The sequence below is a fragment of the Azohydromonas lata NBRC 102462 genome, assembly GCF_001571085.1.
In the GTDB taxonomy this organism is placed as follows: domain Bacteria; phylum Pseudomonadota; class Gammaproteobacteria; order Burkholderiales; family Burkholderiaceae_C; genus Azohydromonas; species Azohydromonas lata.
The window spans coordinates 1-55,402 of sequence record NZ_BCTC01000029.1; the positions used below are offsets into that span (position 1 = coordinate 1).

Here is a 55,402-nt window from a genome sequence, read left to right on the forward strand (position 1 = left end):
CCAAATTCAAATTTTCTCAAGAAAACGCCCACTGGTGTGGTGGGCGTCTTCGGTACAACCAAAAACTGTGGCGGAGTGGACGGGACTCGAACCCGCGACCCCCGGCGTGACAGGCCGGTATTCTAACCAACTGAACTACCACTCCGCGTTGGCAACGGCTTACCAGGTTGCCCTGCAAGCGCCGTCAAACTTGGCGTCCCCTAGGGGATTCGAACCCCTGTTACAACCGTGAAAGGGTCGTGTCCTAGGCCTCTAGACGAAGGGGACTGAATCCTTCATGCCCTGATGAACCTCGCGCCCTCACCCGACTTTTGGTTGGATGGTGGAGGTAAGCGGGATCGAACCGCTGACCTCTTGCATGCCATGCAAGCGCTCTCCCAGCTGAGCTATACCCCCTTTCGAGGCCACGAAACTGCAATCACTGCTTTCGCACTTACCGCTGCTTCGTGTTTCGCGCTGTTCATCAAGCGAGAATGAGATTCTATAGCGACTTTGCAGAGGTTTGCAAGCGCTCCGCCACTTTTTCTTTAGAAAAAATCTCGAGCACCGCATCGACCGACGGCGTCTGGGCGCGGCCGCACACCAGCAGGCGCACAGGAATGGCCAATTGCGGCATTTTCAGGCCGTGCTCGGCGAGCGTGGCCTTGAGCGCGCCGGCAATGGAAGCCTTGTCCCACGCGGGCAGCGCCAGCAGCCGTTCGCGCAGCGTGGCCAGCGCCGGCACCACCGCCGGCGTGACGTGCTGGGCCAGCTCCTGCTCGGCGGGCTGTGCGTCCACGAAGTACATGGACAGCCAATCGGCGATCTCCACCGTGGTGCTGCAACGGTCCTTAAACAAGGCGATCGCCGCCTCCAGCGGGAAGCCTTCCGGTACTTCAATGCCGCGCTTGCCCAGCTGCTCGGTCACCAGCGGCGCCAGCACCGCGTCGGCCGTGCGCTTGATGTGCTGGGCGTTGACCCAGCGCAGCTTGGTCTCGTCGTACTGGCCCGCGCTCTTGCCCAGGTGGTCCAGGTTGAACCACTGCAGGAACTGCTCGCGGCTGAAGATTTCCTCGTCGCCGTGGCTCCAGCCCAGGCGCGCCAGGTAGTTCACCATGGCGTCGGCCAGGAAGCCCTCGTCGCGGTACTGCGTGACGGGCTTGGCGCCGTTGCGCTTGCTCATCTTCTCGCCCTGCTCGTTGAGCACGGTGGGCAGGTGCGCGTACACCGGCGGCTCCTTGCCCAGGGCGCGGAAGATGTGGATCTGGCGCGGCGTGTTGTTGACGTGGTCGTCGCCGCGGATGACGTGGGTGATGCCCATGTCGATGTCGTCCACCACCACGCAGAAGTTGTAGGTGGGCGTGCCGTCCGGGCGGGCGATGATGAGGTCGTCGAGCTCGTCGTTGCTGAACTCGATGCGGCCCTTGACCTTGTCGTCCCAGCTCACGCTGCCGCCCACCGGGCCGCGGAAGCGGATTACCGGCAACACGCCTTCAGGCACCGGCGGCAGGGTCTTGCCGGGCTCGGGGCGCCAGGTGCCGTCGTAGCGGGGCTTTTGCTTGACCGCCATCTGGCGCTCGCGCAGCGCGTCGAGCTCGGCGCTGCTCATGTAGCAGCGGTAGGCCAGGCCCTGCTCCAGCATTTGGGCCAGCACTTCCTTGTACCGGTCCACGCGCTGCATCTGGTAGAACGGGCCCTCGTCGTGGCTCAGGCCCAGCCACTGCATGCCTTCCAGGATCACGTCCACCGCGGCCTGCGTGCTGCGCTCCAGGTCGGTGTCCTCGATGCGCAGGATGAACGTGCCGTTGTTGGCACGCGCGAACGCCCAGGGATAGAGCGCCGAGCGGATGTTGCCCAGATGGATGAAGCCCGTGGGCGACGGGGCAAAGCGGGTGCGTACGGTGGTCATGCGGTCACAGTGAATGCAGGCCGCGCGCGAGATCGGCCTTGAGGTCTTCGACGTCTTCCAGGCCCACGGCCACGCGGATCATGCCTTGCGTGATGCCCGCGGACAGGCGCTGCGCTTCGGTCAGCCGGCCGTGCGAAGTGCTGGCCGGGTGCGTGATGGTGGTCTTGGTGTCGCCCAGGTTGGAGGTGATGGAGCAGATGCGCGTGGCATCGATCACGGCAAAGGCGTTGGCGCGCGCCGCTTCCGGCGTATCGCCCTGGACGATGAAGCTCACCACCGCCCCGCCCAGCCCCGACTGCTGGCGCATGGCCAGCTCGTGCTGCGGATGCGAGGGCAACCCCGGGTAGTAGAGCTTGCTCACCTGCGGCTGCGCCTCCAGCCAGCGCGCCAGCGCCAGCGTCTTCTCGCTTTGGGCGCGCATGCGTATGGACAGCGTCTCCAGCCCCTTGAGCACCACCCAGGCGTTGAAGGGCGACAGGCTCATGCCCGCGCTGCGCATCACGGGCACGAACTTGTCGTTGACCAGCGCTTCGCTGGCGCACACCGCGCCGGCGATGACGCGGCCCTGCCCGTCCAGGTACTTGGTGCCGGAGTGGACGATCAGGTCCGCGCCGAGCTTGGCCGGCTGCTGCAGCGCCGGCGAACAGAAGCAGTTGTCGACCGCCAGCAGCGCGCCCGCGCCGTGGGCGATCTCGGCCAGCGCCGCGATGTCGCACACCTCGGTGAGCGGGTTGCTGGGCGTCTCGGCGAACAGCAGCTTCGTGTTGGGCTTGACGGCCGCGCGCCAGGCGGCCACGTCCGTCTGCGACACGAAAGTGCTCTCCACGCCGAACTTGCCGAACTCGCCCTGCAGCAGCTTGATGGTCGAGCCGAACACGCTTTGCGAGCACACCACGTGGTCGCCAGCTTTCAGCAGGCCCATGAACACCAGCATGATGGCCGCCATGCCGCTGGACGTGGCTATGCAGGCCTCGGTGCCCTCCAGGGCCGCCAGCCGCCGCTCCATCATCATGACGGTGGGGTTGGAGAAGCGGCTGTAGACGAAGGCCTCCTCCTCGTTGGCGAAGCGCCGCGCGGCCGTGGCCGCGTCCGGGTGATTGAAGCTGCTGGTCAGGAACAGCGCCTCGGCGTTCTCGCCCCAAGGGGTGGCGGGCAGGCCCTCGCGCACGGCGATGGTGTCCATGCGCACGTCGGCCGGCAGGTCCACGCGCGGGATGCGCTTGCTGCTGTCAGCGCCGCCCATCAGGCCTGCTCCGTCGCGTTCTGCAGCGCCAGCCGCGAACGGCCCGGGCCCTCTTCCTCCTCGCCACCTTGCGACTGCCGCTGCTCGCGCATGGTCTCGAAGTCCTCGGCCGTGACGTCGCCGGTGATGTAGCGCCCGTCGAAACAGGAGGCCTCAAAGCCCTGGAGCTGCGGGTTGAGCGCGGACACCACGCGCTTCATGGCTTCCACGTCCTGGTAGATCAGCGCGTCGGCGCCGATGAACTCGCGCACCTGCTCGATGCTGCGGCCGTGGGCGATGAGCTCCTCCTTGGTCGGCATGTCGATGCCGTACACGTTGGGGAAGCGCACGGGCGGCGCCGCCGAGGCCATGTAGACCTTGCGCGCGCCGGCCTCGCGGGCCATCTGCACGATTTCCTTGCTGGTGGTGCCGCGGACGATGGAGTCGTCCACCAGCAGCACGTTGCGGCCCTTGAACTCGCTGGCGATGGCGTTGAGCTTCTGGCGCACCGACTTCTTGCGCTTGGCCTGCCCCGGCATGATGAAGGTGCGGCCCACGTAGCGGTTCTTCACGAAGCCTTCGCGGTAGGGCTTGCCCAGCTTCTGCGCGAGCTGCATGGCCGAGGGCCGGCTGGACTCGGGAATGGGAATGACGACGTCGATCTCGCTGGGCGGCATGGTGGAGATCACGCGCTGCGCCAGCGTCTCGCCCATGTTCAGCCGCGCCTGGTACACCGAGATGCCGTCCATCACCGAGTCCGGACGCGCCAGGTACACGTACTCGAACATGCAGGGCTGCAGCGACGGGTTCTCGGCGCACTGGCGCGCGTGCACGGTGCCGGCCATGTCGATGAAGATGGCCTCGCCCGGCGCCACGTCGCGCGTGATGTGGTGGCCCGTGCCTTCCAGCACCACGCTTTCGCTGGCCACCACCACTTCCCTGCCCTCGGCCTGGTCCACCTCGCCGAAGACCAGCGGGCGGATGCCGAACGGGTCGCGGAAGGCCAGCAGGCCGTGGCCGGCGATGAGCGCGATCACGGCATACGAGCCCTTGATGCGCTTGTGCACGGCGGAGACGGCGTCGAAGATCTTGTCCGGCGTGAGCGGCAGGTCGCGCGCGCTGCGCTCGAGCTCGTGCGCCAGCACGTTGATCAGCACCTCGGTGTCGCTCTCGGTGTTGATGTGGCGGCGGTCGATGTCGAACAGCTCCTTCTTCAGCGCATGCGCGTTGGTCAGGTTGCCGTTGTGCACCAGCACGATGCCGAAGGGCGCGTTCACGTAGAAGGGCTGCGCCTCTTCCTCGCTGTAGGCGTTGCCCGCGGTGGGGTAGCGCACCTGGCCCAGGCCGACGTTGCCCGGCAGCGCGCGCATGTTGCGGGTGCGGAACACGTCGCGCACCATGCCGCGGGCCTTGTGCATGTAGCACTTGGTGCCCTGCATCGTGACGATGCCGGCGGCATCCTGGCCGCGGTGCTGCAGCAGCAGCAGCGCGTCATAGATCAGCTGGTTGACGGGCGTCTGGGAAATGACACCGACGATCCCACACATGGTCTTGCGTCCTTCAGTGATGCCGCCCCCTCAGGGCAGCGGCAGAAGCCGCGCCGCCGCGGACGGCAGCGCAGGTTGAATCCGTTCTCTCAGCACCAGCAGCCAGGCCGCCCCGTGCGAATGCTCCCAAGCCGGCGAGCGCGCCAGCGGCGTCAGCCCCACCAGCGTGGCGGCCAGCAGCAGGACGAGCACCCCGCGCGCCAGGCCGAACGCGCCGCCGCCCAAGCGGTCCAGCAGGCCCAGCGGCGAGGCGTGCACCAGCCTGCGCAGCAGCCGCGCCACCAGCCCGCACACCAGCAGCGCCAGCGCGAACACCAGGACGAAGGCCGCCACGCGGCGCCAGGCCTCCGGCGCGCCCTCCCACGGCAGCCACTCGGCCACGGCAGGAGCCCACCGCTGCGCCGCGAGCCAGGCCACCACGTAGCCCGCCAGCGACAGCAACTCGAAAATCAGTCCGCGCCACAGCCCCGCCAACAGCGACCACAGCAGCAGGCCCAGCATCGCGACATCGACCCACCCCAATACCGGCAAGCCATTCATTACAACGGCAGCAGCGCCGTCGGCAGCCCGGCAGCCTTGAGCTTGCCAAGGGCTTTGTCGGCTTCTTCACGGCTGGCGAAAGGCCCAACGCGCACGCGTATGCGGCGCCCAGCATCGGTTTCCACGACCTGCGTGAAGGTGCGGATGCCCAGCTTCTCCACCCGCGCGCGCGCCTCGCCCGCGGCCGTGGCATCGGCAAAGGCGCCCACCTGCACGATGTAGCGCTTCTCCACGCTGTCGTTGCTGCGGTCGCGCAGCGCCTCGCGGGCCACCGCCTCGCGCGCGGCCTCGCGTTCCCTGGCCTCACGCGCGGCCTTGTCCTTGGCTTCGCGGGCCGCAACTTCGCGCTCGCGGGCGGCATCGCGCTCCTTGGCCTCGCGGGCGGCCTTGTCCTTGGCTTCCTTGGCAGCGACTTCCCGCTCGCGGGCCGCCTCGCGCTCCTTGGCTTCGCGGGCCGCCTTGTCCTTGGCTTCCTTGGCCTCGCGGGCCGCGACTTCACGCTCGCGGGCGGCATCGCGTTCCTTGGCCTCGCGGGCCGCCTTTTCCTTGGCTTCGCGTGCGGCGAGCTCCTTGGCCAGGTCGCGCGTGGGCTCCTTGGGCGCGGACGCGGCAACGCTGCTGCGCGGCGGGTCGGCCAGCACGCGTATGGGCGCGGAGGCCTTGGCCGCAGGCACCGCCGATGCGGGCGCGGCCGCGACGCGCGGCGCACTGGCCGCTGCCGGCGCGACGGGCCGGATGGCAGGCGCGGCCGCCGAGGTCTGCGCAGGGGGCGGCACCTCGCGCCCGGCCTCGTCGGCCGTCTCGGTGATGGGTGCACCGCGCGAAGGCAGCACCAGCGGCGCGCCGCCGTCCTTGCGCGGAATTTCTATGCTCACTTCCACGGGCAGCGGCCGCGGCTGCGTCTCGAACAGCATGGGGAAGCCGACGATGCCCACCCCGAGCAGCAGCACAGCGCCTATGAGCCTGCGCCGCGCGCGCACCCGCGCGGCCTGCACCTGCTCGGCCGGCGAGGCCATGCCCACCGGCTCACGGTCCGATGCGTTCTTGCGCTTGAGGAAGGGAAAAAGGGGCATGCCGAAGCTGGGAGTGGGCGTGCGCCCGTGGGGAAAAAAACGAATTCCGAGACTTCAGCCGACGTGGGACGCACCCAGGCGCGGCAGCCCGTTCTTGAGTACACCGCCCACGGTGTAGAACGAGCCAAAGACCACGATTCTATCAGCGGGGTCCGCGGCTTCGAGGGCGGCGGCCAGCGCGGCGGCCGGATCGGCATGCTCCTGCACTTGCACGGGCTTGCTCCCGGCAGCGGACTGCACCACGGCGCGCAGCGTGGCCGTGTCGGCCGCGCGCGGCGTGGGCAGCGCGGTGAGCTGCCAGCAGTCCACCAGCGGCGCGATGTGCGCCAGCGCCCCGGCCAGGTCCTTGTCCTGCATGGCGCCGAACACGGCGAAGGTGCGCGGATAAAACCCCATCTGGTCCAGGTTGAGCGCCAGCGCCGCCACGGACTGCGGGTTGTGCGCCACGTCCAGCACCAGCACGGGCTGGCCCGGGACGATCTGGAAGCGGCCCGGCAAGTCCACCACCGCCAGCCCCTGGCGCACGGCCTGCGCGCTGATGGGCAGCCGCTCCTGCAGCGCCTCGAACACCGCCAGCACCCCGGCGGCATTGAGCAACTGGTTGGCGCCGCGCAGCGCCGGATAGGCCAGGCCGTGGAAGGCGCGCCCGCGCCCCTTCCACTGCCACTGCTGGCGGTCGCCGGAGTGCATGAAATCGCGCCCGGCCACGCGCAGGTCCACGCCCAGCGCGGCGGCCACGTCCAGCACGCTTTGCGGCGGCTGCGGGTCGCTGATCACGGCCGCGCTGCCCGCGCGCAGGATGCCGGCCTTCTCGCGGCCGATGCTTTCGCGGTCCAGGCCCAGGAAGTCGGTGTGGTCCAGCGCAATGCTGGTGATGAGGGCGCAGTCGGCGTCAATGGCGTTGACCGCGTCCAGCCGCCCCCCCAGGCCCACTTCCAGGATCACCAGGTCCAGCGGCGCCTCGGCCAGCGCCCGCATGATCACCAGCGTCGTGAACTCGAAGTAGGTCAGCGTCGTGCCCTGGCGCGCGGCCTCCACGGCCTCGAAGTGCGGCAGCAGCGCCTGCGCCGAGATCATTTCGCCGTTGATGCGGCAGCGCTCCTCGAAGTGCACCAGGTGCGGCTTGCTGTAGAGCCCAACCCGGTAGCCCGCGGCCAGCGCGACGGACTCCAGCATCGCGCAGCTCGATCCCTTGCCGTTGGTGCCGGCCACGCTCACCACGGGCACCCCAAAGCGCAGGCCCAGGCGGTCGCGTACCGCGGCCACCCGCTCCAGCGTCATGTCTATGCCCTTGGGATGCAGGGCTTCGCAGTGGGCCAGCCATTCGTCGAGCGTGCGGGGGGTGGTCATGGGCGCGGATGGTAAGAGGCAGCAAAAAGGCCGGCTCGCGGCCGGCCTTGCGGGAACAGGGGCGGCGTCAGGCGACGGCGTCGGCGCTTTGGCGCTGCAGCATGGCCAGCGCGTGGGCGATGGTGGAGCGCAACTGGCGCCGGTCCACGATCATGTCCAGCGCCCCCTTCTGCAGCAGGAACTCCGAGCGCTGGAAGCCTTCAGGCAGCTTCTCGCGCACGGTGTTCTCGATGACGCGCGGGCCGGCGAAGCCGATGAGCGCCTTGGGCTCGGCGATCACGATGTCGCCCACGAAGGCGAAGCCCGCCGACACGCCGCCCATGGTCGGGTCGGTCAGCACGCTGACGTAGGGCAGCTTGGCCTTGGCCAGCCGCGTGAGCGCGGCGTTGGTCTTGGCCATCTGCATCAGCGACAGCAGGCCCTCCTGCATGCGCGCGCCGCCCGTGGCCGTGAAGCACACGAAAGGCACCTTCTGCTCGATGGCGGTCTCGACGCCGCGGACGAAGCGCTCGCCCACCACCGAGCCCATGGAGCCACCCATGAAGTCGAACTCGAAGCACGCCGCCACCAGCGGCACGCTCATCACCGAGCCGCCGATCACGATCAGCGCGTCGGTCTCGCCCGTCTGGTCCACGGCCTGCTTCAGCCGCTCGGGGTACTTCTTGCTGTCCTTGAACTTCAGCGCATCGACCGGGATGACCTCCTGGCCGACCTCGTAGCGCCCTTCATGGTCCAGGAAGGCGTCCAGCCGCGCGCGCGCGCCGATGCGGTGGTGGTGGTCGCACTTCGGGCAGACGTTGACGTTCTGCTCCAGGTCGGTCTTGTAGAGCACCGTCTCGCACGAGGGGCACTTGATCCACAGGCCTTCGGGAATGGTGCGCCGCTCCGAGGGATCGGTCGGCTGGATCTTCGGGGGCAGCAGCTTCTCAAGCCAGCTCATGCATGTGCTCCTTGCGCCACGCCATCCAGGGCGGCGCGTATCTCGGCCATGAATTGGCGGCCGGCGGCCGCCACCTCGTCCTTCGGTCTTTCCTGCAACAGCTGGACGAGCCGCGAGCCGATCACCACCGCATCGGCCACCTCACCCACCGCGCGCGCCGAAGCCGCGTCGCGAATGCCGAAACCCACGCCCACCGGCACGCTCACGTGCGCGCGGATGCGCGGCACCATGGCCGCCACGGCGCCGGTGTCCAGGTGCCCGGCGCCGGTGACGCCCTTGAGCGAGACGTAGTAGACGTAGCCGCTGGCGATGCGCCCAACGTGCGCCATGCGCGCCTCGGTGGAGGTCGGCGCCAGCAGGAAGATGGGGTCCATCCCCGCGGACTGCAGCAGCGCGGCAAAGGCCTCGCACTCCTCCGGCGGGTAGTCCACGATGAGCACGCCGTCCACGCCGGCAGCTTGGGCGTCGGCCACGAAGCGCTCGACGCCGTAGCGCTCCACCGGGTTGGCGTAGCCCATGAGCACCACGGGCGTCGCGTCGTCGCCGCGGCGGAACTCGCGCACCATCTCCAGCACCTGCGGCATGCCGATGCCGCGCGAGAGCGCCCGCTCGGCCGCCTGCTGGATCACCGGGCCGTCGGCCATGGGGTCGGAAAACGGCACGCCCAGCTCGATCACGTCCGCACCGCCCTCGGCCAGCGCGCGCATGAGCGCGGGCGTGACGTCGGCATACGGGTCACCGGCCGTGACGTAGGGGATCAGCGCCTTGCGGCCCTGGGCCTGCAGCCGCTCGAAGGTGGCGGCGATTCGAACAGAGCCCTTGCTCATTGCTTCACCTTCTGGCCCTGGCAGGACGGACGGCAGTAGAACGATGCGCCGGAGAGGTCGGCGACGGTGCCGATGTCCTTGTCCCCGCGGCCGGAGAGGTTGACCAGCAGGTGCTGGTCCGGCCGCAGGGTGGCGGCCAGCTTCATGGCGTGGGCCACGGCGTGGCTAGATTCCAGCGCGGGGATGATCCCTTCCGTGCGGCACAGCCGGTGGAAGGCGGCCAGCGCCTCGTCATCCGTCACGCCCACGTACTCGGCGCGGCCGATGTCTTTCAGGTACGCGTGCTCGGGGCCGACGCCGGGGTAGTCCAGGCCGGCGGAGACGGAGTGCGTCTCCGTGATCTGGCCGTTGGCGTCCTGCAGCAGGTAAGTGCGGTTGCCGTGCAGCACGCCGGGCGAGCCCATCTGCAGCGAGGCGGAATGCTTGCCGGACTCCAGCCCCTGCCCCGCCGCTTCCACGCCGATGAGCCGCGTGCCCTCGTGCGGGATGTAGGGATAGAAGATGCCCATGGCATTGCTGCCGCCGCCCACGCAGGCGATCACGGCGTCAGGCTGGCGCCCAATCATTTCCGGCATCTGCACCAGGCACTCGTCGCCGATGACGCGCTGGAAGTCGCGCACCATGGCCGGATACGGGTGCGGGCCCGCCACCGTGCCGATGATGTAGAAGGTGTTCTCGACGTTGGTCACCCAGTCGCGCAGCGCCTCGTTGAGCGCGTCCTTGAGCGTGCGCGAGCCGGACTCCACCGGCACCACGCGGGCACCCAGCAGGTGCATGCGGTACACGTTGGGGCTCTGGCGCTTGACGTCCTCGGCGCCCATGTACACCACGCACTCCATGCCGTAGCGCGCGCAGATGGTGGCCGTGGCCACGCCGTGCTGGCCGGCGCCGGTCTCGGCGATCACGCGCGGCTTGCCCATGCGCTTGGCCAGCAGCGCCTGGCCAATGGTGTTGTTCACCTTGTGGGCGCCGGTGTGGTTGAGGTCCTCGCGCTTGAGGAAGATCTGCGCGCCGCCGATCTCGCTGGACAGGCGGGCCGCGTGATAGACGGGGCTGGGACGGCCCACGAAATGGGCCAGCTCGCGGCGGAATTCGGCCAGGAATTCCGGGTCGGCCTTGTAGTGGTCCCAGGCGCCCTTGAGCTCGTCCAGCGCGTGGATCAGCGTCTCGGCAACGAAAGTACCGCCATAGGGGCCGAAGTGCCCGCTGGCGTCGGGTTGGTCGTAATTCAGCATTTCAAAAGCATTCAGGCTGGCAGGCGGGGCGGGTGCTCAGAGGGCGGCCGACTGGGCGTCGGCCGAACGCACCGCCTCGCAGAACCGGTGCATCAGCGCGGCATCCTTGATGCCCTTGGCGACTTCCACACCGGAGCTCACGTCAACGGCCCAGGGCCGCACGCGAAGCACGCCATCGGTCACGTTGGCAGCACTCAACCCACCAGACAAAACGACCGGAGCGGGGAGCGCGGGAGGGATGAGCGACCAATCGAAAACCTTGCCTCCGCCACCATAGCCTTCGACGTGCGCGTCGAGGAGCAGCCCCTGGGCGTGCGGGTACTGCCGGGCGAAGTCTAACAAATCGACCCCTGGGGAAACCCTGGCGGCGCGCAGGAAAGGCCTGGCGGGCGCCGCGCACTGCGCCGGCGTCTCGTCGCCATGGAACTGCAGCAGCGCGTTGGGCACGGCCTGCAGCGCCTCGGCCAGCAGCGCCGCATCGGCGTTGACGAACAGGCACACGGGCATCACGAAAGGCGGCAGCCGCCGCGCCAGCTCGGCCGCGCGCGCCGGGCTCACACGGCGCGGGCTGCGCTCGTAGAGGACGAAGCCTATGGCGTCGGCCCCGGCCGCCACGGCGGCGTCCACGTCGGCCTCGCGCGTGAGGCCGCAAATCTTGATGCGGGTGCGGTGACTCATGGGGGAAGGAGGTAGGGCGGCGGGAAGTCAGGACAGCCAGTCCAGCGCGGGAACGTGGCCGGGGATGGCGTGGCGCGCATCGTAGTGCGGACCCACGAAGTACAGCCCGTCGGGAGCAAAGGTGGGCGCGGCCGTTTCGCGGCGGCGCGAGGCCAGCACCTCGCCCATCCACGCCACGCTGCGCGTGCCCTGCCCAACCGCCAGCAGGCAGCCCATGATGTTGCGCACCATGTGGTGCAGGAAGGCGCTGGCCTCGAAGTCGAAGGACCAGTAGGCGCCGCGGCGCGAGATGTCGATCTGGCGCAGCGTCTTCACCGGCGACAGCGCCTGGCAGCCCGCGGCGCGAAAGGCGCTGAAGTCGTGCTCCCCCAGCAGCAGCGCGGCCGCGGCCTGCATGGGCTCCAGCGCCAGCGGGCGGAAAACCCAACCCACCTGCGAGCTTTCCAGCGCCGGGCGCACCGGCGACTCCAGCAGCACGTAGCGGTAGCGCCGCCCGCGCGCGCTGTTGCGGGCGTGGAAGTCCGCCGCCACCGGACGGCACCACTGCACCGCGATGTCCGGCGGCAGGTAGCGGTTGACGCCGCGCACCCACGAGAACTCCTCGCGCGCCAGCGGCGTGTCCAGGTGAACGACCTGGTTGATGCCGTGCACGCCGGCATCGGTGCGCCCGGCGCACACGGTGCCCACGGGCATGGCGGCAAAGGCGGCCAGCGCCTGCTCCAGCTTGTCCTGCACCGTCTTCCCGTCGGGCTGGCTCTGCCAGCCGTGGTAGGCGGTGCCGCGGTAGGTCACGCCCAGGGCCAGGCGCTGCAGGGGCGGCGGCGACTGCGGCGCGCCGGCCCCTTCGGGAACAGCCTCAGACAAGGCTTTCCAGCATGCCCTGGGCACGCTCCTTCAAGGGACCGCTGCTGGCCTGCGCAAGGACTTCCTGCAGCAGGTCGCGCGCACCGTCGGTGTCGCCGATCTGGCGGAACTCCTCGGCCAGCTCCAGCTTGCGCTCCAGCGGGTCGGCGTCGTCGCCGAAGCCGGAGATGTTGAGATCGTCCAGCACCGTCGAGGAGGCCGGCTCGTCCAGGTCCAGCGACAGCGAGTCGAGGTCGAACGGCAGCGAGGACGCAGCCGCCGGCGGCTGCGGCGCGACCGTGGGTTGAGGTGCCGGCGCCTCGTCGCCGAAGTCCGACAAGCCGAAATCCAGCTCCGGCAGCGCGTCCTCGTCCTGAGCCGCCGCGCGGGGCGCAGCCGCCGGCGGCTGCGGCGCGGCCGTGGGCTGGGGTGCCGGCGCCTCGTCACCGAAGTCCGACAGGCCGAAATCCAGCTCCGGCAGCGCGTCCTCGTCCTGAGCCGCCGCGCGGGGCGCGAGCTCGCCCAAGGACAAGGGCGCGCCGGCATGATCCAGGGTGAAGTCGTCCCCGTCCGCCAACGACAAGTCCTGCGCCGCGGCCGGCTTCGCGGCCGGAGACGGCGTCGGCAGCCCCAGGTCGTCCTCGACGGGCGGCAACAAGTCCAGGTGCTCGTTGGCCAGCGACAGCTCCTGCGGTACCGGCTCCTCGTCCGCGAGCGACAAATCCAGCGGCTGCGGCGGCTCGTCGGCCAGCGACAGCTCCAGCGGCGCGACGTCCTCTTGCGGCTCCGGGTCGAAGCCCAGGTCGATCTCCGGCTCGGCCTGCGCCGCGGGCGCTGCTTCCTCGTCGTGCAGCGACGGCGGCACGGACTCCAGTTGCTCCAGGTCCAGGTCCAGGTCCAGCCGCTCGCTGGGCGCCAGCGACGGCAGATCGGAGGCCTTCCAGGTCGAGGGCACTTCCGACACCGCCGCGCCTGCGGCCAGCGCCGCGGCCCCGGCGTAGAGCGCATTGTCCGGATCGATCTGCAGGCCCATCTCGCGGACCTTGTCCCAATCCTCGCCCTGCCCCTTCGTGATCTCGTGCACCTGCTGCGCGACCTGCTCGAAGGCCTTGGTGTCGTGGCGCTTGGCGTAGACCTCCAGCAGCTTGGTGCGAATGCCCAGGCGCTGCGGGTTGCCACGCAGGGCTTCCTTGAGGATTTCCTCGGCCTGCAGGTCGCGCCCGTAGGCCAGGTAGACGTCGGCCTCGGCCACCGGATCGACGTCGCCTATGGCGTCGAGCTGGCTCAGCGAATACGGGTCGGTCTCCGAAGCCGCCGCCGCGGCTGCGGGCACACCGGCAGCCGCCGCGCCGCCGAAGGGCTCCGCCTGCAGCCGGCTTTCCAGGAACGACGTCTCCGCATGCGGCTTGTTGCGCCGCCTCCAGACCACGAAGCCTGCGCCCAACAGCGCCAGCGCGGCCACGCCGCCACCCAGGGCCAGCGCCCAGGAGCGCGACAGGAAGCCCATCACGCCGCCGGCCGGCGCCTGCTGCGCCGCCGCGGGCGGCAGTGCCGCCGCCGTGGCATCCGCCGCGGCCGAGGCCGCCGACGCCGAGGCAAGAGGCTCGGCCGCCGAAGCCGCCGCTGAAGCTGTCGCCGTGGCCTGCGGCGCCGAGGCCGCCGCCGCCTCGGCCGGGGCCGAAGCCTCCGGCAGCGGGGCGGACGCCGCGGGCGTGGCGGCCGGCGCCTGGCCCTCGGCCGGCACCGTCGCCGCGGGCGAATTGGTGGCCAGGCGCTTGAGGTCCTCCACGTTGCGCGAGAGCTCGGCCATGCGCTGCGTCTGGTCGCGGCGCTCGGCCTCGCGCGACAGCGCGGCCTCGGTCGACGAGGTGGTCGGCGCGGCGCGGGAGAGCTTGAGCCGGTCCGGCGCGGGCCGCGCGTTCTGGCGGTCTTCCACCGCGGCTTCCACGGCGCCGCCGGAGCGCCGCGCGGACTCGTCCACGCGCGCCGCGGGCGCGGACTGGGCCAGCCGCATGCGGTATTCGTTGAAGTCGGCGCTTTGCAGCCGCACGGTCTGGCGCGCCTCGCCGCGCGCAATCTGCCTGGCCTGTTCCGGCGTGGGCAGGCGCAGCACCGTATCGGAGCGCAGCCGGTTCATGTTCTGGCCCACGAAGGCGTGCGGGTTGCCGCGGAACAGCGCCACCAGCAACTGGTCCAGCGACACCCCGCTGGCCTGCATGCGCGCGGCCACGCCGGAGAGCGTGTCGCCCCGGCGCACGGTGTAGCGGTCCAGGTTGGGCTTGGGCTCGGCGGGTGCCGGCGTGACACGGCCCGCCGTGGGCGAATTGGCGGGCGCCGTGGGCGCCGCGCCCAGCACGGGCGCGGCCATAGCCGGCGGCGCCGCGGCCGCGGCGGGCGGCTGCGCGGCCTCGAACAGCAGCGTGTACTCGCGCGAGAGGCGGCCGCTGGCCCACTCGATTTGCAGGATCAGGTCCAGGAAGGACTCCTGCACCGGCGCGTCGCTGCTCAGGCGCAGCACTGCTTGCCCATCGGCGCGCTGCTGCACGCTCACGCGTGCGCCGGACAGCGCCGGGCTGTAGGCCACGCCCGCGCTGCTGAAGGCATCGGGAGGAGCGATGCGCGCCGACAGGCTGGCCGCCTCCTCGGCACTGAGCGCACTCAGCTCGATTTCCGCGCGCAGCGGCTCGCCGCGCGCCGACTGCAGCGTGATGCGGCCCAGGCCCAGCGCCCAAGCGCCGCCGCACACCGCCAAGCCCATGACGGCCGCAGCCGTCCCCCGCAACATGTGCCGGGACGCTTTCTTCGAGCTGATCCTCAAGGCCACTCCCCTAAAGACAAACGGCGGCGTTGCCGCCGCCCGCGCCGCGCCGGCCGCGCGTGCGCCTCAGGCACACCTCGCCGCCGGCACGGACTGCTGCCAGAGTCCGCTGATCAGGACTCGACCAGCAGGCGCAGCATGCGGCGCAGCGGCTCGGCCGCGCCCCACAGCAACTGGTCGCCGATGGTGAAGGCGCCCAAGTACTCCGGCCCCATGGCCAGCTTGCGCAGGCGGCCCACCGGGATGGTCAGCGTGCCCGTCACGGCCACCGGCGTCAGGTCACGCACCGTGGCCTCGCGGGTGTTGGGCACGACCTTCACCCACTGGTTGTCGGCGGCGATCATGGCCTCGATATCGGCCAGCGGCACGTCCTTCTTGAGCTTGAAGGTCAGCGCCTGGCTGTGGCAGCGCATGGCGCCGATGCGCACGCAAAAGCCGTCCACCGGCACGGCAGGCGAGTTGAAACCCTCGCCCTGGCCGAGGATCTTGTTGGTCTCGGCCATGCCCTTCCACTCTTCGCGGGAGACGCCGTTGCCCAGGTCCTTGTCGATCCAGGGGATCAGCGAGCCGCCCAGCGGCACGCCGAAGTTGGCCGTCTCGGCGCCGGTGAGCGAGCGCTGCTTCTCGACGATCTTGCGGTCGATTTCCAGGATGGCGCTCTTGGGATCGTCCAGCAGCGCCTTGACCTCGGCGTTGAGCGTGCCGAACTGCGTGAGCAGCTCGCGCATGTGCTGCGCGCCGCCGCCGGAAGCGGCCTGGTAGGTCTGGGTGCTCATCCACTCGACCAGGCCGGCCTTGTACAGCGCGCCCACGCCCATGAGCATGCAGCTCACGGTGCAGTTGCCGCCGACCCAGTTGCGCCCGCCCTTGGCCAGCGCGTCCTTGATCACCGGCAGGTTGACCGGGTCCAGGACGATGACGGCGTCATCTTTCATGCGCAGCGTGGAAGCCGCGTCGATCCAGTGGCCGTTCCAGCCCGCGGCGCGCAGCTTGGGGAAGACCTCGCTGGTGTAGTCGCCGCCCTGGGCGGTGAGGATGATGTCGCAGCGCTTGAGCGCCTCGATGTCGAACGCGTCCTGCAGCTTGGTTTCGTTCTTCGCCATGGCCGGGGCGGCGCCGCCGGCGTTGGAGGTGGAGAAGAACAGCGGCTCGATCAGCTCGAAATCGCCTTCAGCGCGCATGCGCTCCATCAGCACGGAGCCGACCATGCCGCGCCAGCCGACCAATCCCACGAGTGCCATCGTCAATCCTTTGAAATTACAGATCCCGGACCCCAGCCTTCCCGGCTCGCTTCGCCGGGGTCCAGGGGATGGGCGAGACGAACCGGAGCTTGATCAGCCCGTAATCGTTTTGCCGGTAATGGCCGCCACCACGGCGTCGCCCATCTCGCGCGTGCCCACCTTGCGGGTGCCGTCGCTGTAGATGTCGGGCGTGCGCAGACCCGCGGCCAGCACGGCGCGCACCGCCGATTCGATGCGGTCGGCGGCTTCGGGTTGGGCGAGGGTGTAACGGAGCATCATGGCTGCAGACAAGATTGTAGCCAGCGGGTTTGCAACACCCTTACCGGCAATGTCCGGCGCGCTGCCATGGCTGGGCTCGTACAGGCCCTTGTTGTTCGCATCCAGCGAGGCCGAGGGCAGCATGCCGATAGACCCCGTGAGCATCGCGGCCTCGTCCGAGAGGATGTCGCCGAACATGTTGCCGGTCACGACCACGTCGAACTTCTTGGGCGCCTTCACGAGCTGCATGGCCGCGTTGTCCACGTACATGTGCTCCAGCTCCACGTCGGGGTACTGGGCGTGCACCTCGGTCACCACGTCCTTCCAGAACTGGAAGGTCTCCAGCACGTTGGCCTTGTCCACGCTGGTGACCTTCTTGCCGCGGCGGCGCGCGGCCTGGAAGGCCACGTGGGCGATGCGCTCGATCTCCGGGCGCGAGTAGCGCATGGTGTCGAAGGCTTCCTCGGCGCCGGGGAAGTGGCCGTCCACGGCCGTGCGGCGGCCGCGCGGCTGGCCGAAGTAGATGTCGCCGGTGAGCTCGCGGATGATCAGGATGTCCAGCCCCGCCACCAGCTCAGGCTTCAGGCTGGAGGCGTGGGTGAGCTGCTCGTAGCACAGCGCCGGGCGCAGGTTGGCGAACAGGCCCAGGTGCTTGCGCAGGCCCAGGATGGCCTGCTCGGGGCGCAGCGAGCGCTCCAGCTTGTCGTATTGCCAGTCGCCCACGGCGCCGAAGAGCACCGCGTCGGCGTCCTTGGCCAGCTGCAGCGTGGAGTCCGGCAGCGGGTGGCCCTGGGCCGCGTAGGCGGCGCCGCCGACGACGGCCTCTTCCAGCTCCAGCGGCAGCTCCAGCACGTTCAGGACCTTGACGGCCTCGGCCACGATCTCGGTACCGATGCCGTCACCCGGCAGCACTGCAATCTTCATGTCTTGTTCTCCAGTGGAATGTTGGGCTTTGGGCGCGTCAGACCGCCGTGTGGGCCAGCCAGGGCATGCGCGCCAGGCGCTCGGCCTCGTAGGCCTTGATCTTGTCGGCGTGGCGCAGGGTCAGGCCGATGTCGTCGAAGCCGTTGACCAGGCAGTACTTGCGAAAGGGCTGCACGTCGAACTCCAGCTCGCTGCCGTCGGCCTTCACCACGCGCTGGCGCGGCAGGTCGATGGTGAGCTGGAAGCCGGGGAAGGCCGCCACGTCGTCGAACAGCTTGTCGACTTCGTGCTCAGGCAGCACGACCGGCAGCAGGCCATTTTTAAAACAGTTGTTGAAGAAGATGTCGGCGAAGCTCGGCGCGATGAGCGCGCGAAAGCCGTACTGCTCCAGCGCCCACGGCGCGTGCTCGCGGCTGGAGCCGCAGCCGAAGTTGCGCCGGGCCAGCAGGATGGAGGCGCCCGCGTAGCGCGGCTGGTTGAGCACGAAGTCGGGGTTGGGCTTGCGGCTGGCGATGTCCTGGCCGGGCTCGCCGTGGTCCAGGTAGCGCCACTCGTCGAACAGGTTGGGGCCGAAGCCCGTGCGCTTGATCGACTTCAGGAACTGCTTGGGAATGATGGCGTCGGTGTCGACGTTTTCGCGGTCCATGGGGGCCACGAGGCCCTGGTGCACGGTGAAGGCTTGCATGTCACTTCGTCCTGGAAGCGTTTTCGATGGCACCGCCCGCGGCCTTGATGTCGCGGCCCATGCCCTGGATGGTGTTGCAGCCGGCCAGCAGGCCCAGCAGCAGCAAGGAGGCGATGACTCGTTTCATGGTGAGGAGTTGGGCAGGCGGTTTCGGGTTCAGGCGATGCGGCGCACGTCCACGAAGTGGCCCTGCATCGCGGCGGCGGCGGCCATGGCCGGGCTCACCAGATGGGTGCGTCCGCCGTTGCCCTGGCGGCCTTCGAAGTTGCGGTTGGAGGTGCTGGCGCAGCGCTCGCCCGGCTCCAGGCGGTCGGCGTTCATGGCCAGGCACATCGAGCAGCCAGGCTCGCGCCATTCAAAGCCCGCGGCCTTGAAGATTTCGTGCAGCCCTTCACGCTCGGCCTGCACCTTCACCAGGCCCGACCCCGGAACGACCAGCGCGGCCTTCACGTTGGAAGCCACCTTGCCGCCGATGCGCTTGACCACCTCGGCCGCCTCGCGCAGGTCTTCGATGCGCGAGTTGGTGCAGGAGCCGATAAAGACCTTGTCCACGAACACGTCGGCCAGGGGCTTGCCCGGCTCCAGGCCCATGTAGGTCAGCGCGCGCTCGATGGCGCCGCGCTTGACGAGGTCCTTCTCGTGGTCGGGGTCCGGCACGCGGTCCTCGATGGAGAGCACCATCTCCGGCGAGGTGCCCCAGGTAACCTGCGGGCGGATCTGCGCGGCGTCCAGTTCCACCACGCGGTCGAAGTGCGCACCCTCGTCGGAGTGCAGCGTGCGCCAGTGGGTGACGGCGGAAGTCCACTCGGCGTCGGTCTGCGGCGCGAAGGGACGGCCCTTGACGTAGTTGAGCGTCACCTCGTCCACGGCCACCAGGCCCGCGCGGGCGCCGGCTTCGATGGCCATGTTGCACACCGTCATGCGGCCTTCCATGGACAGCGAGCGGATGGCCGAGCCGGCGAACTCGATCGTGTAGCCCGTGCCGCCGGCCGTGCCGATCTTGCCGATGATGGCCAGGACGATGTCCTTGGCGCCGCAGCCGCGCGGCAGCTGGCCTTCCACCTTGACCAGCATGTTCTTGGCCTTCTTGGCCAGCAGCGTCTGCGTGGCCATCACGTGCTCGACCTCGCTGGTGCCGATGCCGTGCGCCAGCGCGCCGAAGGCGCCGTGGGTGGAGGTGTGGCTGTCGCCGCACACCACCGTCATGCCCGGCAGCGTGGCACCGTTCTCGGGGCCGATGACGTGCACGATCCCCTGGCGCTGGTGCATGAAGGGGAAGTACGCCGCGGCGCCGAAGGCGCGGATGTTGGCGTCCAGCGTCGTGATCTGCTGCTTGCTGATCGGGTCGGCGATGCCGTCGTAGCCCGCTTCCCAGCCCGTGGTGGGCGTGTTGTGGTCGGCGGTGGCGACGATGGAGCTCTTGCGCCAGGGCTGGCGGTTGGCGATGCGCAGCCCCTCGAACGCCTGCGGGCTGGTGACTTCGTGCACCAGGTGGCGGTCGATGTACAGGAGGGCCGTGCCATCTTCCTCGGTGTGGATGACGTGCTCGTCCCACAGCTTGTCGTAGAGCGTGCGTGCGGTGTTCATGGCGTCGCGGTGGTGGTGAGAGAAGCGCCGGCCGCCGCCAGGGGCAGCGGCGCGGCCAGGGAATCGATGAAGCGCTGCACCAGGGCGGGCAACCGCTCCTGGGAACGCACGGCAATCTGGTACTCGCGCTCGGCCCAGGTCTCGTCCAGGGCCAGCACGTGCAAACCAAACAGTTGTGAAAAGCGCTCGGCAACGACGCCGGGCAGGATGGCCACGCCCAGGCCCGCGCCCACGAGCTGCGCGATGGCGTCGAAGCCGTGCACCTGCAGCCGGGTGTTCAAAACGCGGCCGCGCTCGCTGGCCTGCTCGCGCATGAATTCCTGCACCGCCGCGCCCACGTGCAGGCCCACGAGGTCGTAGTCCAGCAGCGCCTCGAAGCGCACGTCACCCTGCCCGGCCAGCTCGTGGCCAGCGGGCACGATCACGGCCAGCGTGCCGCGGCGCCACGGCCGCGTGGCGAGCTGCGGCTCCAGCAGCGGCGGCACGAAGATGCCCACGTCGGCGTGTCCTTCGGCCACGGCCGCCTGCACCTCGGCACTGGTCATGTCCTCCAGGCTGATGCGGATCAGCGGGTTCTGGCGCGTGAAGGCCGCCAGCGGCGGCGGCAGGCATTCGGCGATGGCGCTGGCGTTGGCGGCCAGGCGCAGGTGGCCCTTGAGGCCGCGGGCGTACTCGACGACCTCGCTCTCCAGCGCGTGCAGCGAGGCGTTGAGCGAGCGGATGTGGCGCACCAGGGCGCGGCCCGCGTCGGTGATCTCCACGCCGCGCGCGCGGCGCTCGAACAGCACCACGCCCAAGCGGGCCTCCAGGTCCGACAGCCGCTTGCTGGCGGCTGCCAGCGCCAGGTGCTCCCGCTCGGCCGCGCGCGTGAGACTGCCGGTTTCGGCAATCGCGAGCACGAGGTTGAGGCTGAGAAGGTCGAAGCGCATGGCAGCTTTTCGTCAAGGCTGCGTATGGTGCCTTGGCGCCAGACGAAGGGTCATCGGCGTTTTGCAATCCAGCCTTCGCGGGACGCGAAGGGTGATGCAGATCAAACGCGGTCAACCCGCTTGGCCCTGCTTGCGCTTACCCGTACCGCTCTCTACTTCGTCATCCCCGCGCAGGCGGGGATCCAGGCGGTCCCCAAGCCGGCCGGCAGCCGACGGGCCGGCATACCCAAGCCCCGGCGCTCCTCCATCACCCCTACGGTCTGGCGTGGGACCGCCTGGGTTCCCGCCTTCGCGGGAATGACGAAGTAGTGAGGGCGGCGAGTTGGCTGTCAGGATGCGCTCACCGCCTACTCACCGCTGCTCAAGCGCTGAGCCAAAACCCGGGCGGCCGGCCTCACCCCACCAGCAACCGCGCCCCGTCGCCCGCCGGCAGCACCTCGCCGATCTCGGCGGCGTCATCGAACCCGTGCCGGCGGAAAACCGCCAGCACGTCGCCCACCGAGGCCGCGTCGCAGCTCACCAGCAGCCCGCCGCTGGTCTGCGGATCGGTCAGCAGCGAGCGCTCCAGGTCGCCCAAGCCGGCGCCCAGCGCCACTTCCGCGCCATAGCCCTGCCAGTTGCGCCCGGAGGCGCCGGTGATGAAACCCTGGGCGGCCAGCTCGCGCACGCCCGGCAGCAGCGGCACGGCGTTCCAGTGGAGCCGCACGCGGCACTGCGCGCCGCGCGCCAGCTCCAGCGCGTGGCCGGCCAGGCCGAAGCCCGTCACGTCGGTGATGGCGTGCACGCCTTCCAGCGCGGCCAGCGCCGGGCCCGGCGTGTTGAGCTTGGTGGTGTTGGCGATCATGTGGGCGTAGCCCCCGGCGCCGAGCTGCTCCTTCTTGAGCGCGGCCGAGTACACGCCCACGCCCAGCGGCTTGCCCAGCACCAGGCGGTCGCCCGCGCGCGCGTCGGCATTGCGGCGCACGCGCTTGGGATGCACCAGCCCCAGGGCCACCAGGCCGTAGATGGGCTCGACCGAGTCGATGGTGTGGCCGCCCGCGATGGGGATGCCCGCCTCGCGGCACACGGACTGGCCGCCTTCCAGGATGCGGCCGATCGTGGCCGCGGGCAGCACGTTGATGGGCATGCCCACGAGGGCCAGCGCCATGATGGGCGTGCCGCCCATGGCGTAGACGTCGGAGATGGCGTTGGTGGCGGCGATGCGTCCGAAGTCGAACGGATCGTCCACGATGGGCATGAAGAAGTCGGTGGTGGCGATGAGCGCCTGCTCGTCGTTGAGCTGGTAGACGGCGGCGTCGTCCGCCGTCTCGATGCCCACCAGCAACTGCGGCGGCACGGGCATGGCGGCCGTGGACTTGAGGATTTCGGACAGCACGCCGGGGGCGATCTTGCAGCCGCAGCCGCCGCCGTGCGAAAGCGAGGTCAGGCGGGGCGGGGTCGGGGTGTTCATGGGCGGGGCATCTCCAGCAGGTCGGCCAGCATCGCGCGCAGGGTGGCCTGCTCCCGCGCCGGCTCGAACAGCGGCGCGCGCCGCGCGGCGGCCTCGGACAGGGCCGCGAGCATAGCGGGGTCATCCAGGCATTCACTGAGCAGGGACGCCAGCCCCGCCGCGTCGCCCGGCTCGAACAGGCCGGGGTAGCCGGCGCCCAACAGGCCCACGTTGCCCGGGATGCGCGAGGCCAGCACCGGCGCTCCGGCGGCCACCGCCTCCACGATCACCGTGGCCGCGCCCTCGATCACGCTCGGGTGCACCAGCAGGTGCGCGCGCGCCATGCGCTCGCGAGTTTGCGCATGGGGCAAGGCACCCAGCCAGCGGTAGGCCGGCAGCTCGGCCGGCAGCGCCCTCGCCTGCCGCGCGAGCGCTTCGTCCAGCGCGCCGCCCAGGTGGTCCAGCGCCCAGCCGCCACGGCCGGCGAGTTGCCGCAGCGCGCCCCAAGCCGTCGCCGGGTCTTTTTCCGCGCGCAGGTGGCCGACCATGAGCAGCCGCAGGGGCGGCGGCGCCGGGCGTTCGGCCGCGGCGGCTTCAGGCAAAGGCTCCACGCTGGGAAAGCACACCACGGCCTTGCCGCGGTGCTCGGCGGGCAGGTCGTCCGCCGCCCGCTCCTGCAGGACGACCAGCCGCGCCGCCAGCGCCAGCGAGCGCTGCGCGGCGGCGTCCACGTGGATGTCGCGGTAGAGGTCGGTGCCGGTGAGCGCCAGCGCGATGGGTCGATCAGGCTGCGCCTGTGCCCAGGCCGCGATGCTGTCGGCGCTGCGCCGCGCGTGCAGCGCCAGCAGTACATCCGCCGGCTCGCCGCGCCAGTGGTCCGTCAGCAGCACGTCGAAGGGGCCGTCCAGCATGCGCGCCCAGCGGCTGGCGGTGTGCCAGTTGCCGTTGTTGGCGGCCGCCAGCGCGGGCGTGACGAGGCAAAGGCGGGGACGGCTCATGGAGCGCGACTTATAGCCGCTGCACGGCGCCGACCTGGCCGGCAAGGCCATGGACGGCCCGTGCCGGCGCCGCCCAAGGCCATCACCGGCCACCCCGGAATGCCAGAGAAACGTGACGGCCAAGTTAAATACAAAAGCCGAAAAACATGGGTACTCCGGCAATATGCGACAAACCCGCAAAATGAGCAGCATGCCCGCAGGCCAAGGGTTATGTGGATTTACAATTCCCGTTTGCACAGCCCATGTGTGCGCCTATGCACATTCCAGATTGACCTGGGCATGACCGCCTGCAAATACCATTTTTTTAAAATCTCGTGAATTCGAGAAATAGTCCACGGCGGCACGCCGTCGCCCACTGGACAAATGGATAAATGGACGGAAACACCACCATGAAAGGGCCTGCAAGCGCAGCGGCCAGCCTGCTGGCGGTGCTGGCCTTGGCGGCTGCCGCGCCGGGTGCGCGCTCGCAGCCGCAGGACGGGCCGGCCGCCCTGGCCGAGCGCGTGTGCGTAGGCACGCAGTGCCTGGAGCTGGTCGCCGTGCCGGGCGGCAGCTTTCTCATGGGCTCGCCCGCGGGCGAGGCCGAACGCTCCACCGACGAGGGGCCGCAGCACCCGGTGAGCCTTCAGCCCTTTTTGCTGGGCCGCTTCGAGGTGACGCAGGCGCAGTGGAAGGCGGTGATGGGCCGCAACCCCAGCCAATTCCAGCGCTGCGGCGGCGACTGCCCCGTGGAAAACGTGAGCTGGCAGGACGCACAGGCATTTATTCGCAAATTGAGCCAGCTCAGCGGACGGCGGTTTCGCCTGCCCAGCGAGGCCGAATGGGAATATGCGGCGCGCGCCGGCACCCGCTCGGCCTTTTCCACCGGCACGGCCATCACGGCGGCACAGGCGAATTTCAACGCCACGGGCACTTATGGCGGCAGCGCGCCGGGCCCATACCGCAAGGCGCCGCTGCGCGTGGGCCGGTTCGCGCCCAACGCCTTCGGCCTGCACGACCTGCACGGCAACGTCTGGGAATGGGTGCAGGACCGCTATTACCGCAGCTACTTCGACGCGCCGGCCGACGGCAGCGCCTGGGAGCCCGCGGACCACGGCCCGCGCCGCGTGGTGCGCGGCGGCTCCTGGGCCGACGCGCCGGAGGCGCTGCGCTGCGCTTTCCGCGGCGCGCTGGCGCCGGACGTGCGCCTGAGCGGCGTGGGTTTTCGCATCGCGCGGGACGAGTGAGCGGCAGCCATGGCGACTTTCCACCTGCCGCCCGGCGCGGCTTCGCGCCGGCGCCTGCTGCTTGGGCTGGCGGCGGCGGGCATCGCGCCGCTGGCGCGCCCTGCCCTGGGCGCGCCGGCCCATTGCGCCGACCGCCCTGAGCACCCCGACCGCACGCGCGGCGGCTGCAAGGCCGACCCCACCCAAGCGCCGCACGCCGAGGCCGGCGTGCTCATGGCCATAGGCGGCAACGAGGACAGGCGCGGCGCCATGGCGGTGCTGCGCCGCTTCGTGCAGCTCAGCGGCGGGCTCCGCGCGCGCATCGCCGTGCTCACCACGGCCAGCGCCACGCCGCAGCTCATGGGCGCGAGCTATGCGCAGGCATTCAACCGGCTGGGCGTGCGACGCCGGGTGGAGCTGGCGATCGGCTCGCGCGAGGACGCGGACAGCCCCGCGGTGGCGCGCCGCATCCTGGAGGCCGACGGCGTCTTCATCACCGGTGGCGACCAGCACCGGCTGCTCACCGCCCTGCGCGGCAGCGCGGCCGGACAGTTGCATCGCCGGCACCAGCGCGGGCGCCGCGGCACTGTCGCGCAGCATGCTGCTGGGCGCCCGCTCGCTGGAGGAGCCGGAGCAGGAGGCCGCCTGGCTGGAGGACGGTTTAGCGCTGCTGCCCGGCGCCATCGTGGACCAGCACTTCAGCGAGCGGCAGCGGCTGCCGCGGCTGATCACGGCCGTGGCGCAGCAGCCGGGCCTGCTGGGTTTAGGTGTGGACGAGGACACGGCACTGGTGATCGAACCCGGCCGCGCCCTGGAAGTCGTGGGCGCCGGCACGGTGACGCTGCTGGACGGCCGCCACCTGCAGGCCGTGCGCCCCGGCGCCGCGCCGGACGCCGCCGCGCTCCAGCCGCTGCTGGTGGCCGGGCTGCGCCGCCAGGTGTTCCACGCAGGCCAGCGACTGGCGCTGGAGGGCGGCGCGGCGGGTGGTGAGCCCACCGACTGGGTGCGGGAGGCGGTGGCGACGCTGCTGCTTGCGCCCGGCGCCGCGCCGCTGGCCACGCGGGCCGCCGCCGCGCAGGCTGCCGCGCCAGCACGTGGCGAGCCGCGGGGGGCGGCGGGCTGGCCCGTGCGGGCCGGGGCGCATCCGGGTCATGGGCCTGCGCTGCCCTGGCACCTGGGCCAGCCGGCAGGGCCGCTGGCTTCGGGCCGGGTGATCCGGCGGCGTTGAAATTCGGCTTGGGCCGGCGCGGGGCCCGTTTCAAACCGCCGCCGCAAACACCGCGAACCCCTGCTGCGCATCCGTCCAGCAGCGCGTGTCGGACCAGCCCGCCTCGTGCAGCAGGGCGTCGAACTGCTCGATGCGGTACTTGTAGGAGTTCTCGGTGTGGATGTGCTCGCCCTCGGCGAAGTCGCGCTGTGCGTCCGCCCAGCGCACGCGCACGCCGCGCAGGGCGCGCAGGTGCATCTCTATGCGCGAGGCCTCGGCGTCGAAGCAGGCCACGTGGGCCCAGTCGGCCGGGTTGAAGTCGCAGCCCAACTGCCGGTTCACGTGCAGCAGCAGGTTGCGGTTGAAGGCGGCCGTCACGCCCAGCGCGTCGTCATAGGCCGGCAGCAGCTGCGACAGCGGTTTCACGAGGTCCACCCCAATGAGCAGCGCGCCGCCCAGCGACTGCTCGCGTGCCTGCTGCAGGAAGCGCCGCGCGTGCGCCGGCTCGAAATTGCCGATGCTGGAGCCGGGGTAGAACATCAGCCGCGGCCCGCCCGGCAGCCCGGGCGGCAGGACGAAGTGACCCGAGAAGTCCAGCGCCACGCCCGTCATGGGCAGGCGCGGGTGGCGCAGTTGCAGCGCCTGCAGCGCCTCGGCGATGAACTCCGCGGCGATGTCCACCGCCACGTAGTGGCTGGGTTGCAGCAGGCTGAACAGCAACGCGGCCTTGGCGCAGTTGCCCGCGCCCAGGTCCACCAGCGTCAGGCCGCGGCCCAGGGCGCGGGCGATGTCCTGCCCGTGCGCAGCCAGGATGGCGGCTTCCGTGCGCGTGGCGGCGTATTCGGGCAAGGCCGTGATGGCCTCGAACAGCCGGCAGCCCAGCGGGTCGTACAGGTGCTTGGGGGCGACGTGGGCGGGCCGGCTGAGCAGCCCGGCCGCCAGCTCGGCGGCATGGAGGGCCGGCGCGACGGCCGGGGCTTGGATGAATCGCGGCTGGAGCTCGTGCATCCGGCCCACTCTAGGGAGGCCCCTGCCCGCGAAGCTGCCACCACTTGCAACTGCGGTGTAATTCCGCTCCTTTGCAACCCAGCCCCAGGCACCCATGAAAGCCACCCTCTCCCGCCGCACCCTGCTCGCCGCCTCGCTGCTGGCCGCCGCGGCCGGCGCCGCGCAGGCGCAAGCCACCGTGTTTCGCGTCACCGCCATCCCCGACGAGTCGCCCACCGAGCTTGCCCGCAAGGCGGCGCCGCTGATGAAGTACCTGGAGGGCAAGCTGGGCATGAAGGTGGAGTACACGCCCGTCACCGACTACGCTGCCGCCGTCGAGGCGCTGGTCAACAAGAAGGTGGACCTGGCCTGGTTCGGCGGCTTCACCTTCGTCCAGGCCAACGTGCGCTCCGGCGGCAAGGTGGTGCCGCTGGTGCAGCGCGAGGAAGATGAGAAATTCCGCTCGGTGTTCATCACCGCCGACCCCGCCATCAAGAGCCTGGCCGACCTCAAGGGCCGCGACCTGAGCTTCGGCTCGCAAAGCTCCACCAGCGGCCACCTCATGCCGCGCCACTTCCTGCTGGCCGCCGGCATCGAGCCCGAGCGCGACTTGAAGCGCGTGGCCTTCAGCGGCGCGCACGACGCGACGATCGCGGCCGTGGCTTCCGGCAAGGTGCAGGCCGGCGCGCTCAACATCTCGGTGTGGGACAAGTTCGTGGCCGACAAGAAGGTGGACACGGCCCGCGTGCGCGTCTTCTACACGACGCCCGCCTACTACGACTACAACTGGACGGTGCACGCCGACATGCCCGCGGCGCAGAAGGACAAGCTCAGCGCCGCCTTCCTGGCCCTGGACAAGTCCACGCCGGAAGGCGCGCAGGTGCTGGAGCTGCAGCGCGCCACGCGCTTCATCCCGACCAAGGCCGAGAACTACAAGAGCATCGAGGGCGCGGCCCGCAGCGCCGGGCTGCTGTAAGCCCCCTCACCGCCCGCCCCTTGGGCGGGCGCCGGGCCGGGTCCGGCGAGCCCGGCCGCTGGGCCCGCCCGCAAGCCGCAAGCGAATTTGTCCGGAAACTTGCCGTCGGCGTCCACTTCGGCGCTTACGTCTTGTTAATTTTGGTCGATAGAGTGCCTGTGCGCGGCCGCCGCCTGAAGGATTACCGCGTGGTTTGCAACATGCGCGGAGCCCGGGCTGGGTTTGAATGACATGGCTGAAGATTTCGCGGGCCCAGCCGGCTCCTCCACCCCAACTCCTTTCCAAACGCCATTCGATGCCCTCATCGTCGGCGGCGGCATTGCAGGTGCCGCGATTTTTCACCGCCTGGCGAGGTCGGGGCGGCGGGTTTTGCTCATAGAGAAATCCCGGTTTGCCCAAGGTGCCACGGGCTGGTCCAGCGGCATTTTGAATTGCTACCATGCCTGCGAGAAATTGACGGCGCTGGCTTGCGCCTCATTTCCAAAATTCATGGACCTGGAGCGCCAGGGCGGTCCGGCGGTACGGCGCAGCGGCGCCTTGCATTTTGTCTCCCACGCACAAGAAAAGGTGACGCGGGAGCGGGTCCAGGAAATGCGTGGCCTGGTCCCCGTGGAATGGCTGGCTGCCGACGAGGGTGCGCGGCGTTTTCCCCATATCCGATGGAACGATCTGGCCGGCGCGGTATTCGAGCCCACTGCGGGCCATATAGACCCAGCTGAAGTCACGCGCTTCTGGATTGCAAAGGCCCGCGCCAAGGGCCAGTGGGCACTGGAAGGGGTGGAAGCTCGAGGCGTGGCCCAGGACGGCGGCCATGTGGTGGGCATTTATTCCAGCATGGGGCTGCTACGCGCTCACCGGGTCATTCTCTGCGTGGGGGCCTGGAGCCGAAAACTTGCCGGGGCGGGCGGACTGGCACTGCCTAGCAATGTTTTCTCCAGATCCGTGCAGTGTGATGCGTTGGCCGACACCTCGTTTGCGCAAGAGCATCCGGCTTTTCTGGACCCGGCACTGGGCATTTTTGGGCGCTCGGACAGCCCCGGCATGCTGCGCGCCGGCATGGCGCTTTCGGATTGGAATATCGATCCGGACTCGCCCATTCCCCATTCACCCCAGCAGCAAATGGCCGTGCGCGATGTGGCGGGGCAACGCTTTCAATGGGGCGGCCCCATACGTGGCGCAGGAGGCTGGAGGCGCTTCGACGCCTTCACACCTGATGGCGAAGCCGTCGTGGCAGCGGACGAGAAGATTTCCGGCCTTTACTGGGCCACGGGATTTTCCGGCCACGGCCTCAAAATCGCTCCCGCCGTTGCCGCCCGCATGGAAGCCCTGGCTTTTGACGGCACCAATGGCAATTGATTGACGGTGGCGGACTGAAGGCATGCCGCGTCCGTAGCATGCCCGCCTGCCGGCATGACCCGGCGCAGGCCGTGGCCGCACGGCAGCCGGTACAGTCGCGCCTCGTTACGGCCGCGCCTCTTGCGGCCGTTTCTCGTCTATCCGGATTTCCATGCATCTCACCCTGCATCAGGTGGACGCCGCGCATCCCGCGGCGCGCCGCGGTGCCGCGCCCGCCTTGCGCGGCATTTCGCTTTCGCTCGCACCCGGCGAGCAGGTGGCGCTCATCGGCCCGTCCGGCGCGGGCAAGACCACGCTGCTGCAGGTGGCCGCGGCGGCGCTGCGCCCAAGCGGCGGCCGCGTGGAGATGGATGGCACCGACCCCTGGACGCTGTCCGTGCGCGCGCTGCAGCGCCTGCGCGGGCGGCTGCTGTTGGCGCCGCAGGTGCCGCCGCTGCCGCCGCGCCAGCGCGTGATCACGGCGGTGCTGGCGGCACGGCTGCCGGCCATGAGCTTCTGGACCAGCCTGCGCTCGCTCTTCTACCCGGTGGACATCCCCGGCGCGCACCAGGCGCTGGAGCGCTTCGACCTGGCCGAAAAACTGTTCGAGCGCGTGGACCACCTCTCCGGCGGCGAGCGCCAGCGCGTGGGGCTGGCCCGCGCCCTGCTGGCGCCGGCCAGCCTGTGGCTGGTGGACGAGCCCCTCTCGGCCCTGGACCCGCGCCGCGCCGACGAGGCCGTTCGCACGCTGCTGGACGAAGCCCGCGCCCGCGGCGCCACGCTGCTGGCCTCGCTGCACCAGGTGGACGTGGCGCTGGAACGTTTCACCCGCGTGATCGCCCTGCGCGACGGCGCGGTGTTCTTCGACCTGCCCTCGGCACAGGTGACGCCGCAGCGGCTGCGCCAGCTCTACGCGCAGCACGAGGACGAGCTGCACGCCCCCGCGCCGGCACTGGACACGCCGGCGCCCGGGCCGGCACCGGTCGTCATGCACTGCCGATGAGCGCGGCGCTTTCCCCGCGGGTGCCGCGGCGCGATCCGGCCTGGATCAAGCGTGTCTCCTGGACCGCCACGGCGCTGGTGCTGTTGTGGCCGCTGCTGGTGCTCACCGAATTCCGGCCGGCGCAGTTGTGGTCGCCGGAGAGCCGCGCGCCCATCCTCAATTTCCTCGGCAGCTTCGTCCCGCCGGCGCACTCGGCCGAGTTCCTGGAGATGGTGGCGCGCGAGACCTGGCGCACCGTGGCCATGGCGACGGCCGGCATCGTGCTGGGCCTGGTGATCGCCATTCCGGGCGCGCTGCTGGCGACGGAGGCGCTGTCCGTCTCGCTGCTGTCCGGGCGCATGGCGCCGCTGCCACGCGTGGTGCGCCAGGGCGTGCGCTGGATGTTGATCGTGCTGCGCAGCGTGCCGGAGCTGGTGTGGGCGCTGGTGTTCGTCCGCGTCGCGGGGCTGGGGGCCACGCCGGGCGTGCTGGCCATCGCGCTGACCTACGGCGGCATGCTGGGCAAGGTCTACGCCGAGATCCTGGACAGCGGCGAGGCGCCGCCGGCCCAAGCGCTGCTGCGCAACGGCGCGGGACGCCTGCAGGCCTTCACCTACGCCCTGCTGCCGCAGAACGCGGCGGAGCTGGCCTCCTACACGGTCTACCGCTGGGAATGCGCCATCCGCAGCTCGGTGGTGCTGGGCTTCGTGGGCGCGGGCGGGCTGGGGCAACAGATGGACAGCTCCATGAAGATGTTCAACGGCGGCGAGGTCGCCACCATGCTGCTGGTGTTCGTGGCGCTGGTGGCGCTGGCCGACCGCACCAGCGCCGCGCTGCGGCGGCAATTGGGCTGACGGAGGGCCGCGCGATGCAACGACGCCACGGCACCACCGCCGCCAACCCGCCCTGGCGGCTGCCGCCGCCGCTCTTCAGCGCACGCTGCAAGGCCTGCTGGTACACCGCAGCGGCGCTGGCACTGGTGGTGGGCAGCTTCTGGTCGCTGGACCTGCAGTGGGGCGCCTTTGTGTCCATGGACGCGCTGCGCGCCATGGGCCGCTTCGTGGCCGAGTTCTACCCGCCGGACTTCTCGCCGCCCTTCGTGGCGAAGGTGGCGTGGTCGGCCGTCGAGACGCTGGCCATGTCGGCGCTGGGCACGCTGCTGGCGGCGGTGGCCGGCCTGGCCCTGGCCCTGCCCGCGAGCCGGCGCCACGAAGGGGACGCCGCGAGGTTCCGGTCTGTAGCCCGTATGTTGCTGAACGCCTTGCGGGCGGTGCCTGAGCTGGTGTGGGCGGCGCTGCTGCTGATCGCGGCGGGGCTTGGGCCGTTCGCGGGGACGCTGGCGCTGGCGCTGCACACCTCCGGCGTGCTTGGGCGGCTGTTTGCCGAGGCGATGGAGAACGCGCCGCGCGATGCGGCGACGGCCTTGCGCACGCAGGGCGTCACGGGCTGGCGGGTGCTGGCCTACGCGACGCTGCCGCAGGTGCTGCCGCAGCTGCTGTCCTACACGCTGTACCGGTGGGAGAACAACATCCGCGCCGCCGCCGTGCTGGGCGTGGTCGGCGCGGGCGGCCTGGGGCAGTTGCTCGCCTTCCACATGGGGCTGTTCCACATGGGCAAGACGGCCACCGTCCTCATTGCGATGCTGCTGCTGGTCGCCTTCGTGGACGGGCTGAGCTTTGCGATGCGGCGGTGGATGAAGTGATTTACTCCGCCTGAATCCCTGCCGCCTGCACCGCCTTGGCCCACTTGACGGTTTCCTTGGCGGCGAAGAGGCCCAGCTCGGCCGGGGTGCTGGGCGTGAGCTTGAAGCCGGAAGGCGCGACCTTGGCCTGCACCGCCGGGTCGGCCAGCGCGGCGCGCACCCATTGGTTCATCTTCTCCACCGCGGCCGGCGGCGTGGCCGCGGGCGCGTACATGGCGAACCAGGCCGTCATCTCGAAGCCGGGCACCACCACCGCCAGCGGCGGCACGCCGGGCAGCATGGGGTGCTCGCCGGCCGAGGTCACGGCCAGCGCGCGCAGCTTGCCGGCCTTGACCTGGGGCACGCCGGACGAGAGGTCGGCAAAGACGAGCTGCGTCTGGCCTCCCATGGTGTCCGTCATGGCCGGCTGCACGCCCTTGTAGGGCACGTGCGTCATGCGCAGGGCGTTGGCCGTCACCAGCGCATGGCCGGGGATGAGGCTGCCGCTGGAGCCCGAGCCCCAGGCCAGCTTGTCGGGGTTGGCCTTGGCATAGGCGACGAACTTCTGCGCCGTGTCCGCGGGCACGGACGGGTTGACCAGCATCACGAAGGGAATCTCGCCCAGGCGGGTGACGGGCGCGAAGTCCTTGATCGGGTCGTAGGGCAGCTTGCGGTACAGCGACGCGTTGGCGGCGTGCGTGGTGCTGGTGGCAATCAGGAAGCTGTGGCCGTCGGCCGGGGCCTTGGCGGCGGCGGCCGTGCCTATCGTGCCGTTGGCGCCGGGCTTGTTGTCGATGATCACGCTCTGCCCCGCCGCGCGGCCCACGTGCTCGGCCACCACGCGGGCGAGCTGGTCCGTGGCGCTGCCGGCCGGGAACGGAACGATGAAGGTGATGGGGTGGTCCGGGTATTTCCTGGCCTGCGCGGCGGCGGGGCCGGCGGCGGCCATGGTGGCGGCGGCAGCGACGGCCAGCGCCAGGGCCTGGCGGCGGGTGGTAAGAGCGTTCATGCGTCCTGAAGGGTGAAGTTGCCGGCGCAACGGCGGCGTGTGGCGCGCCGCGGCACGGGGCGCGAATGGTCCGGCCAATGAAAAAACCCCGGCCAGGCCGGGGTTTGCTGCGTGCGCACCGGCCAGGGGCCGGGGCATGTGCGCGAGGCTGATCAGCGGGCGCTCAGCGGGGGCACGTCGCGGCGCTCGGCGCCGACGAAGAGCTGGCGCGGACGGCCGATCTTGTACTCGGGGTCGGCGATCATCTCGTTGAGCTGGGCGATCCAGCCGACCGTGCGGGCCAGGGCGAAGATCGCGGTGAACAGGCTCACGGGGATGCCGATGGCGCGCTGCACGATGCCCGAGTAGAAGTCCACGTTCGGGTACAGCTTGCGGGAGACGAAGTACTCGTCTTCCAGGGCGATCTTTTCCAGGGCCATGGCCAGCTTGAACAGCGGGTCGTTTTCCAGGCCCAGGGCGCTCAGCACCTCGTGGCAGGTTTCGCGCATCAGCTTGGCGCGCGGGTCGTAGTTCTTGTAGACGCGGTGACCGAAGCCCATCAGCTTGACGCTGGAGGTCTTGTCCTTCACCTGCTTGATGAAGTCGCCGATCTTCTCGACGCCGCCCATTTGCTGGATCTCTTCCAGCATGTTCAGGCAGGCCTCGTTGGCGCCGCCGTGGGCCGGGCCCCACAGGCAGGCCACGCCCGCGGCGATGGCGGCGAACGGGTTGGTGCCCGACGAGCCGCACAGGCGCACGGTGGAGGTGGAGGCGTTTTGCTCGTGGTCGGCGTGCAGGATGAAGATGCGGTCCATGGCGCGCACCAGCACGTCATTGGGCACGTACTCCTCGCACGGCGTGGCGAACATCATCCGCATGAAGTTGCCCGCGTAGGACAGGTCGTTCTTCGGATAGATGTAGGGCTGGCCGATCGAATACTTGTAGGCCATGGCCACCAGCGTGGGCATCTTGGCGATCAGGCGGATCGCCGCGATCTCGCGGTGCTTGGGGTTATTGATGTCGGTGCTGTCGTGATAGAAGGCCGACAGACCGCCCACCAGGCCCGTCATCACGGCCATCGGGTGCGCATCGCGACGGAAGCCACGCAGGAAGAACTGCATCTGCTCGTTGACCATCGTGTGGTTGTTCACGAGCTTGTGGAAGTCGCGCTGTTGCTGCTCGTTGGGCAGCTCCCCGTACAGCAGCAGGTAGCAGGTGTCGAGGAAGTCGCAGCCGGTGGCGAGTTGCTCGATGGGGTAGCCGCGGTACAGCAGCTCGCCCTTGTCGCCGTCGATGTAGGTGATCGCGGACTGGCAGGAGGCGGTGGACAGGAAGCCGGGGTCGTAGGTGAACTTGCCGGTCTGCCCGTAGAGCTTGCGGATGTCGATCACATCCGGGCCAATGCTGCCCTTGTAGATGGGCAGGTCCATGGAGGGGCTGCCGTCCGAGAACGACAGGGTGGCTTTCACGTCGGAGGCATTCATCGGGGAGTTCCCTTTCACGTCAATTCGTTTGCATTGGCGGCGTGCGCAGCTGCTCCAGCAGCGTACGCACGTCCTCGCGGTCCAGATCGCCTTGCGGCTCCTTGCGGCGCAGCAGCAGGTCCAGCAGGTCGTTGTCCGAAAGCTCCATGAGCGCGGACAGCGCTTCGCCCTGCGCCACCGTCATCGTGGCCTCATGGCGCTGGAAGAAGCGCTCGATCAGAAGGTCGTTTTCCAGCAGCCCGCGGCGGCACCGCCATTTGAGCTTGCTCAAGGCGCGCTCGTCGAGAAGATTGTCCATGGCAGGCTTTCGGAGGGCTGACCGGGGGTGAAAACGGTCACACCGCGCGGCGGACCATCAGTTCCTTGATCTTGCTGATCGCGCCAGCAGGATTGAGGCCCTTGGGACACACGTCCACGCAGTTCATGATCGTGTGGCAGCGGAAGAGCCGGTACGGGTCTTCCAGGTTGTCCAGGCGCTCGGCGGTGCCCTGGTCGCGGCTGTCGGCGATGAAGCGGTAGGCCTGCAGCAGGCCGGCCGGGCCGACGAACTTGTCCGGGTTCCACCAGAAGCTCGGGCAGCTGGTGGAGCAGCTCGCGCACAGGATGCACTCGTACAGGCCGTTGAGCTCCTCGCGCTCCTCGGGCGACTGCAGCCGCTCCTTGTCGGGCGGCGTGTTGTCGTTGACGAGGTAGGGCTTGATCGAGTGGTACTGCTTGAAGAACTGCGTCATGTCCACGATCAGGTCGCGGACCACCGGCAGGCCCGGCAGCGGCTTGAGCACCACGACCGCCGGCAGCGAGCGCATGTTGGTCAGGCAGGCCAGGCCGTTCTTGCCGTTGATGTTCATCGCGTCCGAACCGCACACGCCTTCACGGCAGGAGCGGCGGAAGCTCAGCGAAGGATCGACCTGCTTGAGCTTGATGAGGGCGTCCAGCAGCATGCGCTCGGAGCCGTCGAGCTCGACCTCGAGGGTCTGCATGTAGGGCCGGGCATCCTTGTCCGGGTCGTAGCGGTAGATCTGGAAAGTGCGCTTTGCCATGGCTGTGATCTCTTAGAACGAACGGACCTTGGGCGGAATGGATTCCGTCGTCAGCGGCTTCAAGTTGACGGGCTTGTAGGCCAGGCGGCGGCCTTCGCTGTAGTACAGCGTGTGCTTGAGCCAATCCTTGTCGTTGCGGCCGTTCGGGAACTCGGGGCTGTCGGCGTAGTCGTCGACGGTGTGGGCGCCACGGCTCTCGGTGCGGGCGGCGGCGGAGGTCATCGTGGCCTGGGCGGCCTCGATGAGGTTCTCCACTTCCAGCGCCTCGATGCGGGCGGTGTTGAACACCTTGCTCTTGTCCTTGAGCGTGATGCTGCCCACGCGCTTGGCGACCTCGTTGATGGCCTTGACGCCCTCGTCCATGCTCTTTTGCGTGCGGAACACGCCCGCGTGCTGCTGCATGGTCTTGCGGATGTCGCCCGCCACGTCCTGCGCGTACTCGCCGGAGGTGCTGGACTCCAGGCGCGCCAGGCGCGCCAGGGTGCGGTCGGCGGCGTCGGCGGGCAGCGCCTTGTGCGACTTGGCCTTGAGCGCGGTGTCCACGATGTGGTTGCCCGCGGCGCGGCCGAACACCAGCAGGTCCAGCAGCGAGTTGGTGCCCAGGCGGTTGGCGCCGTGCACGCTCACGCAGGCGCACTCACCCACGGCGTAGAGGCCGTTGATGATCTTGTTGTGCACGTCGCCGGAAGGCACCACGACCTGGCCGTGGATGTTGGTCGGGATGCCGCCCATCTGGTAGTGGATGGTGGGCACGACCGGGATCGGCTCCTTGGTGATGTCGACGTTGGCGAAGTTGTGGCCGATCTCGAACACCGAGGGCAGGCGCTTGAGGATGGTCTCGGCGCCCAGGTGGGTCATGTCCAGGACCACGTAGTCCTTGTTGGGACCGCAACCACGGCCTTCCTTGATCTCCTGGTCCATGCAGCGCGAGACGAAGTCGCGCGGGGCCAGGTCCTTCAGGGTCGGGGCATAGCGCTCCATGAAGCGCTCGCCGTTGGCGTTGCGCAGGATGGCGCCTTCGCCGCGGCAGCCTTCGGTCAGCAGCACGCCCGCGCCGGCCACGCCGGTGGGGTGGAACTGCCAGAACTCCATGTCCTGCAGCGGGATGCCGGCGCGCGCGGCCATGCCCAGGCCGTCACCGGTGTTGATGAAGGCGTTGGTGGAGGCCGCGAAGATGCGGCCGGCGCCGCCGGTGGCCAGCAGCACGGTCTTGCCTTCGAGGATGTGCACCTCGCCGGTTTCCATCTCCAGCGCGGTCACGCCGACCACGTCGCCCTCGGCGTCGCGGATGAGGTCCAGCGCCATCCACTCCACGAAGAACTGCGTGCGGGCCTTGACGTTTTGCTGGTACAGCGTGTGCAGCATGGCGTGGCCGGTACGGTCGGCCGCGGCGCAGGCGCGCTGCACGGGCTTCTCGCCGTAGTTGGCCGTGTGGCCGCCGAAGGGGCGCTGGTAGATGGTGCCGTCCGGGTTGCGGTCGAAGGGCATGCCGAAGTGTTCGAGCTCGTACACGACCTTCGGGGCTTCGCGGCACATGAACTCGATGGCGTCCTGGTCGCCGAGCCAGTCGGAACCCTTGACGGTATCGAAGAAGTGGTAGTGCCAGTTGTCCTCGCTCATGTTGCCCAGCGAGGCGCCGATGCCGCCCTGCGCGGCCACCGTGTGCGAACGCGTGGGGAACACCTTGGTGAGCACGGCCACGTTCAGGCCCGCGCGGGCCAGTTGCAGCGAGGCGCGCATGCCGGACCCGCCGGCACCGACGATGACGACGTCGAACTTGCGCTTAGAGATCGATCCCAATGCCACGTGAAACTCCTTGAATTCTTATCAGAGGCGCCACAGCACCTGGACCGCCCAACCCGCGCAGCCCACCAGCCACGCGATCGTGAAAACCTGCAGCGCCAGCCGCGTACCGACGGGCTTGACGTAATCCATCCAGATGTCGCGCACGCCCACCCAGGCGTGCCAGGCCAGCGACACGATGACGACGAAGGTCAGCACCTTCATCCACTGCGACGAGAAGATGCCGGCCCAACGGTCGTAGTTGAGCTCGCCGGGCATCAGCACCTGGGCCAGCAGCACGATGGTGAAAAGAGCCATCAGCGCAGCCGTCACGCGCTGGCTGAGCCAGTCGCGCAGGCCGTAGTGGGCGCCCACCACGAGGCGCTTGGAGCCGTAGTTCGGATTCATGAGTTGTTTCCCCTCTTGCTGCGCAGTGATCAGTACAGGCCGAAGAGCTTGGCGCCCAACAGCAGCGTCAGCAGGATGGCGATGGCCAGCACGGCTTGCGCGGAAGAGCGGCCAAAGGCCTTGGTGGTGTTGTGTGTCATGTCCATCCACAGATGGCGCACGCCCGCGCAGAAGTGATGCAGGTAGCCCCAGATCAGCGCCAGCGCCACGAGCTTGATGAACCAGCCGGGGAAGATGCCGATGCCCGCGGTGAAGGCACTGGTGAAGCGCTCATAGGAGATTTCCGAAGAGACGCTGGTGTCGAACATCCAGACGATGAAGGGCAGCAGGAAGAAGATCATGGCGCCGCTGACGCGGTGCAGGATCGAAACAATGCCCGACGGCGGCAGACGGTACGAGACGATCTGCGAGATGTGGATGTTTCGATAGACGGGTCTTTGTTTGATCGTGTCTGCCATGGTCCTGCCTTATCTGAAAGATGGATCGCCGGGGTGCGGATAAACCCGCTGATTTTAGTGCACTGAAACAAGCCGACACGTCAGCCCTATTACGTACTGGCCGAGAAAGCAACGTGAAAGAAAGGGGCCTTAGCGCCGGTCAGCTCAGTTCGTTGCGGTAGTGATGCTGGGCGGTGTTGTAGAGGCCACGGCGCAGCTCCACGGGCTTGTCGCCATAGGTGCGCGAGAGGCGCTCCACGCTCAAAAGCGGCGTGCCTGCGGCCACTTCCAGCCACTGCGCCGTCGCCGCATCGGCGGCCACGGCCCGGATCTGCTCTTCGGCGCGGATCATGCGCACGCCGAACTCGCTTTCAAACAGTTCGTACATCGGCCCGCGCCAGCCCGTGAGCTTTTCAACGGTCAGCCCCTTGAAGAGCGCGCCGGGCAGCCAGATGTCGTCGAGCACCACGGGCTTGCCCTGGGCCGAGAGCAGCCGGCGCACGAGCACGGCGGCCTCGCCGCTCTTGAGCTCCAGCGTGCGCGCGACGTCGGCCGGCGCGCGCAGGCGGCGGCAGTCGAGGACGCGGCGCTCCACCGGCGGGCTGGCGCCCTCTTCCGGCGTCAGGCGCAGGAAGCGGTACTGCACATGCTCCTCGGCATGCGTGGCCACGAAGGTGCCCTTGCCCTGCTTGCGCACGAGCAGCCCGTCGGCCGCGAGCTCGTCTATGGCCTTGCGCACCGTGCCCTGGCTGACCTTGAAGCGCGCGGCCAATTCCAGCTCGCTGGGAATGGATTCGCCCGGCTTCCACTCGCCGCCCTGCAGGCTGCGAACCAGCAAGGCCTTGATCTGCTGGTAGAGCGGGCTGAACGCCGGCGCCGCGCCGGCATCCGCGGGAGGTTCTATGGGCTGGGCGGCGCTTGACATAGGGCGCGATTGCAGCACAAGCCGCGCCCGCAGTCCATTCAAACGTATCTTATATAAGACATAAGATCGATTTTGAATGTGCCACGCCCCCCGCGGATGGATACACTTGCGACCCGGCGCGTCCGCTGCAGCCGCGGGCGCTTTGATCCCCGTTTGTCATTTGGAGACGCTCCATGAGCAAGAAGCCCGTCCGCGTTGCGGTCACCGGCGCCGCCGGCCAGATCGGTTATGCCCTGCTGTTCCGCATCGCCTCCGGCGAAATGCTGGGCAAGGACCAGCCCGTGATCCTGCAACTGCTGGAGATCCCGGACGAGAAGGCCCAGAACGCGCTCAAGGGCGTGATCATGGAGATCGAAGACTGCGCCTTCCCGCTGGTGGCCGGCATCGAAGCCCACAGCGACCCGATGACCGCCTTCAAGGACACCGACTACGCGCTGCTGGTCGGCGCCCGTCCCCGCGGCCCCGGCATGGAGCGTGCCGACCTGCTGGCCGCCAACGCCCAGATCTTCACGGCCCAGGGCAAGGCCCTGAACGCCGTGGCCTCGCGCGACGTGCGCGTGCTGGTGGTGGGCAACCCCGCCAACACCAACGCCTACATCGCCATGAAGTCGGCCCCGGACCTGCCGGCCAAGAACTTCACGGCCATGCTGCGCCTGGATCACAACCGCGCCGCTTCGCAGATCGCCTCCAAGACCGGCAAGGCCGTGGGCTCGATCGAGAAGCTGGCCGTGTGGGGCAACCACTCGCCCACGATGTACGCCGACTACCGCTTCGCCACCATCGAAGGCCAGAGCGTCAAGGAACTGATCAACGACGAGCAGTGGAACCGTGAAGTGTTCCTGCCCACCGTGGGCAAGCGCGGCGCCGCGATCATCGCCGCCCGCGGCCTGTCGTCGGCCGCCTCGGCCGCCGGCGCCGCCATCGACCACATGCGCGACTGGGCCCTGGGCACCAACGGCAAGTGGGTCACCATGGGCATCCCGTCCAAGGGCGAGTACGGCATCCCCGCCGAAGTGATGTTCGGCTACCCCGTCACCTGCGAAGGCGGCGAGTACAAGATCGTCGAAGGCCTGGAGATCGACGAGTTCTCGCAAGAGTGCATCAACAAGACCCTGGCCGAGCTCCAGGGCGAGCAGGACGGCGTCAAGCACCTGCTGTAATCGCGCCTTGAAGGCGCCGCGGCCCGCACCTGCTGGGCCGCGCGCCGCGCGACAACCGCTTTGCATGGGGCCGGTGATCGTTCACCGGCCCTTTTTCCTTTCAGGACCGCTGCCGTGACCCAAGCCCTCCACCCCCGCCTGGCGCTGTTCGAAGACGGCGAGCTGGCGCCCTCGCTGCCCGTGTGCGACCACTACGCTGGCGTCGAGCCGCGCATGACCAAGAGCCTGCAGCTGCAGGCCGAGATGGGGCCGGTGTTCGACATCACGCTGGACTGCGAGGACGGCGCCCCGGTGGGCGGCGAGATCGAGCACGCGCAGCACATTGCCGAGCTGGTCAATTCGCCGCTCAACCGCTTCGGCCGCGTGGGCGCGCGGGTGCCGGAAGTCGGCCACGAAAAATTCGAGGCCGTGGCCGAGCTGCTGGTGTCGCAGTGCGGTGCGCGGCTGGCCTACCTGATGATCCCCAAGCCCCGCGGCCTGGACGAGCTGCAGCGGGCCATCGATTTCATAGACGCCGCGGCCGGCCGCGCGGGCCTGGCGCGCCGCATTCCGTTGCACGCGCTGGTGGAGACGCACGGCGCGCTGCGCGAGGCGTTTGCGCTGGCGGCGCACCCGCGCATCGAGTCGCTCTCCTTCGGCCTCATGGACTTCGTGTCCGCGCACCGCGGCGCCATTCCCGCCTCGGCCATGGGCGTGCAGGGCCAGTTCGAGCACCCGCTGGTGGTGCGCGCCAAGCTGGAGATCGCCGCGGCCTGCCACGCGCATGCCAAGGTGCCTTCGCACTGCGTGGTGACGGAGTTCAAGCACACGCGGGCGCTGGAGGAGGCGGCCACGCGTGCCGGGCGCGAGTTCGGCTACACGCGCATGTGGAGCATCCACCCGGCGCAGATCCGGCCCATCGTGGACGCCTTCACGCCCACCGCCGCCGAGGTGGACCGCGCCATCGAGATCATCTCCGCCGCGCAGGCCGCGCATTGGGCGCCCATACGCCACCAGCACGGCGGCCACGACCAGTTGCACGACCGTGCCAGCTACCGCTACTTCTGGCATGTGCTGGAGCGCGCGCACCGCACCTCCTGGAGCGACGGCGCGCAACTGCCCGCCGAGATCCAGCAGGCCTGGTTCAGCCCAACCTGAAGCCCTGCCCGCGGCGGGCACGGCGCAGCATTCGGCTTGCCCGTGCGAATTTGTCGCGGGCCCGCAACCGTGCTCTGCCGCCGGCTTCGCGGCGGCGTGACAATGGCGGCCCTCGCGCGTGCAAGGTGCTGCGCACTGGAGTTTTCATGACCGTTTCCCTCCGACTGGCGGCACTGGCCGCCGCTGCCGCCTTCGGCCTGATGAGCGCCACCGCCGCCATGGCCACCGAAGGCTCCAAGGCCAAGGCCGAGAAGGCCGCGGCCGCCAAGACTGCAAAGGCCGCCAAGGCGGCCCCCAAGGCCGAAGCCCCGCTGGCCGAGGCCGACGAGGCCCAACTGGCCGCCTCCCAGCGCGCCTACCGCGGCGTCTATGCCTGCGAGTTCAACCAGACGCTGGACATCGCCGTGAACCCCAAGCACGCCGGCTACCTGGACGTGAAGTGGAAGAAGGACGTCTACACCATGAAGCCCGTGCTCTCATCCACCGGCGCGCTGCGCCTGGAGGACGTCAAGGGCCAGACGCTGATGGTGCAGATCGCCAACAAGTCCATGCTCATGGACACCCGCGTGGGCCAGCGCCTGGTGGACGACTGCCAGAGCGCCGAGCAGCGCGAGGCCGTGGCCGCGGCCAAGCTGGCGCCGCCGGTCGCCGGCGGCCTGGGCATAGACCCCAACAAGCCCGTGGTGGCCGAAGCCACCAAGTAAGGCGCGCCGCAGGGCTATTGCGCCGCTTGCGCGGCGCGCCCTTTGCGGCCGCCCGTTCGCCCCTTGCGGGCGGACTGCCTGACGCAACGCAAGGCCGGCGCAAGCCGGCTTTTTCACACTTGAACGGCCCCGGAAGACCCCAGGCGTGTCCCGGGTGTGCTTGCTGCGCCGCACCATGGCGGCAGACTCGCGCGGGGCCGGCACGCCACAGCGACACGCTGGGGCACTGTCCCAAGTCTTATATAAGACATAAAATGTCAGAGTCGGCTTGCGCTCGAACGCGGGCCGCTTCCTAAAACGGTTTCCACGGAGCACGGAGCCCCTGATGCTGCAAGCCTATCGCCAACATGTCGCCGAACGCGCCGCGCTCGGCATCCCGCCGCTGCCGCTGTCGGCCAAGCAGACCGCCGAGCTGATCGAGCTGATCAAGAACCCGCCGGCCGGCGAGGAAGCCTTCCTGCTGGAGCTGCTGACGCACCGCGTGCCTCCGGGCGTTGACGATGCGGCCAAGGTCAAGGCCTCCTTCCTGGCCGCCGTGGCCGCCGGCGACCTGGCCGTGGCGCTGATGCCGCGCGCCCAAGCCACCGAGCTGCTGGGCACCATGGTGGGCGGCTACAACGTCAAGCCGCTGATCGACCTGCTGGACGACGCCGAAGTCGCCGGCGTGGCCGCCGCGGGTCTGAAGAAGACCCTGCTGATGTTCGACTACTTCCACGACGTGGCCGAGAAGGCCAAGGCCGGCAACGCCGTGGCCAAGGAAGTGGTGCAGAGCTGGGCCGATGCCGAGTGGTTCACCAGCCGTCCCGAAGTGGCGCAGAAGATCACCGTGACGGTGTTCAAGGTGCCCGGCGAGACCAACACCGACGACCTGTCGCCCGCCCCGGACGCCTGGAGCCGCCCGGACATCCCGATGCACTACCTGGCCATGCTCAAGAACGCCCGCCCCGGCGCGGCGTTCCAGCCGGAGGAAGACGGCAAGCGCGGTCCGATGCAGTTCATCGACGACCTGAAGAAGAAGGGCAACCTCGTGGCCTACGTGGGCGACGTGGTGGGCACCGGCTCCTCGCGCAAGTCGGCCACCAACAGCGTGATCTGGGCCACCGGCCAGGACATCCCCTTCGTGCCCAACAAGCGCTTCGGCGGCGTGACGCTGGGCGGCAAGATCGCCCCCATCTTCTTCAACACGCAGGAAGACTCCGGCTCGCTGCCCATCGAAGTGGACGTGAGCCAGCTGGAGATGGGTGACGTCATCGACGTGCTGCCCTACGAGGGCAAGCTGGTCAAGAACGGCGAAGTCGTCGCCAGCTTCGCGCTCAAGAGCGACGTGCTGCTGGACGAAGTGCGCGCCGGCGGCCGCATCAACCTGATCATCGGCCGCTCGCTGACCGCCAAGGCCCGCGAGTTCCTGGGCCTGGAAGCCTCCACCGCCTTCCGCCTGCCCAAGCCCCCCGTCGACTCCGGCAAGGGTTTCACGCTGGCGCAGAAGATGGTCGGCCGCGCCTGCGGCCTGCCCGAAGGCCAGGGCATCCGCCCGGGCACGTACTGCGAGCCCAAGATGACCACGGTCGGTTCGCAAGACACGACCGGTCCGATGACCCGCGACGAGCTCAAGGACCTGGCCTGCCTGGGCTTCTCGGCCGACCTGGTGATGCAGTCCTTCTGCCACACCGCCGCCTATCCGAAGCCGGTGGACGTGAAGATGCACCGCGAGCTGCCGCAGTTCATCAGCAGCCGCGGCGGCGTGGCGCTGCGCCCGGGCGACGGCGTGATCCACTCGTGGCTCAACCGCCTGCTGCTGCCCGACACCGTGGGCACGGGCGGCGACTCGCACACCCGCTTCCCCATCGGCATCAGCTTCCCCGCCGGGTCGGGCCTGGTGGCCTTCGGTGCCGCCACGGGCGTGATGCCGCTGGACATGCCGGAATCGGTGCTGGTGCGCTTCAAGGGCGACATGCAGCCCGGCATCACGCTGCGTGACCTGGTGCATGCCATTCCGCTGTACGCCATCAAGGCCGGTCTGCTGACCGTCGAGAAGGCCGGCAAGAAGAACGTGTTCTCCGGCCGCGTGCTGGAGATCGAAGGCCTGCCCAACCTGAAGGTCGAGCAAGCGTTCGAGCTGTCCGACGCCGCCGCCGAGCGCTCGGCCGCCGCCTGCTCCGTGCAGCTCAACACCGAGCCGGTGGCCGAGTACCTGCGGTCGAACATCGTTCTGATGAAGAACATGATCGCCAACGGCTACGCCGACGCCCGCACGCTGCAGCGCCGCATCGAAGCCGTGGAAGCCTGGCTGGCCAAGCCGGAGCTGCTCAAGGCCGACGCCGACGCCGAGTACACCGCCGTGATCGAGATCGATCTGGCCGACATCAAGGAGCCGATCGTGTGCTGCCCGAACGACCCGGACGACGCCAAGTTCGTCTCGGAAGTGTCCGGCACCAAGATCGACGAGGTGTTCATCGGCTCGTGCATGACCAATATCGGCCACTTCCGTGCCGCGGGCAAGCTGCTCGAAGGCAAGAAGGACATCCCGGTGCGCCTGTGGGTGGCCCCGCCGACCAAGATGGACGCCGCCGAGCTGACCAAGGAAGGCTATTACGCCACCCTGGGCGGCGCGGGTGCCCGCATGGAAATGCCGGGCTGCTCGCTGTGCATGGGCAACCAGGCGCAGATCAAGGAAGGCTCCACCGCGATGTCCACCTCGACCCGCAACTTCCCCAACCGCCTGGGCAAGAACACCAACGTGTTCCTGGGCTCGGCCGAGCTGGCCGCGGTGTGCTCCAAGCTGGGCCGCATCCCGACCGTGGAGGAGTACATGGCCGAGATCGGCGTGGTGACCAAGAACGCCGCGCAGATCTACAAGTACATGAACTTCGACCAGATCGAGGAGTACGCGGAAGTCGCCAAGGGCGTGACGGCCTGAGTTCCACTTTCGGCCGTGGCTGAGTGCCGCGGCTGACACGCCAGTACGAAGGCCCGCGCAAGCGGGCCTTTTTCATTGCCCTCAGCGCCGCCGGTGCAACCGCCGGCGCAGCCCACCCCGAGGCCGCAGCGTCACGTTGAGCACCGGCACGGGTTCGGCCGTCCCTTCCGGCAATTCCAGGTCATAGCGCCGCAGCAGCATGGCCGCGACGATGACCATTTCCAGCATCGCGAAGTGCTGCCCTATGCACACGCGCGGGCCTATGCCGAAGGGCATGTAGGCGCCGCGCGGCACGTCCGGTGCGCCGGGCAGGAAGCGTTTGGGGCGGAACTCGTCCGGCGCCTCCCACCAGCGCGGATCGTGGTGCAGCACCCAGGGCGTGAGATAGAGGCTGGCGCCGGGCGCGATGCGCCAGCCGCCCACTGTGATCTCCCCCACCGTGTGGCGCGTGATCAGCGCCGGCAGCGGCGGGTACAGGCGCATGGCTTCCTTCACCGTGGCGCTCAGCCAGGGCAGCGCCGCCGCATCGCCGGGGCCCGGGTCGCGGTCGCCGAGCACGGCGTCCACCTCGGCCCGCGCGCGCGCCGCGGCCTCGGGGTGGCCGGCCAGCATCCGGCTCCACCAGGTCAGCGCCGTGGCCGTGGTCTCGTGACCGGCCTGGAAGGTGACCATGCACTGGTCAAACACCTCGCGCTCGCTCAGCGCCTCGCCCGTGGCCTCGTCGCGCAGCGCGAGCAGCCGGGCCAATAAATCGTCGCCGGCCGCGGGGTCGGCCTGCGCGCGGCGGCGCGCGATGTGCCCGCCCACCAGCTTGCGCATCGTCCCCAGCGCCCGCTGCCGCGCGGCCCGCCCGGGCCGGGGCAGCCAGTCCAGCCCGGCAAAGGAAAACACCAGCTCGAACATCGCCGCCTTGCCCAGCACCTGCATGGCGCCTATGGCGGCCGAACAGGGTGCGCAGGATCACGTCCATCGCCACGCGGCTGAACAGCACCTCCATGTCCACCAGCGCCTGCTGCCCGCCCGCGGGCACGGCCCGCTCCAGCACGCCCTGGGCCGCATCGCGCATCTGCACGGCCAGGCCGGCCACCGGGCTCGGCAGGAAGGCCGGCTGCAGCATGCGGCGCTGGCGCTGCTAGATGTCGCCCTCGGTGGTGATGACGCCCTCGCCCAGGCCGAAGCAGCGTTTCAGCACGGCAATGGACGGCGGATGGCGCACCAGCCGCTCCGCCTGGTCCACCAGCGCCTCGGGCACGAGGTCCGGCGCGAACAGGTCGTAGACGTCATGCCCGCCAATGCGCATGCGGCAGAGGTCGCCATGGGCCTTGTGCCGCGCCTGGGCGGCACCCAGGAAGTCGCGGTACATGGCCAACAGCACCGGCAGGCCCCACCAGCGGCCGGGCACGCCGGGATGTTCAGCGGATGGCGCAGAGGCGGCGGCGGTCGCGCCGTGCGGGCTGGAGGTGGTCGTCACGGGCCCGATGCTGCGCCAGTGGGGGCCCAGCGGCGCGATCAAAAGCGGCCCGGCACCGGGGTTTCTCCGCCGCAACAAGTTGCCTACGGCGCCTGCGCCGGCCAGCAGCGCGCTCCTTGTAGGAGGCCCGCTGGCGGGCCGAATTGCAGCCGGGCCACGGTTCGGCCCGCAAGCGGGCCTCCTACAGGCCTTGCCCAGCGCAACGGCGCATTCGCAGCCTTACATCGCGCGCCGCCGCAGCCGCAAGGTCACCCCATCCTTGGGCCGCAAGGTCACGTTGAGCACAGGCTCCGGCTCCGGCGCGCCTTCCGGCACTTCCAGCTCGTACCGCCGCAGCAGCATGGCCGCGACGATGCTCATCTCCAGCATCGCGAAGTGCTGCCCCAGGCACACGCGCGGGCCCACGCCGAAGGGGATGTAGGCCCCGCGCGGCACCTCCGGCGCGCCGGGCAGGAAGCGCTCGGGACGGAACTCGTTGGGCTGCGGCCACCAGCGCCGGTCGCGCTGCAGCACCCAGGGCGTGACGTAGAGCAGCGTGCCGGGTGGAATGGTCCAGCCCCCCACCGTGATCTCGCGCAGCGTGCGCCGCGTCATCAGCGCGGCGATGGGCGGGTACAGCCGCATGGCCTCCTTGAGCGTCGCCGTGACGTAGGGCAGCGCCATCGCGTCCTGCGCGCCCGGGTCGCGGCCGGCCAGCACGGCGTCCACCTCCTCGCGCGCCTTGGCCGCCGCGGCCGGATGCGCCGCCAGCAGCCGGCTCCACCACAGCAGCGCCGTGGCCGCGGTCTCGTGCCCGGCCTGGAAGCTCACCATGCACTGGTCGAACAGTTCCTGGCCGCTCAGGCTTTCGCCCGTCTCCTCGTCGCGCAGGGCCAGCAGCCGGGCCAGCAGGTCGTCGCCCTCGTCCTCCTGGCCGCCCTGGACACGGCGGCGCTGGATGTGCCCGTGCACCAAGCCCCGCAGCGTGCGCAGCGCCTGGCGCTTGGCCGCCTTGGCGGGCAGCGGCAGCCAGTCCGGCAGCGTCACGGGAAAGAACATCTCGCGCATGGCCGTCTCGCCCATCACGCGCGTGGCGTGGATGGCGGCCTCGGCCTCGCCTTCGAGCTGCCGGCCGAACAGGGTGCGCAGGATCACGTCCATGGCCACGCGCGAGAAGAGCGCGTCCATGCCCACCTCGTCCTCGGCCACGCCCGCAGGCAGCGCGCGCTCCAGCGCGGTGGCGGCGGCCTCGCGCATCAGCCCCGCGTAGCCGGCCACGCGCTTGGGCGTGAAGGCGGGCATGAGCATGCGGCGCTGGCGCTGCCACAGCGGCCCCTCGGTGGTGAGCACGCTGCTGCCGAAGGCCTGGGCAAACACTTCCACGCCGCGCTCCCAGCGCACCAGGGCGTCGGCATGGTCCACCAGCGCCTCGCGCACCATGTCCGGCGAAAACAGGTCGTAGGCGCGCTCCTGGAACAGGCGCATGTTGCAGACGTCGCCGTAGAGGCGGTGCCGCTGCTCGGCGAAGCCCAGGTAGTCGCGCTTCATGTCGGCCAGCAGCGACAGGCCCAGCCAGCGCCCGCGCGGGCCGGGCGGGCGGCTGCCGCTTGGGCGCGAAGGCCAAGGCTGGCGGGTCGCGGAATCGAAACTTCCCTGGGCGGCGTCCGCTGCGCCGCGCGTCATCGTGGTGTTCATGGGCCGCATGGTGGCCGCGGCGTCAGCTTCGCGTCTTGAACGAAAGCGACACTGCCGGCGACTCCAAACCGCGCCCGCGGCCGCTCCTTAAGCTGTCCTGCCATGCCCGGCAATCTCTCGCCCCACACCATCAGCCGCCTTTGGCTGCCGCGCCCGGCGCTGGCCTCGTGCGTGCGCGCCGTGATGGCGCGCGACACGCGCGGCGCACGGCTCGACGACGCCCAGCGCTTCGACCACATGCCCACGTCGCCCCTGTGCGGCCTGTTCTGGCAGCTCGAAGGCAGCACCGAGCTGCTGCCCCGCGGCTCGCCGGCCTCCACCGCCGTGCCGCGCGAGCCCATGCCGGGCCGCGTGGTGTTCGGCGGCCCCGTCACCGTGCCCATGCTGTACTGGCACCCCGGCCCCACGCACGGCCTGATGCTGGCCCTCACCGCCGACGCCGTGCACCGCCTCACGGGCCTGGAAGTGGCCGAGTGGGTGGACCGCCGTGCCGATGCCCATGCCTGCCTGCCGGCGGACTGGCGGCCGCTGCTGGACGCCGTGCTGCACGCCCCGGACGACGAGGCCCGCGTGGCCTGCATAGAAGACTTCCTGGAGCCGCGCTGGCAGGCCGTGCGCCCCGCCCTGCCGCTGCACGCGCACCGCTACCTGGATTGGGCACAGTCCCTGGCCACGCACGCGGCGCTCTCCGGCCCCGGCAAGAGCCTGCGCCAGATGGAGCGGCGGGTGAAGCGCTGGGCCGGGCTGCCCATGCGCGCGCTGCTGGGCATGGGGCGGGCGGAAAGGGCCTTCTTCGAGGGCATGGCCAATGCCGCCCAGCGTGGCGCGCCCAATTGGGCCGAGCTGGCCGACGCCACCGGCTACGCCGACCAGTCCCATCTTTGCCGCGAGGTGCGCCGCGTCACCGGCTTCAGCCCCGAGGAGCTGTACCGGCGCATCCAGGAGGACGAAAGCTTCTGGAGCTACCGGCTGTGGCAGTAGCGCATGCGGGGCGCGCGGGGCCGATGCCTCAGCGCCCCTGCTCCTGCGCGCGGCTGGTGGGCGGGAAGTGGTCCAGCCAGCCGCCCACGTCGTGCCTGTAGGCCGGGTCGTTGACGTCGGGCCAGGCGTTCTCGTCGAAGCCGCGCTTCATGTCCAACTGCTCGCGCGGCACGTTGAGCACGAGGTCGGCGTCCTTGTCCCGGCCCGCGGGCAGGCTCAGCGCGGACAGGGGCAGCGCCAGCAGCTTGTCGTCCGGGCTCCACTTCTTGTCGAAGTCCAGCACCACGTAGTGCACGCGCTGCTGGGCCATGTTGACCACCACGTCCTCCACCTCGCCGGCGTCCTTGCCCTGGCGGTCGTTGACGTCCTTGTCCAGCAGCTTGCTCATGCGCATGAGGCGGTGCGCGGTCGCGGCCTGCGCCGGCGCCTGGGCACCACCGTGGTAGCGGTCCACGTCGCGCCAGTAGGCGGTGGCGTCCAGCCCGGGCCAGTGGGCCTTGTCGAAGCCGAGCGAGCTGCGCAGGCGGTCCTTATCCACGTTGAGCGTCAAGTCGTCGCTGTCGGCCGCGGCGCGAAAGGCGTTGACCGGGTAGGCGAACAGCTTGTCGCCCAACCCGGCCACGCCACCGAAGGACAGCACCGCGTACTGCAGGCGGCCGGTGTTCATGTCCACGATGAGGTCGTCGATGCGGCCCAGCTTCTCGCCGCCGGTGCCCAGCACCTCACGGCCGATGATCTTGCTGGCCCGCGCGTCACGCGCGAGCGGGCTGCCGGCGGCCGGCGCCTGCGCGGTGGCGTGGGGGGCAGCAGGCTGCGCGGCCGGGTCCGCGGCAAATGAAGGCAGCGCCGCCAGCGCACCGGCCAGGGACAGCAGCAGCGCGGCGCCGCGGGGGCGAAGAGTCGATTTCATGGTGTTCTCCCGTGCAGTGGATGCGGCGGGCCGGCCTGGCTTGCAAGGCCTTCTGCAATGGTGCCCGCCACCCAGGGCACCGGGCAAAACCTGGGCCCGCGCGGCAGGTGCCGTATGCGGGCACTGCGCCGGCGTTGCGGGAGCGAAAGTCGAGCCGGCAACGAAAAGGCCGCGGCGGTTGCCGCGGCCCTGGTGCGCCGGCCGCAGCCGGCCGGGATCGGGAAAAAGCGCCTGTCCCGGCGCGCTCAGCGCCCCGTGCCGGAAGAGGTGCCGGAGCCCGTGCTGCCCGGGTTGACCGCGCCCGTGCCGGTGGTGGAGCCGCTGTTGCCGGAAGACGTGCTGCCCGTGTTGGAGTCCCCGATGCCGCGCGTGCTGCCGCTGCCCGTGGGCGTGCCGCTGCCGGTGGAGCGCGAGGAGCCCGTGGACGGAGCCGTCATGCCCGTGCCGCTGGTACCGCTGCCGGACGACATGCCCGTGGAGCCGCTGCCCGTGGCGCCGGAAGGCATGCCGCTGCCCGTGTTGCCGCTGTTGACGGCGCCCGTGCCGGTGGTGGAGCCGCTGTTGCCGGAGGAGCCGCTGTTGGTGTTGGCGTCGCTGGCCGTGTTGCGGTTGGCGCCGGTGTAGGCACCGCTGCCGGTGTTACCGGACGTGGCGCCGCCCACCGCGCCGGCCGGCGAGGCGCCGCTGCCGTAACTGCCGGAGGAACTGCCCGTGCTGCCCGTGCTGCCCGTGCCCGCACCCGTGGTGGAGCCGCTCATGCCGCTGGAGCTGGAGCCTGACCCGCTGCCATAGCTGCCGGAGGAGGAGCTGCCCGAGGCGCCCATGCCGGAGGAGCCGCTGGAACCGCTGGAGCTGCCGGACATGCCGGTGCTGGAGCCGCTGCCGCTGCCGTAGGAGGACGAAGACCCCGTACCCGCGCCCGTGGTGGTGGCGCTGCTGCCCGTGGAGCGCGTGCCTTGGGCGACGACGGGCACGTCCAGCGTGCCGCGCAGCGCCTCGTTGTAGGCGTTGCGCGCCTCGTGCTCGCACAGCGCGCGCGGCTGCGTAGCCTGGCCGCTGCGGCAGTACTGCAGGTCGGAGCGGTACTGGGACTGCGCGGCGCTGCGGTCCACGCGGGTGGCGGCATGGCTGGCCGTGGCCGTGGCGCCCAGGGCCACCAGCACGGCGCCGCCCAGGACGGCGAGCCGGAAGTTGCGTCGCGCGGCGTCGAGGCGGCCCAAGCGGGCGGAGGGACGGTGGTTCATATGCTTCGCTCCTTGAATCGAACAGGTTGCGTGGCGGCCCAAAAGAGGCCGCCCGGCCGGTGACCAGGGATCAGCAAGCGGCATGCGCGGCGCGGCGCGGGTGCGATGCTTGCCGGCAGCGCCACGTCGCCCGCCCAAAGCGGGCTGTGGAGAAGCGATTCATGGACAACCATCCCTACGCCGTTTGCATCGAAGCCTGCGACGCGTGCGCCGCGGCCTGCGACCACTGCGCCGTTTCCTGCCTGCAGGAGCCGCAGCCCAAACCGATGGCGCGCTGCATCGCGCTGGACGTCGATTGCGCGGCCGTGTGCCGCCTGGCCTCCGGCGCGATGGCACGCGACAGCGAGCACGCGCAGGCCATCTGCGCGCTGTGCGCCCAACTGTGCGAAGCCTGCGGCACCGAGTGCGGCCGCCACGCCATGGAGCATTGCCAGGAATGCGCCGAAGCCTGCCGCCGCTGCGCCGAGGCCTGCCGGCACGCGGCGCTGCATGGGAGCGTGGGGGCGCCGTGAGGCCCCGCCCTCTACATCGCCATCCCTGCGCCCCTTACGGCGCGATCTCCTCCGCCCAGTCGTACAGCGCGCCCAGGATGTCGTGGCCGCGCTCGTCCGCGGTTTCGCTCAGGGCGTCTATGCGCTCGGCGAAGGCGGCCAGCGTCATCACGCCGCCCTGCCCCTCGTGCAGGCGGCGCGCGCGGTGGCGCTCCCAGCGGGCCTGCTCGGCTTCGTCCAAGGTGCCGGGAAAGTTGCGCGCGCGCCAACGGAATACCAGCTCGTTCAACCGCGCGTCCTCGAACGGCGGCTCGCGCAGCGCCAGCTCGTGCGGCGGCGCGGCGCGCAGCGCGTTGAGCTTTTGCCGGTCACCGTTGCCGACAAAGCCGCCGTAAAGATCCTCGTCCACGTCCATCGGGCCTTCCGCGCGGGGACGCTCGAACACCTCGGCCCACAGCTGCGGCGGCAGCGGCGCGTGCTGCGCAAAGCGCTGCGCGTGCTCCATCTGCTGGGCCATGTCCAGGCCCCAGCGCTGCGCCTGCGCCGGGCTCAGCGTGCGCGGATTGCCTATGACCACGGGCGCCTTGTTGATGTGCACGCTCTTGATGGGCAGCCGCGCCACGCCTTCCGGCAGCTCGTCGGTACGGGTGAACAGGCGCTGGCGGATGGTGGCCGCGTCCAGCTCGAACAGCTCCGCCGGATCGGCCGCCAGGTCCCAGCACAGCAGCTCGTTGCGGTTGCTGGGGTGCGGGCCTATGGGGAACATCAGCGCGATGCAGCCGCGCTCGGGGCCGAACATGCCCGATACGTGCAGGAAGGGGCGGCCCACCCCGATCTCGGCCAGCACCGCGTCCTTGCGCCGCAGCTTCAGGCAGAAGTCCCAGAGCTTGGGCTGCGCCTGCTTCACCAGCCGCGCCAGCGCGATGGTGGCGCGCACGTCCGAGAGCGCATCGTGGGCGGCGTCGTGCAGCAGCCCGTTGGCGGCGGCGAGGTCTTCGAGCTTGAAGGACGGGCGCCCGTCCGGATGCTGCGGCCACTGCAGCCCGTCGGGACGCAGCGCGTAGGCGCAGCGGACGACGTCCAACAAATCCCAGCGCCCGCAGCCGTTTTGCCACTCGCGGGCATACGGGTCCATGAGGTTGCGCCAGAAGAGAAAGCGCGTGACCTCGTCGTCGAAGCGGATGCTGTTGTAGCCCAGGCCCACGGTGCCGGGCCGGGCCAGCTCGCGCTCTATGGCGGCGGCGAACTCGTGCTCCGGCACGCCCTGCTCCTGGCAATGCTGCGGCAGGATGCCCGTGAGCAGGCAGCTCTCGGGGTCGGGCAGCATGTCCAGCGGCGGCTGGCAGTACAGCATCAGCGGCTCGGCGATCTCGTTGAGGTCGGCATCGGTGCGCACCCCGGCGAATTGGGACGGACGGTCGCGGCGCGGCACGCGGCCGAAGGTCTCGTAGTCGTGCCAGAAGAAGGTCAGGTCGCTCATCCGCGGGACGATACCCGAGCCGCCTGACGGCCCTCTCGTCGCCGCGGCTCAGAAGCCCGGATCGACGCGAAGGAAGCTCGCGAAGCGCGGCAGCCCACCGCTGCTCCAGCCGCGGTGCCGGTAGCTCACCACGCTGCCCAGCGGCGGCGGGTCGCGGCGCAGGGCGTCGCTGAAGCCGCTGCCGAGCAGGAACTCGCGCCGGTCGCCCTCCAGCATGCGCAGCCGCAGCGCCACCAGCAGGCCGTGCATGCGGCCCTCGGCGCCGAAGTGCCGGCCCACGACCACGCCCTCGGCGTCCTGCCGGGGCTTGAGTTTCAGAAGCACGTCCGAGCGGCCCGTGGCGTAGGGCGCATCGGCGCGGTGCAGCACCAGGCCCTCGCCGTCGGCGGCCAGCACCTGGCGCAGCCGGCGCTGCAGCGCGGCGCGGTCCACGAGCCGCTCCTGCGGCACGGCCTGCAGCGTGTCCCAGCCGGTGCGCGCCACCAGCGCGGCCAGGGCCTGGGCGCGCTCCTCGAAGGAGCCGGGTGCGCCGGGCAGCTCGAAGAGCTGATAGCGGATGCCCTCCCAGTCCGCCTCGCGCGCCTCCTGGCGCTTGACGCGGCCGGCCAGCTCGCTGAAGCGTCCGCGCGCGAGCCACAGCTCGCCGTCCAGCGGTTGCGCGGGCAACCGGCGCAGCAAGGCCGCCGGTGCCGGCACCAGGGCGCCACTGCGAAAGCGCAGCCGCTCGCCGTCCCACAACGCGCGCACGCCGTCGAATTTTTCGCTCACGAGGTAGCCGGCGGGGTCCACGCCGGCCGGGGCTTCGCGCGCCAGCAGCAGCGCCGGGGCGTCGCGGCGTTGGGCGTCGGCGGGCGCGTCGTCCGCGGGCCTGAGGGCCTGCGCCGTGGCAGGCAGTGCGCAAGCCGGGAGCCAGTACAGCAGGCGGCGGCGCGTGATGGGGTCCAGGTGCTGCATGCGGGTCTCCCTGTCGGTGGACTTGGTGCGATGCAGCATAGGAGCCGGCGCGGGGGCTGCGCCCTGGATGGAACCCGGGGCACACGCGCACTACTGCCCGCCCAACCCTGCCGCCGACAGCACCGTCCGGGAGCGCGGCCGTGCCGGCATGGTCCAATTCCAGGATGAGTGAAAGACCCAAGATCGGATTGAAGGCTGGCGCCAAGACGCGCGACCCGCGCCGCGCCAACGTGCGGCCCACCGCGCGCAAGGCCGGCCCGCCGCCCACCGCGGCCGAGCGCGCCGCGCGCGACGAACAACGCAGCCACGGCGATCGCCCCGCCCGCCAGGACCGCCGCGACGACGCCCCCCGCGGCCCGCGCCGCGACGCCGGCGACCGCCCCCGCCGCCCCGACGACCGCGGCGGCTTCAGCAATGACCGCCCCCGCCACGCCGGCCCGCGCGAAGACCGGCCGCGCCGTGACGACCGCCCGCAACGCGACGACCGCGGCGGTTTTCATGCCGACCGCCCCCAGCGTGACGACCGCGGCAGCTTCCACGGCGACCGCCCTCGCCGCGACGAGCGCCCCGCCTTCGGCGACCGCGACCGCGGCGGCTTCGGCGGCCCCGGCCGGCGCGACGAGCGCCCGCAGCGCCCCGAGCGCGGCGGCTTCCACGGCGACCGGCCCCAGCGCGAGGAACGCGGTGGCTTCCACGGCGACCGCCCGCGCCGCGACGAGCGCCCCGCCTTCGGCGAGCGTGACCGTGGCGGCTTCGGCGGCCCCGGCCGGCGCGACGAGCGCGGCGGCTTTGGGGATCGCCCCCAACGCCCCGAGCGGCCCGAGCGTGGCGGTTTTCATGCCGACCGCCCCCAGCGCGAGGAGCGTGGCGGCTTCCACGGCGAGCGTCCGCGCCGCGACGAGCGCCCCGCTTTCGGCGACCGCGGTGGCTTCGGTGGCCCCGGCCGGCGCGACGAGCGCGGTGGCTTTGGGGATCGGCCCCAACGCCCCGAGCGGCCCGAGCGCGGCGGTTTTCATGCCGACCGCCCCCAGCGCGAGGAAGGCGGTGGCTTCCACGGCGACCGCCCGCGCCGCGACGAGCGCCCCGCCTTCGGCGACCGTGACCGCGGCGGCTTCGGCGACCGCCTGCAGCGCCCCGAGCGCGGCGGCTTCCACGCCGAGCGTGCCGCGCGCGACGAGCGCCCGGCCTTCAACCGCCGCAGCCCCGCCCCCGGCCAGCCCGTGCCGCAGCGCCGTATCGAGGCCGACGAGGCCCGCTCCCGGAGCTGGGATGCACCGGCCAGGGGTGAGGACGACGACGCCGAACCGGCCGCCGTCGCCCAGGGCGTGCGCCTTTCGAAACACCTCTCCGAGCAGGGTCTGGTGTCGCGCCGCGAGGCCGACGACTGGATCGATGCCGGCTGGGTGAAGGTGGACGGCAAGATGGCCGTGCTGGGCCAGCGGCTGATGCCGGGCCAGGTCGTGGAGATCGACGACGCCGCACGCCAGGCGCAGGCCAAGCGAGTGACCATCCTCATCAACAAGCCCATCGGCTACGTCAGCGGCCAGGCCGAGGACGGCTACGAGCCCGCCGCCGTGCTGGTGACGGCCGAGAACCACTGGAGCGAGGACCCCTCGCGCCTGCGCTTCCACCCGGGCCATGGCCGCCACCTGGCGCCCGCCGGGCGGCTGGACATCGACTCCACCGGGCTGCTGGTGCTCACCCAGGACGGCCGCATCGCCAAGCAGCTCATCGGCGACGAGACCAAGGTGGAAAAAGAGTACCTGGTGCGCGTGGAATACCAGCACCCCGGTCGATTGCCCGACCGCGACCTGGAACTGCTGCGGCACG

General features: G+C 70.3%; 49 protein-coding genes, 3 tRNA genes and 1 pseudogene (1 of these 53 cut by a window edge). 14 read left to right on the forward strand and 39 right to left on the reverse strand.

The genetic code is table 11. The annotated features are described in order from the left end of the window. Positions 1-68: 68 nt before the first annotated feature. From ALA01S_RS12270 to senB, 23 genes are all read right to left on the reverse strand, one after another. Positions 69-145 (reverse strand) — tRNA-Asp (locus ALA01S_RS12270). 46 nt (positions 146-191) lie between these two features. Next, positions 192-267, reverse strand: a tRNA-Glu gene (locus ALA01S_RS12275). Between the two features lie 53 nt (positions 268-320). After that, positions 321-396: transfer RNA gene (locus tag ALA01S_RS12280), tRNA-Ala, on the reverse strand. An 85-nt stretch (positions 397-481) separates the two neighbouring features. Beyond that, entirely contained in the window at positions 482-1,888 is a 1,407-nt protein-coding gene (gene gltX, locus ALA01S_RS12285) for a glutamate--tRNA ligase (RefSeq protein WP_066336675.1), read from the reverse strand. A 4-nt stretch (positions 1,889-1,892) separates the two neighbouring features. After that, the gene (locus ALA01S_RS12290; protein ID WP_066336681.1) at positions 1,893-3,131 is read right to left on the reverse strand and encodes an O-succinylhomoserine sulfhydrylase; all 1,239 of its coding nucleotides are present in this window, start codon (positions 3,129-3,131) and stop codon (positions 1,893-1,895) included. Continuing rightward, complete coding sequence (purF, locus tag ALA01S_RS12295; RefSeq protein WP_066336682.1) at positions 3,131-4,657, reverse strand: amidophosphoribosyltransferase; 1,527 nt, start codon at positions 4,655-4,657, stop codon at positions 3,131-3,133. The genes ALA01S_RS12290 and purF overlap by 1 nt, the downstream gene beginning before the upstream one ends. 30 nt (positions 4,658-4,687) lie before the next feature. Next, positions 4,688-5,197, reverse strand: a complete 510-nt coding sequence (locus tag ALA01S_RS12300) for a CvpA family protein (protein WP_066336683.1) — start codon at positions 5,195-5,197, stop codon at positions 4,688-4,690. Continuing rightward, complete coding sequence (locus tag ALA01S_RS12305) at positions 5,197-6,270, reverse strand: SPOR domain-containing protein (RefSeq protein ID WP_066336685.1); 1,074 nt, start codon at positions 6,268-6,270, stop codon at positions 5,197-5,199. The genes ALA01S_RS12300 and ALA01S_RS12305 overlap by 1 nt, the downstream gene beginning before the upstream one ends. Before the next feature lie 54 nt (positions 6,271-6,324). After that, the gene (gene folC, locus ALA01S_RS12310) at positions 6,325-7,620 is read right to left on the reverse strand and encodes a bifunctional tetrahydrofolate synthase/dihydrofolate synthase (protein WP_066336688.1); all 1,296 of its coding nucleotides are present in this window, start codon (positions 7,618-7,620) and stop codon (positions 6,325-6,327) included. Between the two features lie 67 nt (positions 7,621-7,687). Continuing rightward, a complete protein-coding gene (gene accD / locus ALA01S_RS12315) occupies positions 7,688-8,560 on the reverse strand; it encodes an acetyl-CoA carboxylase, carboxyltransferase subunit beta (protein ID WP_066336690.1) in 873 nt (290 codons plus the stop codon). Continuing rightward, on the reverse strand, positions 8,557-9,387 hold the full coding sequence (gene trpA, locus ALA01S_RS12320) for a tryptophan synthase subunit alpha (protein ID WP_066336695.1): 831 nt from the start codon (positions 9,385-9,387) through the stop codon (positions 8,557-8,559). Before trpA ends, accD begins: the two co-directional genes overlap by 4 nt. Next, the gene (trpB, locus tag ALA01S_RS12325) at positions 9,384-10,622 is read right to left on the reverse strand and encodes a tryptophan synthase subunit beta (RefSeq protein ID WP_066336697.1); all 1,239 of its coding nucleotides are present in this window, start codon (positions 10,620-10,622) and stop codon (positions 9,384-9,386) included. Before trpB ends, trpA begins: the two co-directional genes overlap by 4 nt. 36 nt (positions 10,623-10,658) lie before the next feature. Then, positions 10,659-11,300, reverse strand: a complete 642-nt coding sequence (locus ALA01S_RS12330; RefSeq protein ID WP_066336700.1) for a phosphoribosylanthranilate isomerase — start codon at positions 11,298-11,300, stop codon at positions 10,659-10,661. Positions 11,301-11,327: 27 nt separating this feature from the next. Further along, complete coding sequence (gene truA / locus ALA01S_RS12335; RefSeq protein ID WP_066336702.1) at positions 11,328-12,164, reverse strand: tRNA pseudouridine(38-40) synthase TruA; 837 nt, start codon at positions 12,162-12,164, stop codon at positions 11,328-11,330. Further along, on the reverse strand, positions 12,157-14,928 hold the full coding sequence (locus ALA01S_RS35325) for a FimV/HubP family polar landmark protein (protein WP_084267483.1): 2,772 nt from the start codon (positions 14,926-14,928) through the stop codon (positions 12,157-12,159). Before ALA01S_RS35325 ends, truA begins: the two co-directional genes overlap by 8 nt. Positions 14,929-15,074: 146 nt before the next feature. Next, on the reverse strand, positions 15,075-16,202 hold the full coding sequence (asd, locus tag ALA01S_RS12345) for an aspartate-semialdehyde dehydrogenase (protein ID WP_066336705.1): 1,128 nt from the start codon (positions 16,200-16,202) through the stop codon (positions 15,075-15,077). Between the two features lie 93 nt (positions 16,203-16,295). Then, positions 16,296-17,384: a 3-isopropylmalate dehydrogenase gene (gene leuB / locus ALA01S_RS12350; RefSeq protein ID WP_066336707.1), complete on the reverse strand. Its 1,089-nt coding sequence runs from the start codon at positions 17,382-17,384 to the stop codon at positions 16,296-16,298. Positions 17,385-17,421: 37 nt separating this feature from the next. Beyond that, positions 17,422-18,069 (reverse strand): 3-isopropylmalate dehydratase small subunit, encoded by a 648-nt coding sequence (leuD, locus tag ALA01S_RS12355; RefSeq protein ID WP_066336710.1) that lies wholly within the window; start codon positions 18,067-18,069, stop codon positions 17,422-17,424. Position 18,070: 1 nt separating this feature from the next. Continuing rightward, entirely contained in the window at positions 18,071-18,196 is a 126-nt protein-coding gene (locus ALA01S_RS12360) for an entericidin A/B family lipoprotein (RefSeq protein ID WP_084267484.1), read from the reverse strand. 29 nt (positions 18,197-18,225) lie between these two features. Continuing rightward, entirely contained in the window at positions 18,226-19,656 is a 1,431-nt protein-coding gene (leuC, locus tag ALA01S_RS12365) for a 3-isopropylmalate dehydratase large subunit (protein WP_066336714.1), read from the reverse strand. Further along, positions 19,653-20,585, reverse strand: coding sequence for a LysR substrate-binding domain-containing protein (locus ALA01S_RS12370; protein ID WP_066336717.1), 933 nt, complete (start codon positions 20,583-20,585; stop codon positions 19,653-19,655). Before ALA01S_RS12370 ends, leuC begins: the two co-directional genes overlap by 4 nt. A gap of 394 nt (positions 20,586-20,979) precedes the next feature. Then, complete coding sequence (gene selD, locus ALA01S_RS12380) at positions 20,980-22,035, reverse strand: selenide, water dikinase SelD (protein WP_066336721.1); 1,056 nt, start codon at positions 22,033-22,035, stop codon at positions 20,980-20,982. Then, positions 22,032-23,012: a selenoneine biosynthesis selenosugar synthase SenB gene (gene senB, locus ALA01S_RS12385; protein ID WP_066336722.1), complete on the reverse strand. Its 981-nt coding sequence runs from the start codon at positions 23,010-23,012 to the stop codon at positions 22,032-22,034. The genes selD and senB overlap by 4 nt, the downstream gene beginning before the upstream one ends. A gap of 389 nt (positions 23,013-23,401) precedes the next feature. Between senB and ALA01S_RS12390 the strand changes: the two genes are divergently transcribed. Both ALA01S_RS12390 and ALA01S_RS34755 read left to right on the forward strand, forming a co-directional pair. Continuing rightward, positions 23,402-24,238: a formylglycine-generating enzyme family protein gene (locus tag ALA01S_RS12390; RefSeq protein ID WP_169805909.1), complete on the forward strand. Its 837-nt coding sequence runs from the start codon at positions 23,402-23,404 to the stop codon at positions 24,236-24,238. A 249-nt stretch (positions 24,239-24,487) separates the two neighbouring features. Further along, positions 24,488-25,445 (forward strand): annotated as a pseudogene (locus ALA01S_RS34755) (cyanophycinase). A 30-nt stretch (positions 25,446-25,475) separates the two neighbouring features. On the opposite strand, the gene egtD reads toward ALA01S_RS34755, so the two are convergent. Further along, positions 25,476-26,432 carry an L-histidine N(alpha)-methyltransferase gene (gene egtD / locus ALA01S_RS12400; RefSeq protein WP_066336728.1) on the reverse strand — a complete coding sequence of 319 codons (957 nt, stop codon included), beginning with the start codon at positions 26,430-26,432 and terminating at the stop codon, positions 25,476-25,478. Positions 26,433-26,526: 94 nt separating this feature from the next. Between egtD and ALA01S_RS12405 the strand changes: the two genes are divergently transcribed. The 5 genes from ALA01S_RS12405 (at position 26,527) to phnE (ending at position 31,406) form a co-directional block, all read left to right on the forward strand. After that, positions 26,527-27,387 carry a putative selenate ABC transporter substrate-binding protein gene (locus ALA01S_RS12405; RefSeq protein WP_066336730.1) on the forward strand — a complete coding sequence of 287 codons (861 nt, stop codon included), beginning with the start codon at positions 26,527-26,529 and terminating at the stop codon, positions 27,385-27,387. A gap of 231 nt (positions 27,388-27,618) precedes the next feature. After that, entirely contained in the window at positions 27,619-28,743 is a 1,125-nt protein-coding gene (locus ALA01S_RS31760; RefSeq protein ID WP_084267486.1) for an NAD(P)/FAD-dependent oxidoreductase, read from the forward strand. Positions 28,744-28,894: 151 nt separating this feature from the next. Then, complete coding sequence (locus tag ALA01S_RS12420) at positions 28,895-29,725, forward strand: phosphonate ABC transporter ATP-binding protein (RefSeq protein ID WP_066336736.1); 831 nt, start codon at positions 28,895-28,897, stop codon at positions 29,723-29,725. Beyond that, positions 29,722-30,558 carry a PhnE/PtxC family ABC transporter permease gene (locus ALA01S_RS12425; RefSeq protein ID WP_066336738.1) on the forward strand — a complete coding sequence of 279 codons (837 nt, stop codon included), beginning with the start codon at positions 29,722-29,724 and terminating at the stop codon, positions 30,556-30,558. The genes ALA01S_RS12420 and ALA01S_RS12425 overlap by 4 nt, the downstream gene beginning before the upstream one ends. Positions 30,559-30,572: 14 nt before the next feature. Continuing rightward, positions 30,573-31,406 carry a phosphonate ABC transporter, permease protein PhnE gene (gene phnE, locus ALA01S_RS12430; protein WP_066336741.1) on the forward strand — a complete coding sequence of 278 codons (834 nt, stop codon included), beginning with the start codon at positions 30,573-30,575 and terminating at the stop codon, positions 31,404-31,406. Position 31,407: 1 nt separating this feature from the next. Here the strand turns inward: phnE and ALA01S_RS12435 are convergent, their stop codons facing one another. The 8 genes from ALA01S_RS12435 to ALA01S_RS12470 form a co-directional block, all read right to left on the reverse strand. Continuing rightward, complete coding sequence (locus tag ALA01S_RS12435) at positions 31,408-32,394, reverse strand: Bug family tripartite tricarboxylate transporter substrate binding protein (protein WP_066336743.1); 987 nt, start codon at positions 32,392-32,394, stop codon at positions 31,408-31,410. 152 nt (positions 32,395-32,546) lie between these two features. Next, positions 32,547-33,857, reverse strand: coding sequence for a citrate synthase (gene gltA / locus ALA01S_RS12440; protein WP_066336745.1), 1,311 nt, complete (start codon positions 33,855-33,857; stop codon positions 32,547-32,549). A gap of 19 nt (positions 33,858-33,876) precedes the next feature. Beyond that, entirely contained in the window at positions 33,877-34,155 is a 279-nt protein-coding gene (locus tag ALA01S_RS12445; protein WP_066336747.1) for an FAD assembly factor SdhE, read from the reverse strand. A 37-nt stretch (positions 34,156-34,192) separates the two neighbouring features. Next, the gene (locus ALA01S_RS12450) at positions 34,193-34,897 is read right to left on the reverse strand and encodes a succinate dehydrogenase iron-sulfur subunit (protein WP_066336749.1); all 705 of its coding nucleotides are present in this window, start codon (positions 34,895-34,897) and stop codon (positions 34,193-34,195) included. Between the two features lie 12 nt (positions 34,898-34,909). After that, positions 34,910-36,637: a succinate dehydrogenase flavoprotein subunit gene (sdhA, locus tag ALA01S_RS12455; RefSeq protein WP_238455782.1), complete on the reverse strand. Its 1,728-nt coding sequence runs from the start codon at positions 36,635-36,637 to the stop codon at positions 34,910-34,912. 87 nt (positions 36,638-36,724) lie between these two features. Beyond that, positions 36,725-37,087 (reverse strand): succinate dehydrogenase, hydrophobic membrane anchor protein, encoded by a 363-nt coding sequence (sdhD, locus tag ALA01S_RS12460; RefSeq protein ID WP_066336753.1) that lies wholly within the window; start codon positions 37,085-37,087, stop codon positions 36,725-36,727. Between the two features lie 29 nt (positions 37,088-37,116). Beyond that, positions 37,117-37,545 (reverse strand): succinate dehydrogenase, cytochrome b556 subunit, encoded by a 429-nt coding sequence (gene sdhC, locus ALA01S_RS12465; protein WP_066336755.1) that lies wholly within the window; start codon positions 37,543-37,545, stop codon positions 37,117-37,119. Between the two features lie 139 nt (positions 37,546-37,684). Then, a complete protein-coding gene (locus tag ALA01S_RS12470; RefSeq protein ID WP_066336757.1) occupies positions 37,685-38,449 on the reverse strand; it encodes a GntR family transcriptional regulator in 765 nt (254 codons plus the stop codon). 173 nt (positions 38,450-38,622) lie between these two features. Here ALA01S_RS12470 and ALA01S_RS12475 point away from each other — a divergent pair, with 173 nt between their 5' ends. The 4 genes from ALA01S_RS12475 to acnB all read left to right on the forward strand — a co-directional run bounded on the left by ALA01S_RS12475 (position 38,623) and on the right by acnB (position 44,367). After that, positions 38,623-39,609: a malate dehydrogenase gene (locus ALA01S_RS12475; RefSeq protein WP_066336762.1), complete on the forward strand. Its 987-nt coding sequence runs from the start codon at positions 38,623-38,625 to the stop codon at positions 39,607-39,609. 114 nt (positions 39,610-39,723) lie between these two features. Continuing rightward, entirely contained in the window at positions 39,724-40,746 is a 1,023-nt protein-coding gene (locus ALA01S_RS12480) for an HpcH/HpaI aldolase/citrate lyase family protein (RefSeq protein ID WP_066336764.1), read from the forward strand. Between the two features lie 146 nt (positions 40,747-40,892). Further along, complete coding sequence (locus ALA01S_RS12485; RefSeq protein ID WP_066336765.1) at positions 40,893-41,450, forward strand: hypothetical protein; 558 nt, start codon at positions 40,893-40,895, stop codon at positions 41,448-41,450. 325 nt (positions 41,451-41,775) lie between these two features. Then, positions 41,776-44,367: a bifunctional aconitate hydratase 2/2-methylisocitrate dehydratase gene (gene acnB, locus ALA01S_RS12490; RefSeq protein ID WP_066336768.1), complete on the forward strand. Its 2,592-nt coding sequence runs from the start codon at positions 41,776-41,778 to the stop codon at positions 44,365-44,367. A gap of 81 nt (positions 44,368-44,448) precedes the next feature. On the opposite strand, the gene ALA01S_RS12495 is transcribed toward acnB, so the two are convergent. The 3 genes from ALA01S_RS12495 to ALA01S_RS12500 form a co-directional block, all read right to left on the reverse strand. Then, on the reverse strand, positions 44,449-45,294 hold the full coding sequence (locus ALA01S_RS12495) for a cytochrome P450 (protein WP_238455778.1): 846 nt from the start codon (positions 45,292-45,294) through the stop codon (positions 44,449-44,451). 205 nt (positions 45,295-45,499) lie between these two features. Continuing rightward, positions 45,500-45,838: a cytochrome P450 gene (locus tag ALA01S_RS34760; protein ID WP_238455779.1), complete on the reverse strand. Its 339-nt coding sequence runs from the start codon at positions 45,836-45,838 to the stop codon at positions 45,500-45,502. Positions 45,839-46,057: 219 nt separating this feature from the next. Continuing rightward, complete coding sequence (locus tag ALA01S_RS12500) at positions 46,058-47,512, reverse strand: cytochrome P450 (RefSeq protein WP_084267487.1); 1,455 nt, start codon at positions 47,510-47,512, stop codon at positions 46,058-46,060. 102 nt (positions 47,513-47,614) lie between these two features. Here ALA01S_RS12500 and ALA01S_RS12505 point away from each other — a divergent pair, with 102 nt between their 5' ends. Beyond that, the gene (locus tag ALA01S_RS12505; RefSeq protein WP_066336771.1) at positions 47,615-48,493 is read left to right on the forward strand and encodes a helix-turn-helix domain-containing protein; all 879 of its coding nucleotides are present in this window, start codon (positions 47,615-47,617) and stop codon (positions 48,491-48,493) included. 28 nt (positions 48,494-48,521) lie between these two features. Here ALA01S_RS12505 and ALA01S_RS12510 read toward each other — a convergent pair whose 3' ends face one another. Continuing rightward, positions 48,522-49,403, reverse strand: coding sequence for a PRC-barrel domain-containing protein (locus tag ALA01S_RS12510; RefSeq protein ID WP_066336773.1), 882 nt, complete (start codon positions 49,401-49,403; stop codon positions 48,522-48,524). A gap of 245 nt (positions 49,404-49,648) precedes the next feature. Continuing rightward, positions 49,649-50,647, reverse strand: a complete 999-nt coding sequence (locus ALA01S_RS12515; protein WP_066336775.1) for a hypothetical protein — start codon at positions 50,645-50,647, stop codon at positions 49,649-49,651. A 161-nt stretch (positions 50,648-50,808) separates the two neighbouring features. Between ALA01S_RS12515 and ALA01S_RS12520 the strand changes: the two genes are divergently transcribed. After that, positions 50,809-51,159, forward strand: a complete 351-nt coding sequence (locus ALA01S_RS12520) for a four-helix bundle copper-binding protein (RefSeq protein ID WP_066336778.1) — start codon at positions 50,809-50,811, stop codon at positions 51,157-51,159. A gap of 34 nt (positions 51,160-51,193) precedes the next feature. On the opposite strand, the gene sbcB is transcribed toward ALA01S_RS12520, so the two are convergent. Together sbcB and ALA01S_RS12530 are read right to left on the reverse strand one after the other, a co-directional pair. Continuing rightward, a complete protein-coding gene (gene sbcB / locus ALA01S_RS12525; RefSeq protein WP_066336781.1) occupies positions 51,194-52,618 on the reverse strand; it encodes an exodeoxyribonuclease I in 1,425 nt (474 codons plus the stop codon). Positions 52,619-52,666: 48 nt separating this feature from the next. Then, positions 52,667-53,572 (reverse strand): DNA ligase, encoded by a 906-nt coding sequence (locus ALA01S_RS12530; RefSeq protein WP_066336805.1) that lies wholly within the window; start codon positions 53,570-53,572, stop codon positions 52,667-52,669. Positions 53,573-53,736: 164 nt separating this feature from the next. Here ALA01S_RS12530 and ALA01S_RS12535 point away from each other — a divergent pair, with 164 nt between their 5' ends. After that, on the forward strand, positions 53,737-55,402 hold the 5' portion of the coding sequence (locus ALA01S_RS12535; protein WP_084267488.1) for a pseudouridine synthase. It continues 227 nt past the right edge of the window; only the first 1,666 of its 1,893 coding nucleotides appear in the window; it begins with the start codon at positions 53,737-53,739; its stop codon lies beyond the right edge, outside the window.

Excerpts from the sequence above, each read along its gene's own strand:
- gltX (WP_066336675.1), bottom strand. The coding sequence starts at position 1,888 with ATGACCACCGTACGCACCCGCTTTGCCCCGTCGCCCACGGGCTTCATC.
- ALA01S_RS12290 (WP_066336681.1), bottom strand. The coding sequence starts at position 3,131 with ATGGGCGGCGCTGACAGCAGCAAGCGCATCCCGCGCGTGGACCTGCCG.
- purF (WP_066336682.1), bottom strand. The coding sequence starts at position 4,657 with ATGTGTGGGATCGTCGGTGTCATTTCCCAGACGCCCGTCAACCAGCTG.
- ALA01S_RS12300 (WP_066336683.1), bottom strand. The coding sequence starts at position 5,197 with ATGAATGGCTTGCCGGTATTGGGGTGGGTCGATGTCGCGATGCTGGGC.
- ALA01S_RS12305 (WP_066336685.1), bottom strand. The coding sequence starts at position 6,270 with ATGCCCCTTTTTCCCTTCCTCAAGCGCAAGAACGCATCGGACCGTGAG.
- folC (WP_066336688.1), bottom strand. The coding sequence starts at position 7,620 with ATGACCACCCCCCGCACGCTCGACGAATGGCTGGCCCACTGCGAAGCC.
- accD (WP_066336690.1), bottom strand. The coding sequence starts at position 8,560 with ATGAGCTGGCTTGAGAAGCTGCTGCCCCCGAAGATCCAGCCGACCGAT.
- trpA (WP_066336695.1), bottom strand. The coding sequence starts at position 9,387 with ATGAGCAAGGGCTCTGTTCGAATCGCCGCCACCTTCGAGCGGCTGCAG.
- trpB (WP_066336697.1), bottom strand. The coding sequence starts at position 10,622 with ATGCTGAATTACGACCAACCCGACGCCAGCGGGCACTTCGGCCCCTAT.
- ALA01S_RS12330 (WP_066336700.1), bottom strand. The coding sequence starts at position 11,300 with ATGAGTCACCGCACCCGCATCAAGATTTGCGGCCTCACGCGCGAGGCC.
- ALA01S_RS35325 (WP_084267483.1), bottom strand. The coding sequence starts at position 14,928 with ATGTTGCGGGGGACGGCTGCGGCCGTCATGGGCTTGGCGGTGTGCGGC.
- asd (WP_066336705.1), bottom strand. The coding sequence starts at position 16,202 with ATGGCACTCGTGGGATTGGTCGGCTGGCGCGGCATGGTCGGCTCCGTG.
- leuB (WP_066336707.1), bottom strand. The coding sequence starts at position 17,384 with ATGAAGATTGCAGTGCTGCCGGGTGACGGCATCGGTACCGAGATCGTG.
- leuD (WP_066336710.1), bottom strand. The coding sequence starts at position 18,069 with ATGCAAGCCTTCACCGTGCACCAGGGCCTCGTGGCCCCCATGGACCGC.
- ALA01S_RS12360 (WP_084267484.1), bottom strand. The coding sequence starts at position 18,196 with ATGAAACGAGTCATCGCCTCCTTGCTGCTGCTGGGCCTGCTGGCCGGC.
- leuC (WP_066336714.1), bottom strand. The coding sequence starts at position 19,656 with ATGAACACCGCACGCACGCTCTACGACAAGCTGTGGGACGAGCACGTC.
- ALA01S_RS12370 (WP_066336717.1), bottom strand. The coding sequence starts at position 20,585 with ATGCGCTTCGACCTTCTCAGCCTCAACCTCGTGCTCGCGATTGCCGAA.
- selD (WP_066336721.1), bottom strand. The coding sequence starts at position 22,035 with ATGAACACCCCGACCCCGCCCCGCCTGACCTCGCTTTCGCACGGCGGC.
- senB (WP_066336722.1), bottom strand. The coding sequence starts at position 23,012 with ATGAGCCGTCCCCGCCTTTGCCTCGTCACGCCCGCGCTGGCGGCCGCC.
- ALA01S_RS12390 (WP_169805909.1), top strand. The coding sequence starts at position 23,402 with ATGAAAGGGCCTGCAAGCGCAGCGGCCAGCCTGCTGGCGGTGCTGGCC.
- egtD (WP_066336728.1), bottom strand. The coding sequence starts at position 26,432 with ATGCACGAGCTCCAGCCGCGATTCATCCAAGCCCCGGCCGTCGCGCCG.
- ALA01S_RS12405 (WP_066336730.1), top strand. The coding sequence starts at position 26,527 with ATGAAAGCCACCCTCTCCCGCCGCACCCTGCTCGCCGCCTCGCTGCTG.
- ALA01S_RS31760 (WP_084267486.1), top strand. The coding sequence starts at position 27,619 with ATGGCTGAAGATTTCGCGGGCCCAGCCGGCTCCTCCACCCCAACTCCT.
- ALA01S_RS12420 (WP_066336736.1), top strand. The coding sequence starts at position 28,895 with ATGCATCTCACCCTGCATCAGGTGGACGCCGCGCATCCCGCGGCGCGC.
- ALA01S_RS12425 (WP_066336738.1), top strand. The coding sequence starts at position 29,722 with ATGAGCGCGGCGCTTTCCCCGCGGGTGCCGCGGCGCGATCCGGCCTGG.
- phnE (WP_066336741.1), top strand. The coding sequence starts at position 30,573 with ATGCAACGACGCCACGGCACCACCGCCGCCAACCCGCCCTGGCGGCTG.
- ALA01S_RS12435 (WP_066336743.1), bottom strand. The coding sequence starts at position 32,394 with ATGAACGCTCTTACCACCCGCCGCCAGGCCCTGGCGCTGGCCGTCGCT.
- gltA (WP_066336745.1), bottom strand. The coding sequence starts at position 33,857 with ATGAATGCCTCCGACGTGAAAGCCACCCTGTCGTTCTCGGACGGCAGC.
- ALA01S_RS12445 (WP_066336747.1), bottom strand. The coding sequence starts at position 34,155 with ATGGACAATCTTCTCGACGAGCGCGCCTTGAGCAAGCTCAAATGGCGG.
- ALA01S_RS12450 (WP_066336749.1), bottom strand. The coding sequence starts at position 34,897 with ATGGCAAAGCGCACTTTCCAGATCTACCGCTACGACCCGGACAAGGAT.
- sdhA (WP_238455782.1), bottom strand. The coding sequence starts at position 36,637 with ATGCGCGCCTCGCTGCAACTGGCCCGCGCGGGCCTGAACGTGGCCGTG.
- sdhD (WP_066336753.1), bottom strand. The coding sequence starts at position 37,087 with ATGAATCCGAACTACGGCTCCAAGCGCCTCGTGGTGGGCGCCCACTAC.
- sdhC (WP_066336755.1), bottom strand. The coding sequence starts at position 37,545 with ATGGCAGACACGATCAAACAAAGACCCGTCTATCGAAACATCCACATC.
- ALA01S_RS12470 (WP_066336757.1), bottom strand. The coding sequence starts at position 38,449 with ATGTCAAGCGCCGCCCAGCCCATAGAACCTCCCGCGGATGCCGGCGCG.
- ALA01S_RS12475 (WP_066336762.1), top strand. The coding sequence starts at position 38,623 with ATGAGCAAGAAGCCCGTCCGCGTTGCGGTCACCGGCGCCGCCGGCCAG.
- ALA01S_RS12485 (WP_066336765.1), top strand. The coding sequence starts at position 40,893 with ATGACCGTTTCCCTCCGACTGGCGGCACTGGCCGCCGCTGCCGCCTTC.
- acnB (WP_066336768.1), top strand. The coding sequence starts at position 41,776 with ATGCTGCAAGCCTATCGCCAACATGTCGCCGAACGCGCCGCGCTCGGC.
- ALA01S_RS12495 (WP_238455778.1), bottom strand. The coding sequence starts at position 45,294 with ATGCAGGTGCTGGGCAAGGCGGCGATGTTCGAGCTGGTGTTTTCCTTT.
- ALA01S_RS12500 (WP_084267487.1), bottom strand. The coding sequence starts at position 47,512 with ATGAACACCACGATGACGCGCGGCGCAGCGGACGCCGCCCAGGGAAGT.
- ALA01S_RS12505 (WP_066336771.1), top strand. The coding sequence starts at position 47,615 with ATGCCCGGCAATCTCTCGCCCCACACCATCAGCCGCCTTTGGCTGCCG.
- ALA01S_RS12510 (WP_066336773.1), bottom strand. The coding sequence starts at position 49,403 with ATGAAATCGACTCTTCGCCCCCGCGGCGCCGCGCTGCTGCTGTCCCTG.
- ALA01S_RS12515 (WP_066336775.1), bottom strand. The coding sequence starts at position 50,647 with ATGAACCACCGTCCCTCCGCCCGCTTGGGCCGCCTCGACGCCGCGCGA.
- ALA01S_RS12520 (WP_066336778.1), top strand. The coding sequence starts at position 50,809 with ATGGACAACCATCCCTACGCCGTTTGCATCGAAGCCTGCGACGCGTGC.
- sbcB (WP_066336781.1), bottom strand. The coding sequence starts at position 52,618 with ATGAGCGACCTGACCTTCTTCTGGCACGACTACGAGACCTTCGGCCGC.
- ALA01S_RS12530 (WP_066336805.1), bottom strand. The coding sequence starts at position 53,572 with ATGCAGCACCTGGACCCCATCACGCGCCGCCGCCTGCTGTACTGGCTC.